We start from the raw sequence: 57,671 nt of genomic DNA on the forward strand, positions 1-57,671 counted from the left end.
GCGTTCGGATTAATTTTACAATCTACCATGGATGTAATTATAACATTACAAATAAGGGACATACTGAAATAGATACAACGATTGATTGGCACTTTATTTTGTACGGTCATCGTTATCAGCTTAAAATTGTAATGGCAAAAACGGAGTATTGTTGTATTCCATTCTCGATCTTTATATTTAGTTATTAATACCGTCGATAATCTTGGTGCCATGTAACTCTTTAACGCCTAATTTATCAGCAATTTCATCGGCATTCTTAAAATTAACGCCGCCACCGGGTAAAATCACGATACGGCCATCAGCATAGTCGATGTATTTTTGAATGTTATCAAGTGTTTGATCAATTGGCGTTGTCAGAGGACCTCCATGTGTCAAAATTCGATCTACATCGTGATCAATTAACCAATCAATAGTGTCCTTCTTGTTGTCTTCTGCTAAAGCGTCAAAGGCCATGTGGAAAACAATTTGCATGCCAGCTGAAGCAGCAATTAATTGTTCCATGGCATCTTCATCTAAGGACCCATCAGGTGTTAAGGCACCAAAGGCTACGCCATCAACACCTAATTTCTGTGCTTCGAAAAGGTCAGTTTCCATCATTTTGATTTCTAAATCGTTATAGACAAAGTTGCCGCCACGAGGACGAATCATTTCTACAACAGGAATAGACTTTTCTTGAAGATATTTAGTAGCTTCGGTTAATACACCCAAACTAGGAGTTGTGCCTCCGACTGCCAAATTATCGTTTAATTCAATACGATTAGCTCCCTTTAGTACAGCCTTAGGGATATTAGTGAAATTTTCTACAGCGACTTCTTTATAAATAATGATCAACCTCTCTTTAATGAATGTGTCTATATTCTAACAATTTTGACTAAAAAAAGAACGTCCGAAGACGTTCAAAAAGTTTATCCCATGATAGCCTTAGAACCAAAGTAGGCAATTACGATAATAGCCAAGATGATTCTATACCAACCAAAAGCCTTAAAGTCATTACGTTTGATGTAATCAAGTAAGAATTTAATTGATGCATAAGCTACGATAAATGATACTAAAGTACCAACGAGAAGAATTATCGTTTGGTCACCGGTAAATGTATTACCATGCTTGAAGTATTTGAAAATCTTGAGCAAACTAGCTCCAAACATTGTTGGAATAGCTAAGAAAAATGAAAATTCAGTGGCTACGAATCTGGAAGTACCAACGGTCATACCACCCAGAATAGTTGCTCCGGAACGAGAAGTACCAGGAACTAATGAAAGGACTTGGAAAAGTCCGATTTGGAAAGCAGTTTTGTAAGAAAGACTTTCAAGATCAGCTGTCTTAGGACGTTTGTTCTTGAGCCAATTTTCAACGACAATGAACAAAATACCATAAATCAATAAGGTAGCTGAAATAACTTGCCAGCTTGTTAGATGTTTATCCATCCAGTCGTTTAATGGTAAGCCAATAATTACTGAAGGCAAGATAGCAACAATAACTTTGAACCAGATACTCCATGTTTGGCTTTTTTCCACATGATTCTTTCGTGGTGAAAAAGGATTTAATTTATGGAAGTAGATAAGGATAACTGCTAGAATAGCCCCAAATTGAATGACTACCATGAACATGTTGATAAAAGCTGTAGGTTCGTTTAATTTAACGAATTCATCAGCTAAGTATAAATGTCCAGTTGAACTAATAGGTAGAAATTCGGTAAAACCTTCAATAATACCAAGGATGATGGTTTTAATAATTTCAATGAACATAATTAATAATTATTCTCCTGATTAGATTTAAAACTAGATAAAGTGTATACAAGTACACTCAGGAATGGCAACATTATTTCCCAAATTAGTTAAAATACCTTTATTAGGATTGCGTTTAAAAATAGCTAAGTCGTCTGAATCTTGGTTTGCGGCTACTAAGTATTTTTCAGAAGGATCAAGTTCGAAATCACGAGGCCCCCTGCCACTAGTAGGAACAGAGTTGATTTTCTTGAGACGATCGCCGTTTGGATCAATATTGAATGTAGCAATAGTATTAGCGCCACGAGTTGATGCATATAAAAATTTGCCATCTTTACTAATACGGATAGCAGCAGTCGTGTTCTTTTGCTCGTCTTTAGCAGCTTCAGCTTCATCAACAAGGGTCAAACCAGCTGTTTCAGCGTCGTATTCCATGACAAGGATCTTGGATGATAATTCGCAAGCAACGTATAGGTATGGCTTAGTGGGGTGGAAAACGAGATGTCTAGGAGCATAGCCTGAAGGGGCAATATAATTGTTCATTAATTTAGGCTGTTTAGGATCTTCGATATCGTAAATATAAATTCTATCAGCACCGTAATCACAGATAATTAATTTGCCATCTGGTGTCAAAGCACTGTAATGAGGTTTAGATTGATCTTGTTCTACACGAGGGCCATGACCTTCAAATTTAACTTCAGAGTAGTGTTCAATTTTGCCATCATCTGTAAGATGGTCAATTTTAACTTTGCTGAGATGGAAGTAAGCACTAAAAATCAAATTGCGACTAGCATCGAATTTTACATATGATGGGGATGTTTCTTCAGAAAAGTCTTCATCTAATAATTGTGGTTCTGTTCCACCGATATCATATACCACAATTCCACCACAATCATTTTTCTTAGCCAAGGCAATTAATTTCATATCGTTAGTAACATCAATATAAGTTGGACAATTTAATTCAACTAGAGGCTTAGGAGTAGATAGGTTGCCATTGTCTGAATCTAATTCAGCAATATAAACGCCTTTGCCAGATTTTTTAGTGTATCCACTAAAGAGAACTCTTTCAATCATTACAATTCCTCCAATTACTGTATAGTATTATAATATACAGTATAATCTTAGTAGAAAAAATTGGGGAGCAGTTTATGAAAGAAACGCCAGAGCGTAAAAAAAGTTGGTTTTATAAATGGTTTTTAAATAATCAATTAACGGTAATTCTGATTAATATTTTTTTGGTATTTTTGATTATTTTTTTATTTTCTAAAATAAGATTTGTTTTCAATCCAGTAAGTCAAATTTTGGGAATAACAATGCCACCAGTTATTTTGGCATTGGTTTTGTATTATTTAATCAATCCGTTAATCAATGTTTTGGAAAGTAAATTTCATATTAATCGAATTATTTCCATTACATTTGTTTTTATTATTATTTTGGCCTTATTAATTTGGGGAGTAATGTCGTTAATTCCTTTTGTTCAAAGCCAGGTCGATTCATTAGTAAAAAACTGGCCTCAGTATTGGAATTCGTTGAATAATAGTATTCAGAATATGTTTTCTGATCCGAAGTTGCATATAATTAAAGAACGCTTGATAGCAACTAATACAAGTGTTACTAAAAGTTTTGAAAAATCAATGGATCAAATTTTGCCCCAGACTATGAACAATATCAGTTCGGCAGTTAGTGTGTTGACTAATGTTATAGTTATTTTAATGACAGCACCATTCATTTTATTCTTTATGCTGAAGGATGATAAAAAGTTCAAAAATTCAGTTGTAAAGTTTATGCCTGATCGTATCAAGGGTTCAGTTGGCGATATGCTTTCTGAGATGAGTCAATCATTGAGTTCCTATATTACAGGACAATTGACAGTAGCATTTTGGGTTGCTGTGATGTTCTTTGTAGGGTATTTGATTATTGGTCAGCGTTACGCATTAATTTTAGGTATCGTTGCTGGTATTTTGAATTTAATTCCTTATATTGGTTCTACGTTAGCCCTGATACCTTCATTAGTAATTGCTGCTTTTATTGCGCCATCGATGGTTTTAAAAGTATTGCTTGTTTTTGTTATTGAACAGACAGTTGAAACTCGTGTAATTTCACCAATTATTGTGGGTAACAAAATGCAGATGCATCCGGTAACTACTATTCTAGTTTTACTTGTGTCTGCGGGGATGTACGGATTGGTAGGAATGATTGCTGGTATTCCAATCTTTGCAATCCTAAAGATTATCTGTACTCGTTTCTTCAACTGGTTCAAACGTAATTCTAGTTGGTATAGCGAACAAGAGCTATTAGAGGATAATGAAGTATCTGATGAATCTGAGGACACAAATACTTCAAAAAAAGATCATAAATAATTCAATTTTCTGTTGTCTAGACCTGATATATCGGATATAATGTTTATTGAGTTTTGTGGTTATTTGTTTTTCTCAGAAGCGATTTTGACAAAAGCAAGTAAACGAGAGGCTATACTAGCGCATGTCCTTGCTGTGGTTTTCACCGAGGGTATGCGCTTTTTTGTTAAAAAGGAGAATATAATATATAATGACGAATCACATTGCGCTTTATGAACCGCTGATGCCTGCCAATACTGGTAACATTGCTAGAACTTGTGCAGGTACTAATACAAAATTACATCTTATTCGTCCGTTAGGATTCAGTACAGATGATGCACATATGAAACGTGCTGGTTTGGATTACTGGGATAAGGTTGATATTACTTATCATGATAATTTGGATGATTTCCTTAAATCAATTCCGGATGATAAATATTTGTACTTAATTACCAAGTTTTCTGATAAAGTTTATAGTGATCAAGATTTTACCGATACATCAGTTGATTATTATTACTTATTTGGTAAAGAAACAACTGGATTACCAGAGGATTTTATGAGACGTAATCCAGAAAAGTGTTTGCGTATTCCAATGAGTGATAATATTCGAGCTTTGAATTTATCAAACAGTGTTGCTTTAGTAATTTATGAAGCAGTTCGTCAACAGCATTTTGCAGGACTAGAATTAAGTCATCATTATGACCACGATAAATTAGATTAGGGGTATATTATGAAAATTAATAAAGGTGTAGTTTCAGTTCAATCATTTCACTATGATGTTGAGGCACCTACAGCTGATGCTAAGACTGATTTAAATATTAATATCGAACATCCAGACTTAAAGGATGAGAGTGGCGAACCACTTAAAGAAGACGAGGGTAAGATATTACAAGTTGTTGTTCCCTTTGAAATTCATTTAAAGGACGCACCTTTTAAAGTATCTGGTCTTATAGGTCAAGTAGTTCAACCAGTCGGTTTTCAAGGTGAAATTGAAGATTTAGATGCAAAAGAAGTTCAGCAATTATCACGTCCAGTTGTTGAATATATTGAAACATTAACTTATCAAGTTACCAGCGTTACATTAAATCATGGTGTATCGTTGAATTTCAATAATAATCCAGAAATTAAACCGGAAGATAAATAAACAGTCCCGTGGGGCTGTTTTTTTTAACGGTCAAAAAAGGTATACTTTTAGATGATTACTTTTTAAATTTATGTGAGGTACTTATGGTAAAAAAAAGGGCAACTTCGAAGTCTAGAAAGAGAAAAAAGACAGTTGATAATTCAAGACTGATTAAATCATTATTTAGTCTGCTCTGGATTATTTTATGTATCCTAGGATTGTTTAAATTTGGTATTGTCGGTAAGACTTTTGATAATATCTATCGAATCCTTGTGGGTGATAGTTATCCATTTTTACTAATTGTTAGTATCGTTGTAGCGGCTTTTATTATTGCGACTGGAAGAATACCCGTTATGACGCCTAAAAAAAATTTTGGCTTTTTGTTTGTATATTTGGGAACTTTGATTATCTTGCATGGCATCTTTTTTTCAAGCATGTCACTGTATCATAATTACAACTTAGTAACATGGAATACATTAGCTGCTGATATGACACAGGTTACTGTCAGTGATTCTGTTGGTGGCGGTATGATCGGTTCATATTTATATAGTTTCTTTATGCCAATGTTTTCAACAGTGGGAACTTACTTTGTCACGGCGTTATTGATTTTTATGGGGATTTTGATGTTATTGAATGTCACAATGAAGCAAATTTCGGTAGTAACGACTGATATTTTAGTTTATTTGAAACATACAGCAATTAAAGTTAAAGATATTATTTCAGGACATTATAATAATTATGTCGATCAAAAAGCTGCGGCAAAGGACCGTTCAGTCCAAACTACTCCTAATATTTCGACACCAGAAGTTAAACGGGATGAGGACAAGACACAAGATGGGTTTAATAGTTTTACTAAACCTGTTGAGACTCCGAAGACAAGTGAAGATTTCAAAATTGAGGGTGTTCCTGATAATTCAGTTACTGCAACAGATAATTCTGATAGTCAGAAAGCAGAAATTGTTTCTAAGCCTTATGGAATTGATGGCACCAAGGGTAAGGATCTTCCTGATCCGATTAGTACTAAGAAATCCGAGAGTAACGTTAGTGACGAAGGCTACGTGTTGCCAACGGTTGACTTGTTAAAACAAGTTCCACAAACTGATCAAACTTCAGAGGTTCATTTGATTGAAGAAAATAAAGATAAACTTCGTCAGACGTTTAAAAGTTTTGGCGTTGACGTTGAGGTTAAGAAGGCTAGTTTAGGACCAACTATTACGAAATATGAGGTTCAACCAGCAGTTGGTGTGAAAGTAAGTAAAATTGTCAATTTGGCAGATGATTTGGCGTTAGCCTTGGCTGCTAAGGATATTCGTATTGAAGCACCAATCCCAGGGAAGCCTTTTGTAGGGATTGAAGTACCTAATAAGACAATCTCGACAGTATCTTTTAGGGATATTACAGAGCATCAAAAAGATAAGACACATCCGTTAGTAGTTCCGCTAGGAAAGGATGTGTCAGGTAATATTATTGAGGCTAACATTACCAAAATGCCGCATTTGTTAATTGCTGGTTCTACTGGTAGTGGTAAATCAGTTGCTATTAATACAATTATTACGGGTATTTTGATGAAAGCTAAGCCTAATGAAGTTAAATTGATCTTGATTGATCCTAAAATGGTTGAATTAAATGTTTATAACGGCATACCGCAATTGTTGATTCCGGTTGTAACGGACGCTAGAAAAGCAGCTGGAGCTTTACAAAAAGCTGTTAAAGAAATGGAACGCCGTTATAAGCTATTCGCTGAGACTAGTCATCGTAATATTGGCGAGTACAATGCTGATGTGGACAAGTTTAACGAGACTGCTAGCGATGAAGATAAAATGGAACGTCTACCTTATATCGTCGTTATAGTTGACGAATTGTCAGATTTGATGATGGTAGCTGGACATGAAGTAGAAGCGGCAATCGTTCGATTGGCTCAAATGGCTCGTGCCGCTGGGCTACATATTATAATTGCAACCCAACGTCCTTCAGTTGATGTTATTACTGGTCTAATTAAGGCTAATATTCCTTCTCGAATTGCTTTTGCTGTTTCTAGTGGGGTTGATTCAAGAACTATCTTAGATTCCGTTGGAGCTGAGAAGCTGCTAGGACGAGGGGATATGTTGTTCCAACCAATTGGCAAGAGTAAGCCAGTCAGATTACAGGGAGCCTATATTTCTGAGTCAGAAGTCGAAAGCGTGGTTAAGTTTGTAACTAATCAACAGGAAGCTGATTACGATGAAGATATGATTCCAACTGAAATCGAAGAAGGCTCTGCAGATAGCGATAAACCAGAAGATGAATATTGGGATGACGCAGTTGAGATGATCGTCAAAGGTCAATCAGCCAGTGTCTCCATGCTTCAGAGACGATTTGCTATCGGATATAATCGGGCGGCCAGAATGGTTGATGAGATGGAGAATAAGGGGATTGTCGGACCGTCTGAGGGCAGTAAGCCACGTAAAGTCCTAATCACTCCCGAACAGTTAGAAACAATTAGAAAAAATCAGGTGAAAAATTGAGAAAAACATTAGCAAAAAATATTTTCTTAAATATTAATCCAATTAAAAAATTTCGAACAATTAAAATCCAGGTCGATTTTTTACGTCCTTTAGATAAGGATGAGACTACTAGCCGGCGTTTGTTGGCTAATGTTATGTCTAATTCGACTAAAGATTATCCCAGTTTTCGGGCGATAAACGATCGAGAAATGGAACTTTACGGTTCAGAAATTAACGTTTTTACACGTAACTTGTTAAATTTTAATGATTTAGCTTTCAGCGTAGAGTTTGCTGATCCTAGTTTTTTGATTGATGGCCAGACTCAAGTAAAAGATAATCTTGATCTATTAGGGGAAATTATTTTTAAGCCTAATTTAAAAGATAATTCTTTTGATAAGACTGCCTTTGATACTGAGAAGCGAAATTTATTGTCTAATTTAGTTTCAATCAAAGACAATCAAGATTTGGTTAGTGCTTTGGGAATTGCTAAATTGATCTATCAAAATAATCCTGATCGCCAAGTTCCTATTTTTGGAAGTATCGATCAATTAGAGAGCTTAGATAATCAAAAATTGTTAGAGTCTTATTATGATGTAATTGAGAATGACACAATTGTTATTAGTGTGGTTGGAAATGTTGATGAAACAGATTTTCTTGAAGAATTGACTGCTAGCGACTTCTATACTCAGATGAACAATGACCGAAATGATTTACAGATTAAATTTGATAACTTTTCGGAATTAATCAACCAGCCTGTCAATCAAATTGAGCACAAGCATTTGAATCAAAGCCGGATAGCTTTAGCATACGCGACTGAAGGGGTATCCAAAAAATTCAATCGCTTAGCTCCTCAAATTATGAATTTAATTTTAGGTGGCGACGATCAATCACAGCTGTTCCAACAAGTTCGTGAAAAAAACAGCCTAGCTTATTCAGTTTCTAGTACTTATCAACCTCTTAGTCATTTGGTAATGATTCAAGCAGGATTGGACGCTGATTCGGTAAAAAAAGCTTTAGAATTGATCAATCAGCAAATTGAATTCATTAAAGATGGGAAGTTTACTGATAAACAAGTGGAACATGCTCAAAAAGTGATGCTGACACGTCGAAAGATTGCGACTGATTCAATTCAATATTATATTATGCAGAGTATTTGGGAGACCGTATACCCCAAGACTTTACTATCGGATCGTCAATTTGATGACGAAGTAAATAATATGGATCGAGAACATGTGTCCAGCGTAGCTGAGAATATGCATGTTATTGCGCAATACCAGTTGATTGGAGATTAGTATGACGGAAAAATTAGAAAAACAAACTAAGAAATTGGACAATGGCTTTCAAATTAGTGTCGTACCAATGTCAGGTTTTAATCAAGTGTATGGCGTGACAATGGCCAATTTTGGTTCTGTAGATACTAAAACAGAAAAGGGACTTTTGCCTTCAGGAATTGCTCATTTTATTGAGCACAAGTTGTTTGCTAAGGCTGACTATGATGTTTCCGAGAAGTTTGCTGAATATGGGGCTAATTCAAATGCTTATACGAGTTACACCAAGACGGCGTATCTATTTCAAACATTGGATAATCCTTATGACAATTTAAAAATATTATTAGACTTAATCCAAAATCCCTATTTTACTGAGCAAAATGTTGCTTCTGAACGAGGGATCATTGATCAAGAAATTCAAATGTATCTGGATATGCCTGAGTGGGTTTTAGAACAACGGATATTAGGACAACTGTATCCTAACGATCCAATTGCTGAGGATATTGCTGGAACTAGCCAATCATTGCAACGGATCAATCATCAGAATTTATTAACAACTTATCAACAGAATTATCGACCTGACAATATGAATTTAGTACTTATTGGCGATGTTGATTTTGAAAGAATTGAAAATATTGTTGAGGATTCTAATTTTCATTCGATTGCTACGCCATTGAAAAAGGTCTTTAACCAATTTCAACCTATTGGCCTTGGCGGTCAGGAAAAAATGGATATTAGTCAAGCACGTTCGGCCTATGGTATTAGGGTTGATACGGAAATGACAGGCTATGATCTTGTTAAAAAACAATTTGAATTAAATATGATTATGGAAACTTTGATTGGGGAGTCATCTAAGAATTATCAAGAAATGAGCAAATTGAACTTAATTGATGACAGTTTTTCTTATAATGTTGTTGCAGAAAATAACTATTGTTTTATCATTATTAGTGGATCTACTAATAATCCAAAACAATTCCAAGAATATTTACGCAATCATCTTTCATATGAATCCTTAAAAGAGGTTTTATCAGATGCTAAATTCAAACGAATTAAGCGTGATGCAATAGGTTCTTATCTTTTTGCACAAAACTCTCCGGAGGCGATTGCCAATCAAATGGCGGAGTTATATTTCTACGATGTTGACTACTTGCAATTGATTCATATGATCGATTCAATTAAAAAAGATGATGTTTTAGAAATATCCGAAAAGTTCTTGAAAGACAATAATTGTACTTATTACAATCTTTTACCAAGTGGGAAGTAAGCTATGTATGCATTAGTTATGGGTAGTTCCGGAGATATCGGAACAAGTAGCGCAAAGAAACTGGCAAAAAAAGGCTGGTCGCTGTACTTACATTACAATCGTAATCGTGATCGAATTGAGCATCTAAGAAAAGAGCTTGTTGAAAAATACCCAAAACAAGATTTCATACCAATTAAATTTGATATGGAGCACGATCAAGTGGCAGCTTTAAGCAAGCAAATTTTTGCTTTAGATGCTGTGGTGTTTGCTCAAGGAAATACTTATTATAAGCTGTTAGTTGATATTACAGAATCTGAAATTGATTCGTTGTGGAATATACATGTTAAGTTGCCAATTTTGATCTTGAAAGAATTACAGGATAAGTTAGCAAAGACACATCATGGACGAGTAGTTTTTATCGGTTCCATTTATGGAAAAATCGGATCAGCGATGGAAGTAGTATACAGTACTGTTAAGGGAGCTATGTCATCTTTTGCGGATGCATATGCAAAGGAAGTAGCTTCCTTAGGTATTTCGGTCAATGTGGTCGCTCCAGGAGCAGTTAATACTAAAATGAATACTCAAGAATTTTCTAGTGAAGACTTGGAAAATGTGAAGGCGGAAATACCAGCCGATCGTTTGGCAAATCCAGATGAAATTGCTGATTTAGTCAGCTATCTTGTTAATATAAAGTCTAATTATTTAACTGGACAAACGATTTATTTTGCAGGTGGCTGGTTATTATAGGGTTCCTAGTAGTTGGATAATAATATATGTTATACTTAGAAAAATTAGTTAATTGGTGGTAAATAATGGACGAAATTGGCCAAAAGTTAAGAAATGCACGTATCAAAAAAGGTTATACAATTGATGATTTACAACAAATCACCAAGATTCAAAAGAGATATTTAATTGCGATTGAAGAAGGTCAATTTGATCATCTTCCTGGTGATTTTTATGTCAGAGCCTTTATCAAACAATATTCTGATGCCGTAGGCATCTCAAGTGACGATTTGTTGGAAGAATATAAGGCAGAAATACCTAATTCACAACCAACTCAAGAGTCTAAACCTGAAGAGACTAAGACAAGAACAATTAAAGAAGAATCCAACTCTTTTTTTGCTAGTCTAGGAAACTATATTCCTCAAATTGTTGTGGGAATTATAATTATTGTGATCGTTGCGGTAATTGCCTTTGGAATGGTTCATCGTAGTCAAAATGCTTCAAGCGTGACAATTCCTAAGGATACATCAACACAAACAACTAAAAAGACGACAAAGAAAACTACAGCTTCTACTAAAAAAACAACAACTAAGAAGACAACAACTGCAGATAAAACTGTTGCTGTTAAAGAGACAAGCACAGAAGGTACATATACTGTTTCTAACGTTCCTTCAAGTGGTGTCAAAGTAGTTGTTGAAGGTAGCGGCGGTCAAGCATGGATTCAATTTGGCGAAGGTTCAAATACTACTTGGCAACAAGCTTTGAGTTCAGGTGAAAAGAAGTCAACCACTGTACCTAGTGATACATCGACATTTACTGTTCAAACTGGTAATGTTACAAATACTAAGATTACAATCGATGGTAAAGCAGTTGATTTGAGCAAGTCACAAAGTGGTAGCACGATCGTTAAGGCTTTAACGTTTAATATTGAAAAATAAAATAATGGTGTCTAATCTTATCAAGGTAGACACCATTATTTTATTAGAAAAGTAATTATTTATTTTGGAGGAAATTTTAATGGTTTGGAATGTACCGAATAAATTAACAATGCTTCGTATTATCTTAATTCCGGTATTTATTATTTTATTAGCTTTTAATTGGGCTAGCTTGGGTGATATTTATGTTGCTAATGATTTGATTCCGATGAATCATGTTTTAGCTACAGTGGTCTTCATCATTGCATCATTGACTGATCTTTTGGATGGCAAGATTGCTCGTAAGTATAATCTTGTATCTAACTTTGGTAAGTTTGCTGATACTTTGGCTGATAAAATGCTTGTCATGACAGCATTTATCTTCTTGGTTAGTTTTAAGATGGCTCCAGCTTGGGTCGTAGCAATTATTGTTTGTCGTGAATTGGCTGTTACAGGTTTGAGAACAATTGTTTTGGAAGCCGGCGGCAAGGTTATGGCTGCACAGATGCCTGGTAAGATTAAAACTACTACGCAAATGTTAGCAATTATTTTTCTGTTGTTGCATAATATTTTCTTCTCAGCTATTGGAATCCCTATTGGCGAAATATTCTTATACATTTGTTTAATTTTTACCATTTATTCCGGTGCGGACTACTTTATTCAAAGTAGAGATATTTTCAAGTCATAATACGTAATTTGGAAGTGAGAACAATGAATAACAAAGCGATTGAAGTTTTAAAACAAATTGAACAGACTGATTTTGAAACTGGTATTCCAGAACAATTCTCTTGTTATGCTAATGAAACTGTAGAATTATTAAAAAAAAATAAACTGAGGATAACTGCTGCAGAAAGTTTGACGGCTGGAATGTTTCAAGCAACTATAGCTAACATTGCTGGTGCATCGAATGTTTTTGACGGTGGTTTTGTGACTTATGCTGATGAAGTGAAGGTTCAATTATTGGGTATGGATCCAGCATTGATTGAACAATATACAGTAGTCAGTGCCCCAGTTGCTCAGGCAATGGCTCAGTTGTCAGCTCAAAAGTTGTCGGCTGACGTCGGAGTTGGATTTACAGGGGTTGCAGGGCCTGATCCTTTAGAGGGGAATCCTGTTGGAACAGTATTCATTGGCGTTTGCAATAATAAAAATAACGAGACAATTGTAAAAGAATTTCATTTTTCAGGCTCAAGACAAGCAATTCGTAATAAGTCAGTCCTTTGTGGTTTAGTTCTCGTTCAAGAAATAATATAACGAGCAAACATTTGTTCGCTTTTTTCTTGCTTTTTTTGTGGATAACTAATAATATATCTAATGATGAATGCATTAGGAGGAAAGCAATTTGGCTAAAGATGAACGACAAAAGGCTTTAGATGTAGCTTTAAAAAAGATTGAAAAGGACTTTGGTAAGGGTGCCATCATGAGAATGGGTGATGACCTAAATACTCAAATCTCAACGGTTTCTACTGGTTCGTTAGCTCTCGATAACGCTTTAGGTGTCGGTGGCTTTCCACGTGGAAGAATCGTTGAAATTTATGGACCTGAAAGTTCTGGTAAGACAACTGTAGCATTACATGCTGTGGCTGAAGTTCAAAAAGAAGGCGGTACAGCCGCATATATTGATGCTGAAAATGCAATGGACCCAGCTTATGCAACAGCTTTAGGCGTAAATATTGATGATTTATTGCTATCGCAGCCAGATACTGGTGAACAAGGTCTTGAAATTGCTGATGCTTTGGTATCTAGTGGTGCTGTTGATATTGTCGTCGTCGATTCTGTTGCCGCTTTGGTTCCACGTGCTGAAATTGAGGGTGACATGGGTGATTCTCATGTTGGATTGCAAGCCAGATTGATGTCGCAAGCTTTGCGTAAACTTTCTGGATCAATCAACAAAACAAAAACAATTGCTCTTTTCATTAATCAAATTCGTGAAAAAGTCGGTATTATGTTTGGTAATCCAGAAACAACACCTGGTGGTCGTGCTTTGAAGTTCTATTCGACAATCAGACTAGAAGTCCGTCGTGCCGAACAAATTAAAGATGGTACAGATGTTATTGGTAACCGTACTAAGATTAAAGTCGTTAAGAACAAGGTTGCACCACCATTCAAAGTTGCACTTGTCGATATTATGTATGGACATGGTATTTCTCAAACTGGTGAGTTAGTTGATATGGCTGTTGATAAGGATATTATCGAAAAGGCTGGATCATGGTACTCATATGGTGATGAGAGAATTGGTCAAGGTCGCGAGAATGCGAAGACCTATTTGGCAGAAAATCCCGAAAAGATGGACGAGATCAAGAAGAAGGTTCGTTCAGCTTATGGTATGGATGGAAAACCTGAAGACGATGAAAATGATTCGACTGATAGTGATCCAAAGGACAAAACTGAAGCAAAAGATGATAAAGAATTAGATTTAAATCTTGATTCTGATAAAAAAGAAACAAAATAATAAAAAAAAGAGACCATTCGGTCTCTTTTTTTCTTTTTACTTGGTTGACAGGTCATATTTATTCTATAATATTAAGTTGTATGTAAATAATCTGTAACATATAATTTTACAAACAAAATTTTTAAAAGCAAATATGGAGGTGATGGCATGTATCCTGCTATCATAACCTTCTCTTTCGCTCTAGTAACATTAATCATAGGTGTTCTTTTCGGATATGCTCTCTGTAAAGACGCTTATGAGAAAAAACTTTCACAAGCTAAACAAACTGCTGAAGATATTGTTTCAGACGCTAAAAAGGCTGCTAAGTCCTTAAAAAAGGAAAAACTACTGGAAGCCAAGGATGAGATTCATCAATACCGTGAAAAACAAGAAGATGAATTGAAAGAACGTCGTCGAGAGATTCAGAAACAAGAGAATCGTGTTCTTGAAAGACAAGACATTTTGGATAAAAAAGACCAATCGCTTGAAAAGCGTGAGGAAAATATCGAGAACAATGAGAACAACATTACAGCACGACAACATAAACTTGATGAAAAAGATAAACAATTGACTAATACTCTTAATGAACAGCAAGCGGAGCTGGAAAGAGTAAGTAATTTAACTCGTGAACAAGGAAGAAAGATTATCCTTGGTAATTTAAGCAAAGATTTAGTGCATGAACGTGCCAAAATGATTAATGAAAGCAACGAGCAAGCTAAGCAGAGTGCTGACAAAGATGCTAAAGCTTTAATTGTTGCTGCCATTCAAAGAAGTGCGGCTGATACAGTTTCCGAGTCAACCGTTACAACTGTTTCGTTACCTAATGAAGATATGAAGGGAAGAATCATCGGTCGTGAGGGTAGAAATATCCGTACAATCGAGTCCTTAACAGGGGTCGATTTAATTATTGATGATACGCCTGAAGCAGTTTCATTGAGTGCTTTTGATCCAGTTAGAAGAGAAATCGCTCGAATGGCTTTGGAAAAACTAATAGAAGATGGTCGAATTCATCCAGCTCGTATCGAGGAAATGGTCGATAAAGCTAGAAAAGAAATGGATGATCATATTCGTGAAGTTGGTGAACAGACGGTTTATAGTTTGGGAATCAGCTCAGTTAACCCTGATTTGATTAAGATCATTGGACGCATGCAGTATCGTACGAGTTACGGTCAAAATGTTTTGAATCACTCAATTGAAGTAGCTAAAATTTCCGCTGTGATGGCTGCTGAGATGGGTGAAGATGTTATGTTAGCAAAACGAGCAGGTTTATTACACGATATCGGTAAATCTATCGATCGTGAAGTGGATGGTTCACACGTAGAAATAGGTGTGGATATTGCCACGAAGTATAAAGAACCAGAAGTAGTTATTAATACAATTGCTTCACATCATGGAGATGTTGAACCAACATCATTTATTGCAACGATTGTTGCCGCAGCCGATGCTATTTCAGCATCACGTCCTGGAGCAAGATCTGAGTCAATGGAAAATTATATTCATCGACTTGAAAAATTGGAAGCAATTGCCAATAAGCATGAAGGTGTTGATCACAGTTATGCAATTCAAGCTGGTCATGAAATTAGAGTTATGGTTAAACCAGAACAAATTTCCGATGATCAGGCTGCAATTTTGGCCCGTGATATGAAAGATGAAATTGAAGATAATCTTGAATATCCTGGACATATTAAAGTTACGGTTGTTCGTGAAATTAGAAAAGTTGAATTAGCAAAATAATTCTTGAGGGGGGTATATCATAATTGATATGCTCTTTTTTAATTTCTTTTTGGAATGGGAGCATGGTATTGTATAATTGTCTTATTAATGGAAAGTGAGTTCTTCTAAAAATGTCGGGTATGTTTAGTGTAATAGTAAAATTATTTTTAACGATGATTCTATCGGCTGCAATAACTCCTTTTGTTGTGAAGTTAGCTTATATTTTAGGAGCAGTGGATAAACCAAATGCTCGACGGGTAAATATCAAGCCAATGCCTACAATGGGTGGATTGGCCATTTTTATTGCGTTTAATTTTTCAACGTTTGTCTTATTGCGGGAGCAATTTCCAACCCATGAGCTTTTCAGTGTTTTCTTAGCTGAATGTATTATTATTCTAACGGGTATTATTGATGATATTAGGGAATTATCTCCTAAAGCTAAATTAGCTGGTATTTTGGCTGCGGCCTTAGTAGTCTACTTTTTGGCTGGTATCAGGATGAATGAGGTTACTTTGCCTTTTATTGGTTCATTCCAGTTAGGATGGTGGAGTTTGCCAATTACTATCATTTGGATCATTGCAATTACCAATGCGGTTAATTTGATTGACGGTTTAGATGGACTGGCAACGGGTGTCTCTATCATTGCCTTATTCACTATGGGAGTGATGGCTTACTTCTTCTTGAATTTGACTAATGTCTATGTGGCAATTTGGATTTTTGCGATGGTAGCAGCGTTAACTGGTTTCCTACCACACAATTTTCATCCCGCTAGTATTTTCCTTGGCGATACCGGATCGCTCTTTATTGGCTTTATGATGGCGGTCTTTTCATTAAAGGGATTAAAGAATGTTACGTTCGTTACGCTTTTGATGCCAGTTGTTATTATGGGAGTGCCAATTACTGATACCGTCTATGCAATTTTAAGAAGACTGTTAAATAAAAAACCAATCATGCAAGCAGATAAGCATCATTTGCATCACAGACTAATGCAATTAGGATTATCTCATCGTCAAACCGTTTTAGTTATCTATGGTTTGTCATTAGTGTTTGCCTTTATCTCATTGCTTTACCCATTATCAACATTGTGGGGCAGCGTATTGTTGACAATTGGTGTTTTGATCGGTTTGGAGCTATTTATTGAATCAATTGGATTATTAGGAGATAATCGCCAGCCGTTGTTAAAAGCAATTCAAAGATTCGTTAAACGATTAGAAAAGAAAGATTAGCAAGTGCCGTTATAGCGCCTGCTTTTTTTGTCTCTATAATTAACTCTACAAGTAATAGATGCTAATTCTATTGAGTTCTTGAAGCTGTAGGTAGTATATATATTGCAAGACCTTTTAAATAAAACTCATGGGAGAAGTTGAAATGGAATTAAGTGAACAATTAAAGAACTATCGAAAAAGAGAGAGTTTGACGCAAAGACAGTTAGCAACCAAATTGAATGTTTCAGATAAGACAATTTCTAGCTGGGAAACAGAACGAACTTATCCAGATATTTCTTTATTGATTGAAATTAGTTCAATTTTAAATCTCTCCTTGGATGATTTATTAAAAGGAGATAGTAATACGGTGGAAAAGATTGATAAGGATTTAAAATTAAAGAAGGTTTATAAGTGGTGGTTGATTGGCATAGTTTTAATTTTCATTGTTATTGGAGGTAGCGTTGCATTTTTGATCAGTTATCAATATGAAAATGAAATGGTTGATCGCTTTAATCCGCTTCTTTCGAAAAAAGTCGGTTATACGGCACTTCCAACCGAAAAAACAGCAGTTGAATCTGATTATGCTGTTATACATGAGGGAAATAAGCGAAAAAAAGCTTTAGGGATGCCATTTAAGCATATGGTTGTAACCGATGATGCTTGGGGCAATTCGGAGTTTTTAACCTTTCAAGGGGGATTGCCACCAATTGATAAACCCTTTGCGATGGTAGAACACCGCGGCATCTACGTTTCAAGAATAAATTTTGTTGATTGGGATTCAATTCCAAAAGCGATTAGAAATAATATGTATAAAGATTATGCTAAATATCGCGGGATGTATGAAAACTGGCAAGATTCAGAAAAGAAACTTCCTAAGGAAATTAGGAATAAGGAAAAAACCTTTATGATGCGTGTTGGAAGTTATTAAAAAAAGTGTAATTCGAATAAATTTGATTCGTACTCAAGCTTGGTTATAGCGTGAGTACGTTTAAATTCCCGTCCTCCACAAAAATTGGGAATGCTGTTGGAACGCTATGGGCCGATTTGAAACTAATTATTTTACACTTCGTGAAAAATAATGGATTTCCAAACTCGGCCTCATTGTAACCGACAAAGCCGGTAACAATGATCTCATAGCTGAACGCATTCCCAATTTTTGTGGAGGACTGAATCCTACTTTATTCATTAATTATTGTAAAATTTGAATAGCAGGTAAAAACGGCCACTGTTAAGAGATCCAAGCATAAATATATGTCTGGAATACCTAACAGTGGCCGTTTNGGAGGACTGAATCCTACTTTATTCATTAATTATTGTAAAATTTGAATAGCAGGTAAAAACGGCCACTGTTAAGAGATCCAAGCATAAATATATGTCTGGAATACCTAACAGTGGCCGTTTTTTTAATTTACTATTTAATTTTTATTCAATTAGAACCAAGAATTTAATCGGTAGTAAAAAATCTGTGAGCCCTCAGTGGTGATATTGTACTTAGCTTGCGTAGCAAGGTTAGTACAAGACCGAGCTTAGAGATCCATGATTACGCACGAAGTGTGGAATTAGTAGCTCTAAGTCGCGTCCACCACGTTCCAGTGGCCCACAGATTTTTTGCGGACGATGGCATATTTCAACCACATCAGTTAGTATTTCTCACGCTATAACCAAACTTGAGAAAGAGCCTAAATTTTCGAATTACATTTTTTTAATTAGCTTCAAGGGGAATTTGTTTGTAAGTTTTGTCAGTTTCTTTTAACGTAATTTGGTTTTGAAAGAGATCTTTGATTGTTTGAACGGCTTTATCGGCAATATTTAAATCTAGATAAATTTCACATTTAACATCAGCTGTGAATTGCTTGTTTTCTAAATTAATTTTTTCATTACGAGCATAATTTTCAAATTTATCAAAGAGATGATAAGGAATAGTTAATTGAAAACCTTGTTGAATACGATTTTCAACTAAGCCAATCTCTTTAACTGCTTCAGCAGTGGTAGAGGAGTAAGCTCTGATTAGGCCACCTGCACCTAATTTGATTCCTCCAAAGTAACGTGTTACGACAACTGTTACGTTTTGTAATTCCTGTTGTTGGAGAACGTTTAAAATGGGAGGACCTGCAGTTCCGCTAGGTTCACCATCATCAGACATTCGTTCAATCAAAACGTTATCCATTACGATAAAAGCCGTACAATTGTGTGTTGCACCTGATTCTTGGTCTCGAACTTGTTGGATAAAGGTTTTAGCTTCATCTTCAGAGAAGGTTTGAGCTATATGGGCGATGAAACGAGATTTTTTAATATCTTTTTCATAGCTGCCAGTTTGAGCAATTGTTTTATAATTTTGCAAAAAATAATCTCCCTTGCGTAATTTTTAGTATGGAAAAATTAAATGAATATTTAGGTGGTCGAATTTTAAAGCTAACTGATATATCTCCTTTTCAGTTAGCTGAGTTAGAACAGGGCAGCAGGCTAGTAGCTGCTAATTATAAGAAAAAAAATAAAATCTTTTGTCGAAGATGTCTGATGGAAATTCAGCCACTGCCGATTAAATTTCAGTATTGTCGTAACTGCATTAACCTCGGAAAAATTCAGGCAACAGATAAACTGCTAATTACTTCAACAGACGTGAATTTTCCACGGCAGAAGCAATATTTAAGCTGGAGTGGGCAATTAACTGTCAATCAACAAAAAGGCGTTAGAGAGCTTCTAAGAGCTTTTGAAAACAGAAGCGATCATTTGGTTTGGGCTGTGACCGGCGCTGGTAAGACTGAAATGATTTTCCCACTAGTTGAACAAGCTTTAGTAAATAATCAGCGTGTGGCTATTTGTTCGCCTCGAGTTGATGTCTGTGTTGAATTATATCCTAGAATTAAAACGGCTTTTCCTCAAACTAGCATCGGATTATTTCATGGAAAAAGTCAGGAATAATTGTTTATTTGTCAGCGACGCCACCTAAAGAATTATTAGTAAAAGTGAATCAGGGGGAAATATCCTTAACTAAATTGTATCAAAGATCCATGGACATCCATTGCCGCAGCCTCATTGCCATTTACTCTTTAAAAGTATTGATTTTTGGCAAATAAATCCCCGCTTAAGGCGACATCTAAAAAGGCTTATTCGAAAGAACGCCCGTTTTATGATTTTCTTTCCGCAAATTCCTATTATGAAATTATTTGCTAAACAATTAAAGAAATTATATCCATCATTAAAGTTTGTTGATGTCAGTTCTAGAGACAAATATCGTTTGGAAAAGGTTCAACAATTTCGAGATCATAAAGCTCAAGCTATTTTAACGACAACTATTTTAGAACGTGGAGTAACTTTCAAAAAGGTTTCAGTAATTGTTTTAGAGGCGCAGGCAAGAGAATTTTCAAAAACTTCACTGATACAAATTGCAGGTCGCGCTGGTCGTGGCAAGGATTCTTTTGATGATCCAGTTCATTTTTATTACCGTTACTACAATCAACAGATACGTTTGGCATGTGAGGAAATCAAATATTTGAATAGGCAGGCAAAAAAATGAAATGCCTTTACTGTGGAAATATAATTTTGAATCATTTAAATTTAAAAGAAATATTTTTGTATAAAGAGATAAACAAAAATTATATTTGTGATTTTTGTCGAAACCAGTTAGCTCCCTTAATAGGACGTGATAATTGTCCTCGGTGTATGAAGCCCAATAGTCCTCAAATCTGTTTAGACTGCCGTTTTTGGGAACAAAAATATCACATTATTAATTGCCATCAAGCATTGTTTGAGTATAATCAGTTCATACACAGCTACTTCAAGCTGTATAAAAGATATGGAGATGTCTTGTTAGCTCGATTGTTTTATCAAGATATAAAGAGTTGGTCTCAGAAAAATCACTTTGATGTAGTTACTTATATTCCTGCCAGTCAAAGTCATTTTCAAATACGAGGCTTCGATCCTGTGTATGAACTTTATGCTGATATCTTTGATTTAAAATTACTTTTAAAGAAAAATGATGCTGATAAGCCACAAGCACAGAAGAATCGAAGCGAGCGTTTGAAGACGCCACAGACTTTTTTGCCATTGCCAGAATTGATGAAGATTCAAAAAAATCAAAGAATTTTAATCTTGGATGACATTTATACAACTGGTCGAACTTTGATGCATGCTTATGATATATTTTTGAGAGCTGGATTTAAAAATATTTGTACATTTTCACTCTCAAGATAGTGAAAACGTTGTCATGTGGGCTTAAGAATATTATAATTGCATTAAAGAGATGTAAGAACACTCTTTAATTTCCTATCGTCGGAAGGAGAGATTATTATGTTAACTATTAATGTACGTGGTGAAAATATTGAAGTAACTTCATCAATTCGCGAATATGTCGAGAAGAGAATTTCCAAGATGGAAAAGTATTTCAGTGATGAAAGCAATCCAATTGCTCATGTAAACTTAAAAACATACCCTTCAAAAGGTACAAAGGTTGAAGTAACAATTCCATTGCCATATATCACACTCAGAGCTGAAGAGGTCAATGATGATCTATATGCCGGAATTGATCTTGTAGTCGATAAACTTGAAAGACAAATCAAGAAATTTAAGACACGTGTAAATCGTAAGAGCCGTGAAAAGGGTAGTCTAAAGGATATTCCTTTGGATGATATTACTCCTGAGGATACGGATGAGGATAAGACAAATATTGTCAGAACAAAGCGTCTATCATTGAAACCAATGGATTCTGAAGAAGCTGTTCTACAAATGGAAATGCTTGGACATGAGTTCTTTATCTTTGAAGATTCAGAAACAAATGGTGCAAGTATTGTTTACAAACGTAATGATGGTAGATATGGTTTGATTGAAACAAATGAATAAAATATTACTTTAAGCCGAGGCAAACTTAGTGCCACGGCTTTTTTGTATTTCCAGAAAGGTTTTGTAAACTATTCTTAACACAAAGAATTAGAAAATGGTGTATCATTGTAACTCTGAAAGTCTGTTTAAATTATATTGAGTTTAAAATTATAAAAAAAAATGCTACTATTAAGAGTATGTTTATAACACTTAGGAGAGATATATTAATATGGCAAATCCACTAAGAAGATGGGTCGAAAGCGATAAAAGAGAAGTTAAACGTATGGGCAAGATTGCCGATAAGGTTGAAAGCTATGCTGATGCTTACAGCAAGCTCTCTGATGAAGAACTTCAAGCTAAGACTCCCGAATTTAAAGAAAGACTAGCAAAGGGTGAAACATTAGATGATATTTTACCTGAAGCATTTGCTACAGCCCGTGAAGGTGCTAAAAGAGTTCTTGGACTATATCCATTTAGAGTGCAATTGATTGGTGGTATTACTTTACATGAAGGTAATATTGCTGAAATGAAAACTGGTGAAGGTAAAACTTTGACAGCTACATTGCCAGTTTATTTAAATGCTTTGGCAGGCAAGGGTGTTCATGTTGTTACAGTTAACGAATACTTATCTGGTCGTGATGCTAAGCAAATGGGTGAACTTTACAACTGGTTAGGCTTAACGGTTGGCTTGAACATTAATAGCATGGATTCTGAAGAGAAACGTGCAGCCTATAATTGTGACATTACTTATTCAACTAATAGTGAATTAGGTTTTGATTATTTGCGTGATAACATGGTTGTTTACAAGGAACAAATGGTACAACGTCCACTTCATTATGCAATTGTCGATGAAGTTGACTCCATTTTGATTGATGAGGCTAGAACTCCCTTGATCATTTCTGGAGCTGCTGAAAAATCAACTGCAATGTATGTACGTGCTGATCGTTTTGCTAAGACTCTTGAAAAAGATGATTACAAGATTGACTGGCCTACAAAATCAATTAGTTTAACTGAAACAGGTATTAGAAAGGCTGAAGATTACTTTGGTCTTGATAACCTTTATGATATTGATAATACTGTTTTGAATCATCATATGGATCAAGCTTTACGTGCTAACTATATCATGAGTTTAGATATTGATTATGTGGTGCAAGAAGGCGAAGTTAAGATTGTTGATCAATTTACTGGTCGTGTTATGGATGGTCGTCGTTATTCAGATGGACTACACCAAGCTATTGAAGCTAAAGAAGGCGTAGAAATCCAAGATGAAACTAAGACCATGGCTAATATCACTTATCAAAACTTCTTCCGTATGTATGATAAGTTGTCTGGTATGACTGGTACAGCTAAGACTGAAGCAGAAGAGTTTAGAGAAATTTATAACATGGAAGTTATTTCAATTCCAACCAATAAGCCTGTTATCCGTGACGATAAGGATGATGTTTTGTATCCAACTTTGAAGAGCAAGTTTGCAGCTGTTGTAAAAGATATCAAAGCTCGTCATGCTAAGGGTCAACCAATTCTAGTTGGTACTGTTGCGGTTGAATCTTCTGAGTACTTATCAAAACTTCTTGATAAAGAAGGTATTCCTCATGCTGTCTTGAATGCTAAGAACCATGCTAAGGAAGCTGAAATCATCATGAATGCTGGTCAACGTGGTGCTGTTACGATCGCTACTAATATGGCTGGTCGTGGTACTGATATCAAGCTTGGACCTGGTGTAGTTGAACTTGGTGGTTTAGCCGTTATCGGTACTGAACGTCACGAATCACGTCGTATTGATAATCAGCTTCGTGGACGTTCTGGTCGTCAAGGTGATCCTGGTGTAACACAATTTTACATGTCACTTGAAGATGACTTAATGAAACGTTTCGGTTCTGAACGTATCAAGCATGTGCTTAAATCTTTGAAGATTGAAGACGATGATGCGGTTATTCAAAGTCGAATGATGACTCGTCAAGTTGAGTCAGCTCAAAAACGTGTTGAAGGTAATAACTACGATACACGTAAAAATACTCTTCAATATGATGATGTTATGCGTGAGCAACGTGAAGTTATCTATAAAGAAAGAATGGAAGTTATTAACGAAGACAAAGATCTTGATCGTGTCTTGCTTCCAATGCTTGAACGTACAATTAAAGCTCAAGTCGATGTTCATACTCAAGGAAAAGAAGAAGATTGGGAATTGGAAGCTATTGCTGACTTTGCTAAATCTGCTTTGGTAAACGAAAATGAAATCAGTGTCGTTGATCTTCAACTTAAGACACCAGATGAAATTGTAAAATACTTGATGGACTTCGTTCATAAGAATTATGAACAAAAGAAAGAACAACTTGGCGATCCTGCTCAAATGCTAGAATTTGAAAAGGTTGTTATCCTTAGAGTTGTTGATGAACATTGGACAGATCATATCGATGCTATGGATCAACTACGTCAATCAATTGGTCTCCGTGGTTATGGACAATTGAATCCTTTAGTTGAGTACCAAGAAGAAGGATATCGTATGTTTGAAGAAATGGTTTCTGATATTGAATATGATGTTACAAGATTATTCATGAAGGCCGAAATTAGACAAAATATGGAAAGATAAAAGCGGGCCAACGGCCTGCTTTTTTTTATAAGGGTGATTTAATGGAATTCGGAGAAATTAAAAATAGAATCTCTGATATGGAGAATAAAATAACTCAATTTAGGGGGTCTCTTTGACTTAGAAAATCTTGAAGAGAGTATCGCCGAAAATGAAGCCAGAATGACTCAAAATGGTTTTTGGGATGATCATGAGAAAGCTCAAAAATTAATCGATGAGAATAATGCTTTGAAAGATAAGTTCGATAATTTTAAAGCATTGAGCGAAGGTTTAGAAAATTTACAAGTTTTGGCTGAATTATATCAAGATGATCCTGAAGAAGATTTAATGCAACAATTGGAAGATGATTCCTCAAAATTAGCTGATAAATTGAGATCTTATGAGTTAATGATGCTGCTGTCCGAGCCATATGACTCTCATAATGCTATTTTAGAAATTCATCCCGGAGCAGGTGGAACTGAGTCGCAAGATTGGGGATCAATGTTATTGAGAATGTATCAACGTTGGGCTGATCAACATGGATTCTCAGTTGAAGTTGAAGACTATCAACCAGGTGATGAGGCTGGTATTAAGAGTGTTTCAATTATGATTCGTGGTAAAAATGCATATGGTTTGTTGCGGTCAGAAAGAGGCGTTCATCGGTTGGTAAGAATATCGCCGTTTGATTCGGCTGGACGTCGTCACACCTCGTTTGCCTCAATAGATGTTATGCCTGAATTAGATGACAGTATTCATGTTGAGATTAATGATGACGATTTACGTGTTGATGTTTTCCGTTCTTCAGGTGCTGGTGGTCAACATATCAATAAGACTTCCTCAGCTGTTAGAATTACCCATTTGCCAACTGGAATCGTCGTTAGTTCTCAAGCACAACGTTCACAATTGCAAAATAGAGAAACAGCTATGAATATGTTGAAAGCCAAATTGTTCCAACGTGAACAAGAAGAACAGGCTAAGAAACATGCTGAAATTCAAGGTGAGCAACTGGATATCGGTTGGGGCTCACAAATCCGTTCTTACGTATTCCATCCATATACAATGGTCAAGGATCATCGCTCAAACTATTCAACAAGTAATGGTCAAGCCGTAATGGATGGTGATTTAGATCCATTTATCTATGCTTACCTCCAATGGAAATTACAAGGAGCCAAACAATGAAAAAGAAAATCTTAGTTGTCGATGATGAACCTTCGATTTTGGAGCTTATTGAATACAATTTGGAAAGTAACGATTACCAAGTATCTACTGCAACTGATGGGCAAATGGCACTTGATAAAGTTAATGCCAGTGATTTTGATTTAATGCTATTAGATCAAATGTTGCCTAAGTTAAGTGGAATTGATGTTTTGAAAAAAATGCGTCAAACTGGTAATCTGACTCCAGTTATATTTTTGACGGCTGTGGATTCTGAAGATAACAAGATTGAAGGCTTGATCAGTGGTGCAGATGATTATGTAACCAAGCCATTCAGTATTAAAGAATTGTTAGCGCGAATAGAAGTGGTCCTTAGAAGGACAGCACATCAAGAAAAGGAAAAGAGCTTTCAGCTCAATACCGATGTTAAGGGTTTAATGATTGATGGAAATGAAATTCCTTTAACAAAAAAAGAATATGAATTATTGTCGTTTTTAATTAGAAATAAAGGGATTGTAGTTTCCAGAGAACAAATTTTTGATAATGTTTGGGGAATAAATTCAAATTCACAAATGCGGATGGTTGATATCCAAATAAGTCACCTCCGTGATAAAATTGAACAGGATACAAAAGATCCGCAAATAATAAAAACCGTACATGGATTCGGTTATATTTTAGAGGTATAACGATGAAAAGAAGAATAGGGCCAGTAGTTTCGATTTTGATTTCTATAGCTGTCTTTATCATCTTGGTAACCTTTTCCGATAGTATTTTAGGAAATTCCCAAAATGATATGTTTACCGAAGAAACAGTTTCTTATCAAGAACTGAAGAAAAACCATGATCCAGCCGATGCTGCTAAAATAGCAGGATTGGACTATGTTGATAGCACTAAGGAAAATACTGCAATCCAAAAACGAGCTTATGATATGTATCATAATGGTCGCATAGCGCCAGGTAAAAATTATGTAACGGATACAACTTTTAATACTAGAATTATGTACTTCATGTCTGGATCTAACCGACATATTGTTGCCAAAAAATATAATCGCTTATGGAGTCAAAGTCCGATGACATTTGTGATTGTTATGTTGATGTATTTTTTGATTACTGATTCAGTTATTCTGTTCTATTATCGTAAACGTCAGCAGTTAAGCAATGATATCAAGAGTGTTACAGAAAACCTTCGACGGGTTCGTAAAAATAAAGAGATGGCTTCATTAATCCTTTCTCCAGATGATGAATTATATGGTTTAGTTGAACAAACAAATAAGATCAGTATGGATATCAATGATCTTCGGGATGATGTCCGTTTGCGTGAACGTCGTTTTAGAGGATTAGTAGGACATTTGCCTATTGGGGTAATGCTCTTGAATTCTCAGGGGGATGTTTTGCTACATAATCAAGCGATGTCTAATCTTTTGGATGTTAATATTTCGAATGATATTCATCCTTTCATTGAAGACGTTAAGACGTATAGCTTAAGTCGTATGATCGAGCATACTTTACGCAAAAATAAAAACCACCATCGCGAGATTCAGTTGGTTGGTAATTCCCAAAAATTTGTTGATGCTAACGTAATTCGTTTGATTCATTCACGTGAAGATTTTGATCAACAAGTATTGGTCATCTTGTATGATTTGAGTGAAAGTCGTCAAATTGAACGAATGCAAGTTGATTTTGTCAATAATGTCAGTCATGAATTGAAGACTCCAGTGACATCAATTGAAGGATTTTCAGAGACACTTTTGAATGGTGCCAAAGATGATCCTAAAAAATTGGATCACTTTTTGGAAATTATTCACAGTGAAAGTGTTCGTCTAACTGAGTTAATTCAAGATATCCTATCGTTATCTAAAGTTAAACGAGATACTGAAAAGACTGATATGATTAATTTACACGATGATGTTAATCGCATTTTAGATCATCAAGCAATTATTATTAAGAAACATAATTTGACAGTTAACCAGAAGTTTTCCGGTAATCCAGAAGTAACAGTTAATAAAGAAAAGCTTAATTTAATTTTTAGTAATCTAATAAAAAATGCTATTTCTTATAATAAAGAGAATGGCAAGATCGATATAGATGTTAGTCACGATGAAATTGAAAATCGAATTAAGTTTGTGGTTCAAGATAGTGGAATTGGAATTTCTGAAGAAGATCAAGGACGTATTTTTGAAAGATTCTATCGAGTTGATCGTTCGAGAAGTTTGGAAACCGGTGGAACTGGTTTAGGATTGGCTATCGTTAAGGAAACTTTGGATACACTTGATGGTGATATCAGAATTGAGTCGCATAAAGGTTTAGGTACAAAATTTACGGTTGATATACCACTTTAAAAAAATTGCTGCAACAAAATATTTTATTTTGTTACAGCTTTTTTTTATACAAAAAATATACATTGTTGTACTATCCTAATTGGATAGAGGTGAGAACATTGAAAAAAAGACTTGTCGCATTATTTGCAATTATTTTACCAACGATTTTTATTTTAAGTGGTTGCAAAGGCAGCGGAAGCCAAGAGACTATTACAGCAGTTGGATCTTCAGCTGCTCAACCATTAGTAGAGCTCGCTGGGGAAGAGTTTACTAAAAACAATCCCAATCAATATGTTAATGTTCAGGGAGGCGGAACTGGTACTGGACTGAGTCAGATTCAACAGGGCGCAGTTAATATCGGTAATTCCGATCTTTATGCTGAGCAAAAAAAAGATATCGATGCTAGTAAATTAGTTGATCATCGTATTGCAGCTGTCGGTATGGTGCCCGTTGTAAATAAAGATGTTAACGTCAAATCTTTGACTATTAAGCAATTAAGACAAATATTTTCAGGTCAGGTTACTAACTGGAATCAAGTTGGTGGACAGAATTTAAAAATAACGATTATTAATCGCGCTGATGGTAGTGGAACCAGGGCATCATTTGAAAGCGATGTTATGAACGGGACTCCTTTTGTGCGCTCCCAAGAGCAGGATTCAAGTGGTATGGTACGACAAATTGTCTACAATACCGCTGGGGCTATCAGTTATTTGGCTATGCCGTATTTGAACGATACAGTCAAAACGGTCAATGTTAATGGTGTGAAACCAACTATCAAAAATATTGAAGATAATAATTGGAAAATTTGGTCATATGAACATTTGTATACCAATGGGCAACCAACAGGGATGACTAAGAAGTTCCTTGATTTCATTATGACTGATCACGTTCAAACGAATGTTGTTCAAAAGATGAATTATGTTCCTATTAAAGACATGAAGTATCAAAAAGATTATAAGGGCAATATTACGCCCGTTTCAAAGGGGGTAAAGTAATTTGAAAGATCCAATTAGAGAGAGTTTAACGAAGAAGTCTGTTTCCGCCAAGCGTGAAACCCGTGGTAAAATTATATCTTTAAGTTTTACTGCCATTATTGTTTTATTAGTTATTACTATTATTGGTTTTATCGCATCACGTGGGTTGATTATCTTTGTAAAAGATGGCGTTAATCCAATTGATTTTTTGACGCATTCAGTATGGTCGCCTAATAAATTGGATAGTGCTGGTCATCCAATTGTTGGAGCAGCGCCAATGATTATTGGTTCCTTTGCGGTTACGTTGATTGCGGCTTTAATTGGAACTCCCTTTGCGATAGCTGCAGCTATTTTTATGACAGAAATATCTCCTAAATGGGGACGGAAGGTTTTACAGCCAGTTATTGAACTATTGGTTGGTATCCCTTCAGTTGTTTATGGTTTTATTGGTTTAACGATCGTAGTTCCTTTTGTTAGAAAAATCGCCGGTGGCAGTGGTTTCGGTATTTTAGCGGGGTCATTTGTACTTTTCGTTATGATTCTACCAACTATTACATCGATGTCAGTTGATGCTCTAAGAGCTGTGCCGAGATATTATCGAGAAGCTTCATTAGCTTTAGGCGCTACTAGGTGGCAGACAATCTCTAAGGTTATTTTGAGAGCAGCAACGCCGGGAATCTTAACAGCAGTTGTTTTTGGAATGGCAAGGGCTTTCGGTGAAGCTTTGGCAGTTCAAATGGTTATTGGTAATGCCATGTTGTTGCCACAGAACTTAGTTTCGCCATCATCAACTTTAACAAGTGTTTTAACTATGAATATGGGAAATACAATCATGGGATCAACAGCAAATAATGCTCTCTGGTCTTTAGCTTTACTATTGTTATTAATGTCTCTCTTATTCAACTTTGTAATTAGATCGATAGCCAAGCGAGGTGAATTCTAATGTTTAATGCAAAGACTAAGGATAAAATTGCTACGGCTATTATTTATATAATGTCTGGCATTATCGTGCTGATATTGGCAGGATTATTGGTCTATATCCTCGGCAGTGGTTTGCGTTATGTTAATTGGCACTTTTTAACATCAGGTTCAAAAGCCTTTCAAGCTGGTAGTGGCGTGGGAATTCAATTGTTTAATTCATTTTTCCTTTTGATACTTTCAATGATTATTTCTATTCCGATTTCAATTTGTGCCGGAATTTATCTTTCAGAATATGCTGGTAAGAATAAATTGGTCGAATTGATTCGAGTTTCTATTGAAGTTTTAAGTTCATTGCCATCAATCGTAGTAGGACTATTTGGTTTTTTAATTTTCGTAATTAGTTTTAAATTTGGCTTTTCTATTCTTTCTGGTGCTTTAACTTTAACAGTTTTTAATTTGCCAATTTTAACTAGAAACGTCGAGGATTCTTTAAGATCAGTTCCACAGTCGCAGCGTGAGGCTGGATTAGCTTTAGGACTATCTAAATGGGAGACTGTAATTCATGTTATTATTCCCGACGGTTTGCCAGGTATTATCACTGGGATGATTATTGGTGCTGGGAGAGTTTTCGGTGAAGCAGCTGCCTTAATTTATACAGCTGGTCAAAGTGCACCGCCACTTGATTTTACCAACTTAAATATCTTTAGTATTACAAGTCCGTTAAATCTAATGAGACCGGCTGAAACTTTAGCAGTACATATTTGGAGGGTAAACTCCGAAGGTTTGATCCCAGATGCCGTACAAGTTTCTGCCGGAGCTTCGGCAGTTTTGATTATTGCTGTGTTACTCTTTAATTTGCTTTCGAGATATATTGGTAATTTAGTTTATAAAAAGATGACGGGTGAATAAGTTATGGAAGAACAAAATAATGAACAATACATCCTTCATTTAGATGAGGATCAACATGAAATTGCCATGAAGACAAATGATCTACAAGTCTTTTATGGTGAGAAAGAGGCTATGCACAAGGCTTCGCTTCAATTTGAACGTTATAAGATCACATCACTTATTGGAGCCTCAGGTTCGGGTAAATCAACATATTTGAGATCGCTCAATCGAATGAACGATAATATCCTTGGAGCTTCTGTTAAGGGGCAGATCATGTATCGAGGTTTGGACATTAATAAGAATAATGTTGATATTTATGAGGTTAGAAAACATATTGGAATGGTATTCCAGAGACCCAATCCTTTTTCTAAATCAATTTATGACAATATTACTTTTGCATTAAAGCGGCATGGTCTGCACGATAGGAAAAAATTAGATGAAATCGTTGAAACAACTTTAAAACAAGCTTCACTCTGGGATCAAGTAAAAGATGACTTAGACAAAAGTGCCCTGGCTCTTTCTGGTGGACAACAACAGCGGTTATGTATTGCCAGAGCAATTGCTATGAAGCCAGATATTTTATTAATGGATGAGCCAGCTAGTGCGTTGGATCCAATTTCAACATCAAACGTTGAAGAAACGATGCTAAGTTTGAAAGATAAGTTTACAATTATTATTGTTACGCATAATATGCAACAAGCAGCTAGAATTAGTGATTATACAGCGTTTTTCCACATGGGACATGCAGTTGAATTTAATGAAACTAGAAAAATCTTTACGCGTCCTAAGATTAAGACGACGGAAGATTATGTTTCTGGACACTTTGGATAGGAGTGCTAAATCTTGGCAGAAAAAATTTTAACATCTTCTGATGTACATTTGTTTTATGGTAAAAAAGAAGCTCTGAAGGGTATTAACCTAGATTTTAATAAGAATGAAATTACCGCTTTGATCGGTCCTTCTGGATGTGGTAAGTCAACTTATCTGAGATGTTTAAATCGGATGAACGATTTGATTCCAGATGTAACGATAACTGGAACAATTTCATTGGATGGCAAAAACATCTATGCGCCTAATATTGATACGGTTGAATTAAGAAAACAAGTTGGTATGGTTTTTCAACAGCCCAACCCATTCCCATTTTCAATTTATGATAATGTAGTATATGGATTAAGATTAGCTGGTGTTAAAGATAAGGCAGTGCTTGATGAGGCAGTGGAAACAAGTCTTCAAAACGCTGCAGTTTGGGATGATGTGAAAGATAAGCTACATCAAAGTGCTCTGTCATTGTCTGGTGGACAACAGCAAAGAGTATGTATTGCTAGAGTTTTAGCAGTGAAACCTGATATTATTTTATTAGACGAACCAACTTCAGCCCTAGATCCAATTTCTTCTTCTAAGGTTGAAGATACAATGTTAGCATTGCGTGAGGATTATACGATTATTACGGTTACTCATAATATGCAGCAGGCATCCAGAATATCTGATCAAACAGCTTTCTTTTTAAACGGAGAACTTATTGAGGCGGATAAAACAAAAAATATTTTCTTAAATCCAAAAGAAAAACAAACGGAAGACTATATTTCTGGAAAATTCGGTTAGGAGAAAAGAAAGATGCGTACTACTTTTGAAGAACAATTAAATAATTTACATCTACGGTTCTCAGAAATGGGCATGATGGCCAGTGAAGCTATCATGAAATCAGTTAAGGCCTATATCGATCACGATAAGTCTTTAGCCAAAGAAGTAATTAAAAACGATCATGTGATTAATAAACGAGAAATGGACCTTGAAAAAGAGTCGTTTGAAATGATTGCTTTGCAACAACCAGTTACGTCTGATTTAAGAATGATCGTTACAGTTTTAAAGGCCAGCTCTGATTTAGAACGAATGGGGGATCATGCAGTAAGTATTGCTCAAGAGACAATTAGAGTTAAGGGTGAAGTTAGAATCCCTGAAATTGAAAAATTAATTGCTGAAATGGGCGATATGGCTACAAGTATCGTAGAAGATTCTCTAGAGGCTTATCTGAAGAAAGATAGTAAGATGGCTGAAGAAGTAGCTCACCGTGATATTGAAATTGATGCTAAGAGTGCATTGATCAATGAAATGTGTATCAAAGATATGCAAAAGACAGTGGAGAATGTTTTAAGTGGATCTTCATACATGTTAGTGGCTAGTTATTTGGAACGAGTTGGCGACTATGCAACCAATATTTGCGAATGGGTTGTTTACTTGAATACGGGACATGTGGTAGAACTGAATCGGAAGCATATTTCAGAAACAGAAGATTAAGTTAAATTGCTATTTCTGTTGATATGTAGTATATTTTCTGGACAAGATGAGGTGAAAGTTTATGAAAAGTAGAATCACAAGATCAAGTACTGATCGAATGCTTGCGGGAGTATGTGGTGGCTTAGGTGAGTACTTTGGAATTGATTCAACTTGGATTCGCCTAGGATTTATCTTTTTGACACCATTCACTTATTTTCTTACAGTTTTAGTTTATATAATTTGTGTCTTTTCTTTTCCAGAAAAACGCAATATTCAAGAAACTGTTTTTAGAAGAAAGCATCGTCGAAACGATAAAACAAAGAAATATTACTGATTCAAAAAAGAGTTAGATGAGGTATGAAATGAAGTTATTAATTAGATTGGTTATACAAACGTTGTTGTTTTTAGCAATAGCACGAGTATTGCCAAGTATGTTTCAAATTGACAGTTTGGGTACAGCGATAATCGCTAGTTTCGTTCTATCCATTTTAAACTGGACAATTAAACCATTATTGCATATCGTTTCTTTACCAATTACGTTTATTACCTTTGGATTATTCTCTTTCGTGATAAATGCGATTACTTTGGAATTAACTTCTACGTTAGTAGGATCGGCAAGCTTTCATTTTAATGGTTTTGGTTCTGCACTGATTGTGGCTGTTATTTTAGCTATTTGTAATTCGATTATTAACAGTTATAGTGCAAATAATTTTCATGGACGCGTCTAAGAACGCGTTTTTTTTGTTCTAAGAATGATAAACTAATTATAAATATAGAATTAGTGAGGGTTGGCTATGACAAATTTTGTTACTGTATCTGAAATGGTAAAAGATAATGGCTTAAAAGTTTACAATGGTGAGGCTTTAATGCCGGAAAAGAAAATAACGACGAGTGATATCTCACGCCCAGGAATTGAGTTAACAGGTTATTTTGACTATTATCCTAGCGAACGAATTCAATTGTTTGGACAGACAGAATCAGCATATTCACGCTCAATGACAACTAATAATCGTTATAAAGTTATGCTTGAATTATGTCGTGAAGATACCCCAGCTTTGCTTATCTCTAGAAATATTCAACCTAGTAAAGAAATCCTTAAAGCTGCTAGTGAAAATAACGTTCCTGTAATTGGATCTGAACTGCCTACTACTAGACTTTCAAGTATGATTACAGAATACTTGGACGAGAAGTTAGCTCCTAGAGAGTCAATTCACGGTGTTTTAGTGGATGTCTATGGTATTGGGATTCTTTTGACTGGGCACTCTGGAATTGGAAAAAGTGAAACGGCTCTAGAATTAGTTAAACGTGGTCATCGTTTGATTGCTGACGATCGAGTAGACGTTTATCAACGTGATGAAAAAACAATTGTGGGTGAAGCTCCAAAGATTTTAAATCATTTATTAGAGATTCGTGGAATTGGGATTATTGACGTTATGAATCTTTTTGGTGCTGGAGCTGTTCGTTCACAAAGTGAAATTCAGTTGATTATCAATTTGGAAAATTGGTCAGCTGATAAGAATTATGATCGCATTGGAACTTTGGAAGATAAAAGAACTTTCTTTGATGTAAATGTTCCTCAGATTACTGTTCCTGTTAAGGTAGGTCGTAATATTTCTATTATCATTGAAGTTGCAGCAATGAATTATCGAGCCAAAAAGATGGGTTACGATGCTACGAAGAAATTTGAAGATAACCTTGGTCTTTTGATCAAAGAGAATGAAAATAAAGCTAAGAACGATGAGGAAGGTAAGTAATGAATCTTGACTTGTTAGCGTTAAATCCGATTGCCCTGAACTTGGGCGGCTTGGAAATTCATTGGTATGGAATCATTATTGCTTTAGGTGCTCTAGTTGGTGTTATTATGGCAATTCGAGAGGCTAAGAGAAGACATTTAGATCCAGATAATATTTTAGATCTAGTGTTGTATGGAGTGCCTATTGCTTTGGTCGGAGCTCGTTTGTATTATGTGATTTTTGAATTGCCATTCTACATGGCTAATCCTAGTGAAATTATAAAAATATGGCATGGCGGAATTGCAATTTATGGTGGATTGATTGCAGCCTTTATTGTTTTATTAGTTCTCTGTAAAAAAAGAAATATTTCACCTTGGTTAATGTTAGATATTGCTGCACCATCAGTTTTGTTAGGTCAGATTGTTGGTCGTTGGGGTAATTTTATGAATCAAGAGGCTTTTGGTGCTAAAACTAGTTTGAGTTTTCTGCAGTCGTTGCATTTGCCACATTTTATTATTGAGCAGATGTATATCAATGGGGCCTATCGTCAACCAACTTTTTTGTATGAATCAATTGGTAATTTGATTGGATTAATTCTTATTTTGACTTTGAGAAATAAGAAACATTTGTTTAAGCGTGGGGAAATCTTTTTAGCATATTTAATTTGGTATCCAACAGTTAGATTCTTTGTTGAGGGAATGAGAACCGACAGTCTTTATATTTTACCAGGAGTACGGGTTTCACAAATGTTGTCGTTAGTACTTTTTGTGGTAGCTGTTATTCTGTTCATTTATCGTCGTAAGAAAAAGAATGAACCTTGGTATAATGAGTTGTGAGCAATTTAATTGCTAAGTTGAAAATAAATGGTAAGATTTGTTGAGTAATGGGAGGTAATCGACGATGAAAACATATGATGTAGTAGTTATTGGAGCAGGTCCTGGTGGTTTAACAGCCGCTTTGTATGCTTCACGTGCTAACTTATCAGTAATGATTCTTGATCGCGGTATCTACGGTGGGCAAATGAATAACACCGCTGCGATTGAAAACTATCCCGGTTTTGATTCAATCTTAGGACCAGATTTGAGTGAAAAGATGTATAAATCTTCTACTCAATTTGGGGCTGATTTTGGTTATGGAGCCGTTGAATCAGTTGAAGATAAGGGTGATGTAAAAGTTATCCATACTGATGATGGGGATTATGAAACAAAAGTGTTAATTATTGCAACTGGATCACAATATAAAAAGATTGGTGTTCCTGGTGAGGAAGAATTATCAGGCCGGGGCGTTTCATATTGTGCAGTTTGTGATGGTGCATTCTTCAAGGGACAAGATGTCGCTGTTGTTGGTGGCGGAGATTCCGCTGTTGAAGAGGGTATTTATTTAACACAATTAGCTAAGTCTGTAACAATTATTCACCGTCGTGATCAACTTCGTGCTCAAAAGATTTTACAAGACCGTGCATTTAAGAATGATAAGATTAAGTTCGTTTGGAATGCTGATGTCAAAGAAATCACAAGTGAAGACGAAAAAGTATCTGGTGTAAAGTATGTCGATAAAAAAACTGGGGAAGAACACGTTGTTCCTGCCAAAGGTGCTTTTATCTATGTTGGTATTAAGCCAATGACAACGCCATTTAAAGGTCTTGGAGTGCTTGATGAAGATGGCTGGATTAAAACTGATGAACATATGGCAACTAAGGTTCCCGGTGTTTTTGCAGTTGGAGATGTAAGAAAGAAAGACTTGCGTCAAATCGCTACAGCTGTTGGTGAAGGTGGAATTGCCGGACAACAAGCTTTTAATTATATTCAAGAATTGTCTGATGACAAAGTTTCAGAACACTAATTAAAAAGTAAATAATTGAGGGATGTGCAAACGATTGAGTTTGCATATTCCTCTTTTTTTATTTCTTGAGTTTGCAGTATATGTTTAAATATCGAAAAGCAACTTTTCCAAAAATGATTCCATAGTGTACATGTTTAAACATATAATAAAAGAAAAGTCAGGAAGTGATTCTTATGCGTGAAATAGTAGACAAAAATTTAGACCAATTGATGCACGAATCAGGCTTTAATATCTCGAAAAACTTAAAAATTTTAAGACGAGAGAAAAATGTAACTCAAAAAGAAGTCGCCCAACATCTAAATATTGATGTTACGACTTTATCCCATTATGAAACTGGGATAAGAATGCCAGATATTGATACGCTTATCTCTTTGGCAAAATACTATGATACGGATATCAATAGGATCATTAGTAGTTCAGAAAACTAATTTGCTGATTTGATGACATAGTTTTAAGGATATTTTAAATATTTATTGTTAAAGTTATGTAAATCAAATTTTAATAGTACTCTATGATTGCTATAATGATTGTAAGTACTTACAAATTAGGAGGACAAATTTAATGTCTTGGCAAGATAATATGCAACAATGGCTCGATTATAAAGATTTAGATCCAGATATGAAAGAGCAACTAAACGCAATGAAAGATGATTCTAAGGTAGCTGAAGAAGCTTTCTATGAACCTATGGAGTTTGGTACTGCTGGTATGCGTGGCTTGATCGGACCTGGTATTAATAGAATGAATATTTATACCGTTCGTCAAGCAACTGAGGGCTTAGCCTCATTTATGGATACTTTAGACGATAAAGTAAAAGCACAAGGCGTTGCAATCAGTTATGATTCACGTTATTATTCTCAAGATTTTGCTTATGAATCTGCTAAAGTTCTTGGAGTCCACGGTATTCACAGTTATGTTTTTGACAGTTTACGACCAACTCCCGAATTATCCTTTGCTGTAAGAAGTCTGCATACATATGCAGGAATTATGATTACAGCTAGCCATAATCCTAAACAATATAATGGTTTCAAAATTTATGGACCTGATGGTGGGCAAATGCCACCTAAGGAATCTGATAACATTACTAGTTTTGCTCGTAAAGCTAGTGATCTCTTCGCTATTAAAGTTAAATCTGTAATGCAATTACGTGCAGAAAAACTATTGACTTTGATTGGTGAAGATGTCGATTTAGAATATATGAAGAATCTTAAAACAGTAATTGTTGATCCTAAATTGATTCAAGATATCGGCGATAAGATGAAGTTTGTTTATTCGCCGCTTCACGGAACTGGTAAGATGATTGCTCCTAGAATTTTCCAAGAATTAGGATTTAAGAACTTTAATATGGTGACAGAACAGGCAATTCTTGATCCTGAATTTGCTACAACGCCATTCCCTAATCCTGAATTTGCACAAACATTCGATTTAGCTATTGAACGGGGTAAAAAGATTGGTGCTAATATTTTGATTGCAACTGATCCCGATGCCGACCGTTTGGGAGCTGCTGTCAGACAGCCGGATGGTTCTTACAAGCTAATGACAGGTAATCAAATTGCCTCAGTTCTATTGAATTATTTGCTACAAGCTAAAAAAGGTTTAGATGAGTTGCCAACTAATGGTGCTGTTGTGAAGTCGATTGTTTCTTCGGAGTTAGCAACAGCTATTGCAAAGAAGTATAATGTTAAAATGTTTGATGTTTTAACTGGTTTCAAGTACATTGCCGAAAAGATTGAACATTTTGAAGAAACTGGCAGCAATGAATTTCTCTTTGGATTTGAAGAGAGCTATGGTTATTTAGTTAAACCATTTGTTCGTGATAAAGATGCTATGCAATCAACTCTCTTGTTGGCTGAAGCAGCAGCTTATTATGAATCAAAAGGTCAAACTATCTATGATGCTTTAGAAGATCTTTATAAAGAGTTTGGATATTATCGTGAAAAAACTATTTCTAAAACTTTTGAAGGTATCTCTGGTAAAGATAAGATGGCTCAAATTATGAAGACTCTTCGTGAAGAGGGTATCGCCGAAATAAACGGTGTAAAAGTTGTTGAATCAATTGATTACCTTAATGATACTGATATTACAAGTGCTGGTATTAAAGCAACTGGTTTGCCAAAAGCCAACGTATTGAAGTATGTTTTAGCTGATGACACTTGGGTAGCGGCTAGACCTTCTGGTACTGAACCAAAAATGAAATTTTATATTGGAATCAAGAGTGATTCTGAAGCTGGTGCTACAAAGAAACTAGCTGATTTTGCCAAAGAAATTGAAGGCTGGGAATAAGTCTTTTACTTTTGAAGGCAACTGGTTCTTTCGTGGAAGGGCTGATAAATAGATTTAATTTTTAGGTAGAGACAAAAATAAATTTGTCTCTATTTTTTTTGCGTCGTTACACGTTTTTGCCAACTGCGATATAATATTTTCATGTAGTTTGTGAAAAGAGGAAAATAAATTTGTCTATAAATCAACATTTGGTTATTATTTCACTCGATTCGCTGGGGTTTAGGGATATTAATGAACATCAAGCTGAATTACCAACTTTGAACAAATTAGTCAATGGTGGTACTTGGGTTAAAGAAGTTAAGGGAATTTATCCTACATTAACTTATCCTTCACATACAACGATTATTACAGGACAGTATCCCAGTGTTCATGGGATTGTGAATAATACTAAAATTCAACCAGAGAGACGATCACCAGATTGGTTCTGGTATCAAAAAGATGTTAAGTCACCAACACTATATGATTTAGCACATCAAAAGAATTTAAAAACGGCTGCTTTTTTGTGGCCAGTAACAGCCGGCAGTAAGATTAACTATAATTTGGCTGAAATTTTTCCTAATCGTATTTGGACTAATCAAGTTTTAGTTTCATTAAAAGCCAGTTCGCCGCTTTTTATTTTAGAAATGGATAAAAAATACGGTAAATTACGTAATGGAATTCATCAGCCACAATTGGATGATTTTATTACAGCTTGTGCTGTTGATACGATTAAACATAAGAAGCCTAATCTAACGTTATTACATTTAGTTGACATGGACAGTATGCGTCACCGTTATGGCGTTCGTTCAGATGATGCTATGCAGGCTTTGCACAGGTTGGATAAACATGTAGCTCAAATTATTCAAGCGACTAAAGATGCTGGTACCTTTGCGGATACTAATTTTGTTGTTTTAGGAGATCATTATCAAATTAACGTTGATAAGATGATACATCTTAATACTTTATTTGCTAAACGTGGTTGGTTAACTGCTAAGCCAGATCAAACCTTTAAGAAAAATTGGACCGTTATGGCGAAAACTTGCGATGGCTGTACTTATATTTATACACGCAATTTTGGTCAGTTAGAGCGTCTACGTGAGATTATTTCTGGTGTCGAGGGTGTGGAAAAGATTTATTCGGCACAAGAGGCAGCTGAATTTGGTGCTGATCCTAAATGTACTTTAATGGTCGAGGCCAAAGCAGGTTACTATTTTACTGATGAAAGTGATCGTCCCAGCGTAGTGGAAAAAGTCTTGCCAGAAATGATGGGGGATTCAAATCGTTATCAGGGTGTTCATGGATATGATCCGAATAAACCGGGCTATAAGACGACAATTGTCTTTAATGGACCAATGATTAAACAGAATCATACTGTAAAAAGTGCTGATTTAGTTGATGAAGCACCAACTTTTGCCAAATTACTTGGTTTACAATTTCCAGAACCATTGGCCGGAAAATCAATTGATGACGTCTTTGTAGATTAGAATTGAGGGAATTTATGGGATTTAATAAAAAACAATGGAGCTGGATATTTTATGACTGGGCTAATTCAGGTTACGGAATTATTGTAACAACAGCTGTTTTGCCAGTTTATTTTAAATCTGTTGCTCAGAATTCAGGTGTAACACAGGCAAATGCCACTGCTTTTTGGGGCTATGCTAATAGTTTTGGAACGTTAATAGTATCAATTTTGGCGCCAATTTTAGGTGCTTTAGCCGATTATCCGCACCATAAGAAAAAGTTATTAAGTTATTTTTCGTTTTTAGGAATAATTATGACCTTTGGTTTGGCTATTGTACCTGCTAGTCAGTGGCAATTGTTATTAACTGTGTATATCCTGTCGATAATTGGCTATTCAGCGGGAAATCTATTTTACGATAGCTTTTTAACGGATGTTGCAGATAATAGCAAAATGGATGCTTTATCATCGAATGGTTATGCTTATGGCTATTTGGGTGGAGTTTTATCATTTATTTTATTCTTAGTTTTGCAATTGACTAATGGTTTTGGAATGTTATCAAGCTATGGCGTAGCTCGTTGGAGTTTTGTCTTAGCAGCTGTTTGGTGGATAGTTTTCTTTATACCACTCTTGAAAAATGTTCAGCAAGTGTATTCTTTGCCGGAAAATCCTCATCCAATTATTTCAAGTTTTAAACGAGTCTGGACAACGATTACTCATTTACGTAAATACAAAGTTGCTGCCTGGTTTTTAGTAGCTTATTTCTTTTATATTGACGGAGTAGATACGATTTTCACTATGGCAACTTCTATAGGGATGGACATGGGGATCACGACTACTACACTGATGTTAGTTTTGCTGGTTGTACAGTTGATAGCTTTTCCATTTTCTATTTTATATGGTTGGTTTGCTGATAAATTTTCAGCTCGCAAAGGAATACTCTTGGCAATTGTACTTTACTTTGGAATTTGTCTTTACGCTTTGAAATTGACTTCGACAACAGGCTTTTGGATTTTGGCAGTTTTGATTGGAACGAGTCAGGGTGGTATTCAGGCTCTCAGTCGTTCTTACTTTGGTAAACTTATTCCTAAAGAATCTGGTAGTGAATTCTTTGGCTTTTATAACATTTTAGGAAAGTTTTCCGCTGTTATGGGTCCAGTAATTGTAGGTGTTGTGACCCAATTAACTGGAAAATCAACAATCGGTGTTGCATCGCTGAGCGTTTTATTTTTAATTGGTTTGGCAATTTTTCTGATGTTGCCACACCTTACAACTGATAAGTAAATATATGGCGAAAATATGTTCGCTATGGTAATATAGAGCCAGCGAAATAAGCTCGACATTATTACATCTAATTCATGTAAGAGTTAGGTGTATTTTTTAGCTTAGAGGGGGTAAATAAGTCCGTGATAGATAAAGTTAACGATAACAAATTCGACCTAGTTTCGAAGTATTCTCCTGCTGGAGATCAGGCACAAGCAATTGATACAATTACGAAGGATTTTAAGGCTGGCGACAAAGAAGTGATTCTTGAAGGTGCCACCGGTACTGGTAAAACTTTTACGATGGCTAATGTGATTAAAAATTTAAACAAGCCGACTTTAATTATTTCCCACAATAAAACTCTAGCTGGACAGTTGTACGGTGAAATGAAAGAATTTTTCCCCAATAATGCTGTTGAATATTTTGTCAGTTATTATGATTATTATCAGCCAGAAGCATATGTACCTTCTAGTGATACCTACATTGAAAAAGACTCTAGTATTAATGATGAAATTGATAAATTACGTCATTCGGCTACAAGTTCATTACTTGAAAGAAATGACGTTATTGTTGTGGCTTCAGTTTCCTGTATCTTTGGTTTAGGTGATCCTAGAGAGTATGCCGATAGTATTATTTCATTACGAGTAGGCCAACAGATTGCACGTGATGCCCTATTAGAAAACCTAGTTGAGAATCAATTCGAAAGAAATGATATCGATTTTCAACGTGGGAGGTTTAGAGTTCGAGGCGATGTGGTTGATATATTCCCAGCTTCTCGTGATGATAATGCTATTCGAGTAGAGTTCTTTGGCGATGAAATTGATCGAATTATTGAGATGGATGCTTTGACTGGTGAGGTTAAGGGATCAATGGATCATATTGGGATTTTTCCTGCCACTCACTTTATGATTAGTGATGCTAAGATGGATGATGCTTTAAAACGAATTAAAGATGAAATGGATGTACAAGTTGCAAAATTCACCAAAGAAGGCAAATTACTTGAGGCTCAACGAATTAAGCAACGGACTGAGTATGATATTGAAATGATGCGTGAGATGGGCTATACCTCTGGTATTGAGAACTACTCACGTCATATGGAAGGTCGAGCTGAAGGGGAGCCACCATTCACTCTCTTAGACTTCTTCCCTAAAGATTTTAATATTATGATTGATGAATCTCATGTGACTATGCCACAGATAAGAGGGATGTATAATGGCGATCGAGCTAGAAAGCAACAATTAGTTGATTATGGTTTTCGTTTGCCAAGTGCGTTAGATAATCGTCCTCTAAAATTAGATGAATTTGAAAAACATGTTAATCGGATCTTATACGTATCAGCCACGCCAGGACCATATGAATTAGAGAGAACTGATAATAAGGCTGAACAAATTATTCGTCCAACTGGCTTGTTGGACCCTAAGATTGAAGTTCGTCCGATTATGGGACAGATTGATGATTTGGTCGGTGAAATCAATGATCGAGTAGCTAAGCATGAACGTGTTTTTGTGACTACTTTGACTAAAAAAATGGCTGAAGATTTAACAGATTACTTCAAGGATCTGGGTATTAAAGTTCGATATTTACATAGTGATATAAAGACTCTAGAGCGGACTAAGATTATCCGTGACCTTCGTTTAGGTAAATTCGATGTTCTAATTGGAATCAATTTATTGCGTGAGGGGATTGATGTTCCTGAAGTTTCCCTGATTGCGATTCTTGATGCTGACAAGGAAGGTTTCTTGAGAGCAGAACGTTCTTTAGTTCAGATTATTGGACGTGCTTCTCGTAATGAGCATGGTAAAGTTATTATGTACGCAGATTCGATTACTGATTCGATGCGTGGAGCAATTGATGCTACGGCAAGACGTCGTAAGATCCAAACAGAATTTAATGAAGAACATGGCATTACCCCTAAAACGATTGTTAAACCAATCAGAGACGCAATCTCTATGTTCCAAAAGGTTGATAATACATCATCTGAAACAGAGAAAATCAACGACGATATCGACTTTAAGGATATGAGTAAGAAAGATCAAAAAGAGCTTCTTGCCAATCTAAATGAACAGATGGAGAGTGCTGCTAAGAAATTAGATTTCGAAGCTGCTGCTAATTTGCGTGATACGATTTTAGAATTAAAGGCGGAAATGAAATAGATATGTTAAACGATAAAATTGTTATTCATGGTGCGCGAGCACATAACTTAAAAAATGTGGATGTAACGATTCCTCGGGATAAATTAGTTGTTATGACCGGTTTATCTGGTTCAGGAAAAAGTTCCTTAGCATTTGATACATTGTATGCTGAAGGACAGAGACGTTATGTTGAAAGTTTATCTTCATATGCACGTCAATTTTTAGGCCAAATGGATAAACCTGATGTTGATTCAATTGATGGATTAAGTCCGGCTATTTCAATTGATCAAAAAACCACATCTAAGAATCCACGTTCGACAGTAGGAACAGTTACGGAAATAAATGATTATTTGCGTCTTTTGTGGGCTCGTGTGGGTACACCAATTTGTCCTAACGATGGGACCAAGATTACTAGTCAATCAGCACAACAAATGGTAGATGCTATCTTAAAATTGGATGATGGTACTAAGCTACAGATCTTATCACCAGTTGTTAGAGCCAAAAGAGGGCAACACAAAAAGGCCTTGAATCAAATTAAGAAGCAGGGTTATGTCAGAGTTAGAATTGATGGTGAAATTCATGATATTGGTGAAGAGATTGAATTAGATAAAAACAAGAAACATGATATTGATGTCATTGTCGATAGAATTGTTATCAATGATCATATCAAGTCACGTTTATTCGATTCAGTCGAAGCAGCTTTGCGTTTGTCTGATGGTTATATGAATGTTGATGTTATTGGTCAGGACATGATGGTTTTCTCAGAAAAAAACGCTTGTCCACTTTGTGGTTTTACAGTTGGCGAGTTGGAGCCACGTCTGTTCTCATTTAATGCTCCCTTTGGAGCGTGTGACAACTGCGATGGTTTAGGCGTTAAACTAGAGGTTGATTTAGATTTAGTAATTCCTGATCAGACTAAAACCTTGGCTGAAGGAGCAATTTTGCCTTGGAATCCAATTAGTTCACAATACTATCCAGAGATGTTAGCTCAAGCAGCTGAAGAGTTTAATATTGATATGAATACGCCATTTGAAAAATTACCTAAGAAGGATCAAGATATTATTCTTAATGGGTCTGATGGTAAGACATTCCACTTCCATTATGAAAATGATTTTGGTGGAGTAAGGGATGTTGATGTTCCGTTTGAAGGAGTAATTCCTAATATCAATCGTCGTTATCATGAAACTAATAGTGACTTTACACGTGAAGTTATGCGAAAGTACATGACCGAATTGAAGTGTCCTGTCTGTCATGGCAAGCGACTAAATCGTCAGGCTTTAGCTGTAAAAATTGAAGGTAGAGATATTGCTGAAGTTTCTGATATGTCAATTAAAGATGAGCTTCCATTCTTTAAGACTGTAACTTTTGGTGAACAGAATACGGTTATTGCTAAACCAATCTTAAAGGAAGTTAAGGATAGATTGAGTTTCTTGATCAATGTAGGTTTGGAATATCTTTCCTTGTCTAGATCGGCTGGAACACTTTCCGGTGGTGAGGCTCAACGAATCCGTTTAGCAACTCAGATAGGTTCTAATTTGTCTGGGGTAATGTATATTTTAGATGAACCTTCAATTGGTTTGCATCAACGTGATAATGATCGATTAATTAATTCTCTGAAGGAGATGCGTGATCTTGGAAATACTTTAATCGTAGTTGAGCATGATGAAGATACAATGCGCGCTGCCGATTATTTGATTGATGTAGGACCAGGTGCAGGTGAAGCTGGTGGTAAGATTGTTGCCTCAGGAACACCTGAGGAAGTTGAAAAGAACCCTAATTCATTAACTGGACAATATTTAGCGGGGAAGAAGTTTATTCCAGTACCGTTAGAACGTCGTCAGGGCAATGGACAAGAGGTTGAAGTGTATGGAGCAGCTGAGAACAATCTGAAGAACTTGAATATTAAATTTCCTTTAGGTAAGTTTGTTGTTGTTACTGGTGTTTCTGGTTCTGGAAAATCTACATTGGTTAATATGATTTTGAAACGAGCTTTAGCACAAAAGATGAATCATAACTCTGAAAAGCCTGGTAAGTATCGTAAGATAACTGGCTACGAGAATTTAGAAAAAATGATTGCGATTGATCAAAGCCCAATTGGTAGAACGCCACGGAGTAATCCAGCAACATATACCGGTGTATTTGATGATGTGCGTGACCTTTTTGCTCAAACTAATGAAGCTAAGCTACGTGGCTATAAGAAGGGACGATTCTCATTCAATGTTAAAGGTGGTCGTTGTGAAAATTGTCATGGCGATGGAATTATTAAGATTGAAATGAATTTCTTACCTGATGTTTATGTACCTTGTGAAGTTTGTCATGGAACACGTTACAATTCAGAAACCTTAGAAGTAACTTACAAAGGTAAAAATATTGCTCAGGTGCTTGAAATGAAAGTGTCAGAAGCACTAGACTTCTTTAGTAATATTCCTAAGATCAAACGTAAATTACAAACCATTGTCGATGTTGGTTTAGGCTATGTTTCATTGGGACAATCTGCTACGCAATTATCTGGTGGTGAAGCTCAACGAATGAAATTAGCTTCTGAGTTATACAAAAAATCTAATGGTAAAAACTTCTATATTCTTGATGAACCAACAACTGGTTTACATACAGATGATATCAAGCGCCTTCTGGGAGTTTTGCAACGTCTAGTCGATGAAGGAAATACTGTTTTAGTTATTGAGCATAATTTGGATGTAGTTAAATCGGCTGATTGGTTGATTGATCTTGGCCCTGAAGGTGGCGAAGGCGGTGGAAAAATCGTTGGTACTGGTACGCCAGAGGATATTGCTAAGATTAAAGAAAGTTATACTGGTCAATATTTGAAACCAATATTGAAACGAGATACTGAAAGAACTGCAAAGTCGTTAGAAAATTCTAACAAGTAGATTTGAAACTTAATAAAAAGGCCAACCGTGAGGTTGACCTTTTTTGCTACATCTGAATTTATTATATGATTATTCTCCATTGACAGATTGCAAATAAACTAATTGGTCAGTAGATATTTGTTCATAAAGAGCACTACCAAGTTCTTGATCAAATTCTTTCGAAGCAATTTTGGATTGAATAAAATTATATTCTTGTTGAAAAGCAGCAATTAGAATTTCATTTTGATCTTCAACAAAATTTTCTTGTCCCATTAAACGACGATGCCTTTCATCATAAGCACGACGAACAACGCTAATTTCACGGTTATTATCGTCATCATTGAGCAAACATTTATTTAAATAAGCATTAATACGTGCATAAGGCTTCTCTTCTACCTTGGCAATATTTCTCCAGAGTTGTCTATTCCTTTCAATCATTTCAGCTCGATTGGTATCTTTATGATTACGCATTTTTTTATAAATTTTACGACGTTTGCGGGCTTTTTTAGTAAAAGAAAAATTTTCTACGATGTTGAATCTGAAAAATAATAAAATCCTTTGCCAATTACTTTGTTGATATTGCAACATAGTCCGTTGAGCTACACGCATATAGAGATTAGCGTCTTGTTCGGTAATTTCATGATTGGTTAACATTTTATTGATGGTTTGTTTTTCCAATTCAAAACAATCATCAAAGAGAATTGTCATTTTGGTTTTATCAAGATGTCCATCGACAGTTCTTTGTCCATCCAAGATATTAACGACACGACTGGCATTGGGAGAATCTTGATAGCGACTATGGATCATAATGATGGCATCGTTGACCATTTCTCCTTTGGCTTGACCTAATTCATCCTCAGAAAACTTAGTAACTGTTTGGGGCAGTAGTCTAGGCAATACAAAAGTTGGAACAATTAAGCTAATTAAGATGACTACTGCTGCAACGAAGATAATGTCATTTCGATAAGGGAAGAGCTGTCCATTTAATTTCAACGGCAAAGAAAATGCCATTGCTAAAGTAATTGTACCGTGAACTCCACTGTATGCTATTACAACACTGTTAGCATGCTTTTCGTGTTTATCCCAAGCTCTAATTCGAGCAAAATCCCAATTGGTCCACAGATAGCGCATGACCGTCATGAGCAGATAAGCAACGATTCCTACGCCTGTTAGTATAAAAATTGAACTGGTACCGTGTTGCTGCAAATTAATAATGACTTGAGGCAATGACAATCCTAATAGTACAAAAACAATTCCATTTAAAATACTTGAGACAATTGACCAAGTACTGTTCATTACAATTTGTAGACGAGAACTAGTAAGACGTAGCCGATCTTGCTGAATACCATGAATTAGACCGGTAACGACTACGGCTAAAATACCTGAGACTCCAATTGATTCAGCAATTAGATAAACGACAAATGGCGTCAAAAGGGTATAAGGGACCATAACGGATGGTGTATCAACATTCATATTTATTAAACGCAGCCGAATGTTAACAATAAATGAACCTAAGATACCACCAATGATAATCCCTCCAAAAAAGACGTACATAAAATTGCCAATGCCATCTAGCAATGAAAATTGTCCGGTGACAGCTGAAGCGATAGCAAGGTTCAAAGCCACGATACCAGATGCATCATTAAAAAGAGATTCATTCTCCAGCGTACCCATAACGTTTTTGGGAACTAACATTTTGTTAGTTATTGAAGTAACTGCCACAGCATCCGTTGGTGTGATAATGGCACCTAGAGCAAAAGCCAAGGCCAATGGCATGCTAGGAATTATTAGATGTGTAACGAAACCAACTGCTATGATAGAAAGAATTGCTAACTCAACTGATAAGGAAAAAGTGGTGCCAAATTGATGAGTCAGTCGAGACAAACTTGTATGCTGTCCATCGTTAAACATTAAGACTGAAATAATAACCAGCAGAAATATTTCTGGTTCTAATTCAAAATGTTTGTAAATTGGAAGAAAAGATAATAATAAAATAAACCAACAGCAATTTGAATAAAGGCTATCGGAATATTATCAAATTTCCAATAAATAATATTAGCTACAACGACTGCTGCCACTAATAGTAGTACTAAGAAAACTGTTTCCATTTGAGAGTCCCCCTCTGTTAGGTTTAATTTTATCGCAACTTGATGATAAAAAATATTTTTATACTTCATCTTTCCAAACTGACACACCCGGAATGTTGTGTTATGCTTATATGCGAATGCGAGGTGCAATATGGCAGAAGATATGCTTAGTTTAGTTATCGTCACAGGAATGAGTGGTGCCGGTAAAACCGTAGCAATGCAATCATTTGAAGATTTAGGTTATTTTTGTATTGATAATATGCCACCTAACTTGCTTCCTAAATTTTGGGAGTTAGTTCATGAATCAGGTAAAATCAAGAAAGTGGCTTTAGTTGTAGATATAAGATCACGTGCATTTTATGATGAAATATTCTCAATGCTTTCTAAAGTAGATGAAGATGAGCAAGAAAAACATCAAAAAGTTGATATGAAAATTCTTTTCTTGAATGCTTCAGATGAAGAATTAGTTTCTCGTTATAAAGAAACGCGTCGGAGTCATCCTTTGGCTATGGAAGGTCGTTTATTGGATGGTATTCAAAAGGAAAGAGAAATTCTCGCAGAAATTAAAGGACGAGCTTCAGTTGAGATTGATACAACCGAATTAACTCCAAGACAATTACGTGAAGAAATTTTCGATAACTTTCAAAAGAGTTCGGAAGTACCAACTTTTCATATTGAGGTAATGTCATTTGGCTTTAAGTATGGCTTACCAATAGATGCAGATATTGTTATGGATGTGAGATTTTTAAGAAATCCATTTTATATTCCAGAATTGAAAACAAAAACAGGAGTGGATAAGCCAGTCTATGATTATGTCATGGATGATGACGAAACCAAGAATTTTTATAATAAATTATATGATTTGTTGAAAGATATTATTCCTGGATATGAAAAAGAAGGGAAAACCAGTTTAACGATTGCAATCGGCTGTACTGGTGGTCAACACCGTTCAGTTGCAATTGCTCAACGTCTTGGTACTGATTTGAAAAAGAATTACTACGTAGACATTACTCATCGTGACATGGAAAAATCGCAAAAGAAGGTAATCGGACATGGCAACAAATAGGATAGTTCGGGTTGTTAAAGGACGCCGTCCGAAGGTTGTAGTTATAGGTGGGGGAACTGGTTTACCAGTTGTATTAAATAGTTTAAGAAACATGGATGCTAACATTACCGCAATTGTCACGGTAGCTGATGATGGGGGATCGTCAGGTGTTATTCGTGATTATATCAACGTTGTCCCTCCTGGGGATATTCGAAATGTATTAGCATCGTTATCTGATCTGCCTAAAGTAGATCTTGATGTGTTTCAATATCGTTTTAAAACCAACGATGATTTCTTCTCTGGTCATGCGATCGGAAATTTGATCATTGCTGCCTTAACTGAAATGTCGCCTAATATTTTTGACGCCGTTCAAGAACTGTCTAAGATGATGCATGTTGACGGGCACGTATATCCGGCCAGTAACACTAAATTAACTTTGCATGCTGAATTTACTGATGGAACTAAATTAGCTGGTGAGCATGAGATTACTCATTCTGGTAAACATGTAAAGCGAGTATGGGTAACAAACTCTGATGAGCCAGATAAAGAGCCTAAATCAGTTATTTCTGTTATTGCATCAATTATGCAAGCTGATGTTGTCGTATTAGGACCAGGTAGTTTATTTACAAGTATTTTACCTAACTTAATGATTAGCGATATCGGTGAAGCGGTTAAACAGACATCTGCTGAAGTAGTTTATATCTGTAATATCATGACACAGATTGGTGAAACAGAAGGTTTTACAGATGCCGATCACGTTCGAGTATTGAATCAACATTTAGGCGGTAATTTTATTGATACTGTTTTAGTTAATACTCGTAAAATTCCTGAAGGATATATGGATCATAAAAAATATGATGAGTATGTCAATCAGGTGGAAACAGATTTTAGTAGCTTACGAACAATGGGATGTAAGGTTGTGCAAGATGACTTTTTGTCGTTGCATGATAAAGGTGCTTTCCATGATGGAGAGAAAGTTGCTAAAGAAATTATCAATTTGTCCTTACAATCAGGAAATAGAAAAAATGAGGTGAGACGTTAGTGGCTTCCTATGCAAGTGAGGTTAAACAAGAACTCACAAAATTAGTTGTTCATCCCGAACATGCTCGTGTTGAGTTGTCAGCATTGTTAAGAATGAATGGCTCATTAAGTTTACAAAATCATCATTTTGTCTTAACCGCACAGACTGAGAACGCTGCAATTGCCAGAAGAATTTTTTCTTTGATTAAGCAAAAGTATGGTATGGAATCAGAGTTACTTGTGCGTAAAAAGATGAAACTGAAAAAGAATAATCAGTATCTAGTGCGTTTAAAACACGATACTAATAAAGTTTTAACCGATTTGGATATTTTAGATGAGTCTGGATTATCGATCAATACAGATGTGCCAGAGGAAGTTTTGAATGAAGATCAACGAATGCGTTCGTATTTACGTGGAGCGTTTTTAGCAACGGGAAGCGTGAATAATCCCGAAACTTCGCGTTATCATCTAGAAATTTATTCATTGTATGAAACTCATAACGAAGGCGTAGCGCAGATGATGAATTACTTTCATTTGAATGCACGAACAACTAAGCGTCGTAATGGTTATATCGTGTACTTAAAGGAAGCTGAGAAAATTGCTGACTTTTTGCAATTGATTGGTGCTACCAATTCAATGTTGAAGTTCGAAGATATTCGAATTGTGCGAGATATGCGTAATTCGGTTAATCGGTTGGTTAACTGCGAGAATGCCAATATTAATAAAACAGTTGCTGCAGCCGAGCGTCAAATTGAAAATATTAAGTATTTGCAGTCTACAGTTGGATTAGATTCTTTACCTGGGAAATTACAGGAAATTGCTGTGTTACGTTTAGAAAATCCAGAAGTTTCTTTGAAAGAATTAGGCGATATGGTACCGAGTGGTCCTATTTCTAAGTCAGGTATTAATCATCGATTAAGAAAACTGAACCAATTGGCTGAAACATCCAGAGTATAGATTTTTTTACTAGAGTTTGATTAACAGATAAAACCTTATCTTCATTAAAAATTTCAACTTTTACGAAACATTCAGAAACTTATGATGATTTGTTTAATATTTGATTTTAGTTAGTAAAATAAGCCCAAATGACTTTTACATTAAGTCATTTGGGCTTATTTGTATATGCTTGCATTTATAAAAAACAATTACTTTATTGCAAGTTTAAGAGATTTGAAAATAATTAGATTTTTTAATTGGAACAGTCAAGCCAATTAGTAAGACTAAAAAGAGTATCGTAGACATCCACAACAGAGCTTTATAAAGTGTCGGTTGAATAAATTCAATTTTATAATTAGCATGTTTTAGATTGCTTTGAGACTCAATCGTAATTAATCCATAATTATTTAAATGAGCTGTAGTAGGTTTGCCGTTTAAAGTAATTCGATATTTCAAAGTTCGATAGCCAAAAACAGGTAAGCTGATAGATCCCTTAGGAACATTATGGGCTTTAAAAGTTATCGAATTGACGGTAGTTGTATGAGTTAAAGGAATATCTTTAGTTTTAGTAGTTCCCAACTGATTAGTAATTAAATAGCTTAATTGAGGATCGAAACTGGCACCGTTGCTGCCTTTTTGAAGGGGAGCGGAGTTAGGTGCATAGTCAGGTAAGAGAGTTCGACTTAACTTATTGCTATTAATTCCAGTTGAGGTCAACTTCACAGTGTCATTGGGGGGCACCATAGTGGAGGTATATTTATTAACAACTGTTAAATTAGCGGTGTGATAATATTGAAAATTATAACTATTGCGGAAGGCCAAAATAAATGATAATACTGCTAAAATTAATAAAATGATACGACTAGTACGCTCTTTGAAGTTAATTAAAACCATGATCAAGGGAGCTATACCAAGAAAGATACCGAAACGCCAATTGGCAGCTTGGAAGGTATCAATAATCGGTAAGTGGCTTAAAAGATTCCATGGAAGAATATTGGTACAAAAAATTATTAAAAGAAGTTCTAATGAAAGCCAAGGTAATAATTGCTTTATTTTATCCCGCTTAATTCCAATCAAAGTAATGATAATTAAAACAATAGCAATTTCGGAAATAGTTGATTTAGCACTCCAACTAGTAGTACTGAAGAGATTCCAGAGCGATTCACTGGTAACGTGTCCCTTGCCAAACGGAGCTAATAAACCGGTTTTGGAAATTTTGACGATGCGATAGAGAAGGGGGGCCGATAAAAGGACCGTTAGAAAAGCAGCTATTGCTAAATTGAGCCAAGCTTGATAGTTTTTGCGAATAACTGTTATAACGATTAAAAAGAGGCCAGCTATTATTGTTATTACAACAGCGCTTAGAAGGTGAGAGTTGATTACAATAGTCATTAAAAGAGCTGTTTTTATAATTAGTTTTGGTTCAACTTTTTTACTTTCAATAGCATCTTTAAGTGTAAATAAAATGGGAAAAGCAAAAATCATTATGATAGCAGTTCCTGTTTGCATCTCATTAGCTAAATCTTTTAGAACTGAACCTGATAAAGTAAAGATAATTGCTGCTAAAACAGCATTACGACTTTCAAAACGTTTATTTAAAGATAAAAAGGTGACAATAAAAGTTAAAAAGGCTATTAAACTTTTAATTGCGATGATCTGATGAATCGGTGTCAGAAAATTAGTCACCAGAACCAATGGCCACAAGGTTAAATCAGGATACATTCCGTTGACAGCTTGGCCAGTATTATAAAAAGTATTGAAATTAACCCAGCTGGGCAGTGCGTGATGTAGAAAAGCCAATCTGATGTCATAGATACGTTGAGTGTGAAAAAAAGTATCATACAGTGAAATCATATAATTGAAATGAAATTGCCAAATAGTCCAACCCAGAAGGGCCACTAAAAAAATAATTGCTATAAAGAAAGTTTGTTGCGCGGGTTTGTTTTTTACATTCAAAATCGACACTCCTATAAATAAATAATCCAGAACTTAATTATACTTCACTTAAGCTGAGCAAAAAATGTCTAAAGGTTGAAAGTGCAAAATAGTCTTCAGTCATTTAGTGTGTTGAGTTTTGATAAAAAATCATAGTTATTCATACATTATGAAGCATTATCTAGGAACTGCGCTAGGATCTGTCAATTTGATATTGCTTGAATAGTCAGTTGCCAGTAAGTTCTTAGACTGTCATTGAAAGTTTTCGGAATCATTCGTGTTCAACCTGTACTTGCTCAAACATCCGTAAGAAAGGGATTTTGCAAAAATGAAAGCGGTGTTATAATGTTCTTAGGATTTAATGGATGTTTGAATTATTCCTAGACTTCTTCCTAGACTTCTTCCTACCAGAGATAGGCTCACAGTTGCCAAGATATTACGGAATCTACCTGTTCCATTCGCTACACTCGGTCAACTCGCTACTTCCTGGAGGATATCCTTAATTTCGTAAGTGATTTAGTGTATAGTCTCAGTTGGCTTCGATAGAACTTTACCTAATTATCTTAAGACTCCGACAAAGCTGCGATTAGAAGGAAATAAAAAGCTACCTAAAAGTATACGTCCATAATGAGTCCTGATTGACCTTATTCAATAAAGGAAGTGACATCTTATGATGATGTATCCATATTTGAAATTAGGCCCCAGAGATGGAGTTATGTTGATTTCAGTCTTTATTATGTTAGTTTTAACACTAGTTTTTAAATGGTCGGTATGGGAATTTGCGTTTTCTGTTGGTGCAGTCATAATTGCGTTCTTAGCAGGAAGCATGAAACCGAATAAGAAGAACGTGCTGGCTTTCTTGAAAAAATAGTTTGAATAGGGACAGAATACGTTGAACTTTTGTAGATTCCAAACGCTTTCTTAACTATTAAGGCTGTATTCTTGATAGGACAGAGGGATTTTTAATTTGTTTCAGGTTGCCGGGAACACATCGCACCAGCGTTGAATTTTGATAGAAAATCATAGTTTTTCTACATTATGAAGCATTGTCTAGAAGCCTGTTAAGGCCGCTAAGTAATGCTTTTTTAATTTGTTGAAAACTCTATTTAATATAGACGAATCCATACTAAAGGATGTTTATTTTTGTATAATAAAACCCCGGCAAGCCGAGGTTTGTTGGTTTCATTTAACTTTAATCTTTAGGTATTTATAGTATTAAATCATTTAGCTTTTTTATTATTCTTAATCAACAAAGCAAAGATAAATCCGATGATTGCCATGCCGAAGAAGAAAGTGAAAACAGCTTGATAGCCAACTAAACCATTGTTAGCTGGTAAACGATGGTTTTGATTGGTTGTTACAAGAATCAAGGTAGCTAGACTAACGCCTAAAGAACCAAGTAATTGGCGCACAGTAGTGATGATCGCCGTACCGTGGGGAATTAATTCTTCTGACAGTGAATTTCCTCCAAGAGTAGTGGCTGGCATCATGACAAAAGCATTTCCACCTTCAATCAGAGTGGCGATTAAGATCATTGGCCAGATAGATAATTTGATTCGAAGGGCAAATAAGAAGAACCAGCCGACAACAATCATTGCCATTCCAATTATTAAGGTTGATTTGAAGCCGATTTTATCAGCTAGTTTACCAGTAAGGGGATTCAAAATACTCAAAACAATAGCTGGTGGAACCAAAGCCAATCCAGACATTAAGACCGATGTATGAAGAATATTTTGATAATAAAGTGGATAAATAATTGTAACGACGATTAGTGAAATATATGAAAAACCAGTTAAAAGAACTGCTAAGTCGAAATTGAAATTTTTCATAACTTTCAAATCTAGCAAAGGTTGTTGCTTAGTTAATTGACGATGAACGAATAGAATAGTCAAGATAATACTAATTACTAATAAAATGAGCAAATTGGCGCTGAGACTCTTAGTGGCGCCAGCCTGATTAACAACATAAAGCAAGCCAATTAATCCAAGTAAATAAATGGTTGAAATTAAATCTAGATTAGCTTTATGGCGGGGCATAACATCTTTAATATTGAATAGACCGCTGATAAAAATCACAATCATAATCAATAGAAAAATGACGAATAAGCCTTGCCATTGTAAAAAGTTCAAAACAATACCGGAAATAATTGGACCGCTGGCTAGTGCAGATCCCATAACTAATCCAGCATATCCCATAGTAGCCCCACGATTGTCTTCAGGCGTAATAGTCATTAAAACTGATTGAAACGATGGGAAAAGTATTCCTACTCCAACAGCTTCGAGTGCTCGCCCAAGCATAGCCATAGGGAAATTTGGTGCTACGATAATAATTAAAGTACCTAAAGCAAAAATTGCTACAACGCTTAAAAAGATTTTTTTAAACGAAAAGTTGTTTAATAGCCATGGACTGATCGGCATCATAATACACATAATCAGCATGAACCCGGTAGTTAGCCATTGAATTGTTGGTGCCGTGACACCAAAGAATTTCATTAATGTTGGATAAGCCGTTGATAATGAAGACTGACTGATCGACATTGTGAAGGTTCCGGACAACAAAGTTAAAATGAATAACTTACGAGTTAGGCTATTTTGGATTTCACCTTTATTCATAAATACCCCTTCTTTTGTATAGTCTAATAACTATTTAAGGGTAACCTAATATTTTTTTGCTGTCTAGTACAGAGCTTGATATATAGCGCTTTCATAGTTGAAAAAATATAAAATGACGTTTTGTATTTAAACTTGGTTAAAGCATAAGTATTCCCGCCTTCCGCAAAAATTGAAATTTGGCTGGAACGCTGTGGGCACGACTTGAAACTTATGCTGCGCATAATTTCCAGGCTCGGCCTTATTCTAAGCAATAAATTGCCAAGAATAATCTCACAGCTGAGCCAATTTCAATTTTTGTTCCAGGCTAGTGTAACTGTTATATGATTTTTCATTTTAAATACAAAAATACCTAATGACTATGAAACTTTTTAGTCATTAGGTATTTTTTTAGAATTTTAAATTAAAAGAATAAAGGGTAGCTGCAAATTTAAGGTTAATAATATTAACTAATAAATTAATCTGGAACGAAGCTAGGATGGTCTCAGTAGTGATGTTTATCTTAGTGTGGAACACACTTAGATAAAGGTGGAGCTTGAAGACTGTTGGCGTTGCCAAGAGACTCCAAGTCAGCCCACTACGTTCCAGACCATTCCTAGCGCAGTGGAAGATGGCATCCTTTAATACTCGTACTTTAACCAATCCGAAGCAAGAATCCATTGATTGGGAAGAAGCATTGTTTAAAAATTACTTGTCAGCTTTATTTGTCATGATTTCATCAATCAAACCATAATCTTTAGCTTCTTGAGCTGTCATGTAGTTATCACGATCAGTATCTTTTTGAAGTTTTTCAAAGGTTTGACCAGAATTGTCAGCCAAAATGTGATTCAATCTCTTTCTTGTCTTCAAGATTTCGCGAGCGGCAATTTCAATTTCAGTTTGTTGACCTTGAGCACCACCTAATGGTTGGTGAATAAGGACAGTTGAATTTGGTAAAGCAAAACGTTTGCCCTTTGTACCTGCTGAAAGCAAGACACTGGCCATTGAAGCAGCCATACCAGTAGCAATTGTTTGAACGTCAGACTTAACGAAGTTCATTGTATCCATAATAGCTAATCCGTCGGTAACTGAACCACCGGGTGAGTTAATATACATTGAAATATCTTTGTCAGAATCTTGGGCATCTAGGAAAAGTAATTCAGCAATGACTGTATTAGCCATTTGGCTGTTAACTTCACCAGATAACATAATGATTCTATCTTTTAATAATCTTGAGTAAATATCGTAGGCACGTTCGCCACGAGAACTTTGTTCGATAACTGTAGGAACTAACATAAAATGCCTCCTGTTTTTGATTAGCACTCTTAATAGCACAGTGCTAATTTAGCATACAATACTTATTGGGTCAACAAACTAAGCTTAATAAATAAAAATAATTATTCTAAAGACTGTTGAAGACGTTTTTTAT

General features: G+C 35.5%; 53 protein-coding genes (1 of these 53 running past the window's edge). 43 read left to right on the forward strand and 10 right to left on the reverse strand.

The window, feature by feature from the left end:
• Positions 1–177 precede the first annotated feature (177 nt).
• The 3 genes from FD26_RS02795 to FD26_RS02805 form a co-directional block, all read right to left on the reverse strand.
• Positions 178–822, reverse strand: a complete 645-nt coding sequence (locus FD26_RS02795) for a copper homeostasis protein CutC (protein WP_057866995.1) — start codon at positions 820–822, stop codon at positions 178–180.
• Between the two features lie 83 nt (positions 823–905).
• A complete protein-coding gene (locus FD26_RS02800) occupies positions 906–1,745 on the reverse strand; it encodes an undecaprenyl-diphosphate phosphatase (protein ID WP_057866921.1) in 840 nt (279 codons plus the stop codon).
• 33 nt (positions 1,746–1,778) lie between these two features.
• Entirely contained in the window at positions 1,779–2,798 is a 1,020-nt protein-coding gene (locus tag FD26_RS02805) for a lactonase family protein (protein WP_057866922.1), read from the reverse strand.
• Positions 2,799–2,872: 74 nt separating this feature from the next.
• On the opposite strand from FD26_RS02805, the gene FD26_RS02810 reads away from it, so the two are divergent.
• From FD26_RS02810 to FD26_RS02875, 14 genes are all read left to right on the forward strand, one after another.
• On the forward strand, positions 2,873–4,084 hold the full coding sequence (locus tag FD26_RS02810) for an AI-2E family transporter (RefSeq protein ID WP_057866923.1): 1,212 nt from the start codon (positions 2,873–2,875) through the stop codon (positions 4,082–4,084).
• 187 nt (positions 4,085–4,271) lie between these two features.
• On the forward strand, positions 4,272–4,781 hold the full coding sequence (trmL, locus tag FD26_RS02815; RefSeq protein WP_057866924.1) for a tRNA (uridine(34)/cytosine(34)/5-carboxymethylaminomethyluridine(34)-2'-O)-methyltransferase TrmL: 510 nt from the start codon (positions 4,272–4,274) through the stop codon (positions 4,779–4,781).
• 9 nt (positions 4,782–4,790) lie between these two features.
• Positions 4,791–5,204, forward strand: a complete 414-nt coding sequence (locus FD26_RS02820) for a DUF1149 family protein (protein ID WP_057866925.1) — start codon at positions 4,791–4,793, stop codon at positions 5,202–5,204.
• 83 nt (positions 5,205–5,287) lie between these two features.
• Positions 5,288–7,687 (forward strand): DNA translocase FtsK, encoded by a 2,400-nt coding sequence (locus tag FD26_RS02825; RefSeq protein ID WP_057866926.1) that lies wholly within the window; start codon positions 5,288–5,290, stop codon positions 7,685–7,687.
• Complete coding sequence (yfmF, locus tag FD26_RS02830) at positions 7,684–8,958, forward strand: EF-P 5-aminopentanol modification-associated protein YfmF (protein ID WP_057866927.1); 1,275 nt, start codon at positions 7,684–7,686, stop codon at positions 8,956–8,958. The genes FD26_RS02825 and yfmF overlap by 4 nt, the downstream gene beginning before the upstream one ends.
• Position 8,959: 1 nt before the next feature.
• Positions 8,960–10,198, forward strand: a complete 1,239-nt coding sequence (gene yfmH / locus FD26_RS02835; protein ID WP_057866928.1) for an EF-P 5-aminopentanol modification-associated protein YfmH — start codon at positions 8,960–8,962, stop codon at positions 10,196–10,198.
• 3 nt (positions 10,199–10,201) lie between these two features.
• Positions 10,202–10,924: an elongation factor P 5-aminopentanone reductase gene (ymfI, locus tag FD26_RS02840; protein WP_057866929.1), complete on the forward strand. Its 723-nt coding sequence runs from the start codon at positions 10,202–10,204 to the stop codon at positions 10,922–10,924.
• Positions 10,925–10,989: 65 nt separating this feature from the next.
• Entirely contained in the window at positions 10,990–11,838 is an 849-nt protein-coding gene (locus FD26_RS02845; protein WP_057866930.1) for a helix-turn-helix domain-containing protein, read from the forward strand.
• A gap of 79 nt (positions 11,839–11,917) precedes the next feature.
• A complete protein-coding gene (gene pgsA / locus FD26_RS02850) occupies positions 11,918–12,502 on the forward strand; it encodes a CDP-diacylglycerol--glycerol-3-phosphate 3-phosphatidyltransferase (RefSeq protein ID WP_057866931.1) in 585 nt (194 codons plus the stop codon).
• 23 nt (positions 12,503–12,525) lie between these two features.
• Positions 12,526–13,068 (forward strand): CinA family protein, encoded by a 543-nt coding sequence (locus FD26_RS02855; RefSeq protein WP_057866932.1) that lies wholly within the window; start codon positions 12,526–12,528, stop codon positions 13,066–13,068.
• 88 nt (positions 13,069–13,156) lie between these two features.
• Positions 13,157–14,266, forward strand: coding sequence for a recombinase RecA (gene recA, locus FD26_RS02860; protein WP_057866933.1), 1,110 nt, complete (start codon positions 13,157–13,159; stop codon positions 14,264–14,266).
• Between the two features lie 147 nt (positions 14,267–14,413).
• Complete coding sequence (gene rny, locus FD26_RS02865) at positions 14,414–15,979, forward strand: ribonuclease Y (protein WP_057866934.1); 1,566 nt, start codon at positions 14,414–14,416, stop codon at positions 15,977–15,979.
• A 119-nt stretch (positions 15,980–16,098) separates the two neighbouring features.
• On the forward strand, positions 16,099–17,184 hold the full coding sequence (locus tag FD26_RS02870) for a glycosyltransferase family 4 protein (protein WP_057866996.1): 1,086 nt from the start codon (positions 16,099–16,101) through the stop codon (positions 17,182–17,184).
• Between the two features lie 142 nt (positions 17,185–17,326).
• Positions 17,327–18,091: a helix-turn-helix domain-containing protein gene (locus FD26_RS02875; RefSeq protein ID WP_057866935.1), complete on the forward strand. Its 765-nt coding sequence runs from the start codon at positions 17,327–17,329 to the stop codon at positions 18,089–18,091.
• A 774-nt stretch (positions 18,092–18,865) separates the two neighbouring features.
• On the opposite strand, the gene FD26_RS02880 is transcribed toward FD26_RS02875, so the two are convergent.
• Positions 18,866–19,504: a YigZ family protein gene (locus tag FD26_RS02880; RefSeq protein ID WP_057866936.1), complete on the reverse strand. Its 639-nt coding sequence runs from the start codon at positions 19,502–19,504 to the stop codon at positions 18,866–18,868.
• A 29-nt stretch (positions 19,505–19,533) separates the two neighbouring features.
• On the opposite strand from FD26_RS02880, the gene FD26_RS02885 reads away from it, so the two are divergent.
• The 25 genes from FD26_RS02885 to uvrA all read left to right on the forward strand — a co-directional run bounded on the left by FD26_RS02885 (position 19,534) and on the right by uvrA (position 46,652).
• Complete coding sequence (locus tag FD26_RS02885) at positions 19,534–20,085, forward strand: DEAD/DEAH box helicase family protein (protein WP_057866937.1); 552 nt, start codon at positions 19,534–19,536, stop codon at positions 20,083–20,085.
• Positions 20,086–20,185: 100 nt separating this feature from the next.
• A complete protein-coding gene (locus FD26_RS02890; protein ID WP_261766173.1) occupies positions 20,186–20,680 on the forward strand; it encodes a helicase-related protein in 495 nt (164 codons plus the stop codon).
• Between the two features lie 290 nt (positions 20,681–20,970).
• Positions 20,971–21,357, forward strand: coding sequence for a ComF family protein (locus FD26_RS11240; RefSeq protein ID WP_082596219.1), 387 nt, complete (start codon positions 20,971–20,973; stop codon positions 21,355–21,357).
• Between the two features lie 96 nt (positions 21,358–21,453).
• Positions 21,454–22,002, forward strand: coding sequence for a ribosome hibernation-promoting factor, HPF/YfiA family (hpf, locus tag FD26_RS02900; protein WP_057866940.1), 549 nt, complete (start codon positions 21,454–21,456; stop codon positions 22,000–22,002).
• Positions 22,003–22,210: 208 nt separating this feature from the next.
• The gene (secA, locus tag FD26_RS02905) at positions 22,211–24,571 is read left to right on the forward strand and encodes a preprotein translocase subunit SecA (protein WP_057866941.1); all 2,361 of its coding nucleotides are present in this window, start codon (positions 22,211–22,213) and stop codon (positions 24,569–24,571) included.
• 41 nt (positions 24,572–24,612) lie between these two features.
• Positions 24,613–25,726, forward strand: a protein-coding gene (prfB, locus tag FD26_RS02910) for a peptide chain release factor 2 (protein WP_186809286.1) whose coding sequence is annotated in 2 segments (ribosomal slippage) — positions 24,613–24,684 and positions 24,686–25,726 — 1,113 coding nt in all. Because the reading frame shifts where the segments join, the coding sequence is not laid out codon by codon here.
• Positions 25,723–26,388, forward strand: a complete 666-nt coding sequence (locus FD26_RS02915) for a response regulator transcription factor (protein WP_057866943.1) — start codon at positions 25,723–25,725, stop codon at positions 26,386–26,388. The genes prfB and FD26_RS02915 overlap by 4 nt, the downstream gene beginning before the upstream one ends.
• A 2-nt stretch (positions 26,389–26,390) precedes the next feature.
• Entirely contained in the window at positions 26,391–28,040 is a 1,650-nt protein-coding gene (locus FD26_RS02920) for a sensor histidine kinase (protein WP_057866944.1), read from the forward strand.
• A gap of 98 nt (positions 28,041–28,138) precedes the next feature.
• Positions 28,139–29,014 (forward strand): phosphate ABC transporter substrate-binding protein PstS family protein, encoded by an 876-nt coding sequence (locus tag FD26_RS02925; RefSeq protein WP_057866945.1) that lies wholly within the window; start codon positions 28,139–28,141, stop codon positions 29,012–29,014.
• A 1-nt stretch (position 29,015) separates the two neighbouring features.
• Positions 29,016–29,936 (forward strand): phosphate ABC transporter permease subunit PstC, encoded by a 921-nt coding sequence (pstC, locus tag FD26_RS02930; protein WP_057866946.1) that lies wholly within the window; start codon positions 29,016–29,018, stop codon positions 29,934–29,936.
• Positions 29,936–30,823 (forward strand): phosphate ABC transporter permease PstA, encoded by an 888-nt coding sequence (gene pstA / locus FD26_RS02935; protein WP_057866947.1) that lies wholly within the window; start codon positions 29,936–29,938, stop codon positions 30,821–30,823. The genes pstC and pstA overlap by 1 nt, the downstream gene beginning before the upstream one ends.
• A gap of 3 nt (positions 30,824–30,826) precedes the next feature.
• Positions 30,827–31,633, forward strand: a complete 807-nt coding sequence (gene pstB / locus FD26_RS02940) for a phosphate ABC transporter ATP-binding protein PstB (RefSeq protein WP_057866948.1) — start codon at positions 30,827–30,829, stop codon at positions 31,631–31,633.
• 12 nt (positions 31,634–31,645) lie between these two features.
• Positions 31,646–32,404 (forward strand): phosphate ABC transporter ATP-binding protein PstB, encoded by a 759-nt coding sequence (gene pstB / locus FD26_RS02945; RefSeq protein ID WP_057866949.1) that lies wholly within the window; start codon positions 31,646–31,648, stop codon positions 32,402–32,404.
• Between the two features lie 12 nt (positions 32,405–32,416).
• Entirely contained in the window at positions 32,417–33,097 is a 681-nt protein-coding gene (phoU, locus tag FD26_RS02950; protein WP_057866950.1) for a phosphate signaling complex protein PhoU, read from the forward strand.
• A gap of 61 nt (positions 33,098–33,158) precedes the next feature.
• Positions 33,159–33,410 (forward strand): PspC domain-containing protein, encoded by a 252-nt coding sequence (locus tag FD26_RS02955; RefSeq protein ID WP_057866951.1) that lies wholly within the window; start codon positions 33,159–33,161, stop codon positions 33,408–33,410.
• Positions 33,411–33,438: 28 nt separating this feature from the next.
• On the forward strand, positions 33,439–33,804 hold the full coding sequence (locus tag FD26_RS02960) for a phage holin family protein (protein ID WP_057866952.1): 366 nt from the start codon (positions 33,439–33,441) through the stop codon (positions 33,802–33,804).
• 66 nt (positions 33,805–33,870) lie between these two features.
• Positions 33,871–34,830: an HPr(Ser) kinase/phosphatase gene (gene hprK / locus FD26_RS02965; protein WP_057866953.1), complete on the forward strand. Its 960-nt coding sequence runs from the start codon at positions 33,871–33,873 to the stop codon at positions 34,828–34,830.
• On the forward strand, positions 34,830–35,645 hold the full coding sequence (lgt, locus tag FD26_RS02970; RefSeq protein ID WP_057866954.1) for a prolipoprotein diacylglyceryl transferase: 816 nt from the start codon (positions 34,830–34,832) through the stop codon (positions 35,643–35,645). The genes hprK and lgt overlap by 1 nt, the downstream gene beginning before the upstream one ends.
• A gap of 64 nt (positions 35,646–35,709) precedes the next feature.
• Positions 35,710–36,651, forward strand: a complete 942-nt coding sequence (trxB, locus tag FD26_RS02975) for a thioredoxin-disulfide reductase (protein ID WP_057866955.1) — start codon at positions 35,710–35,712, stop codon at positions 36,649–36,651.
• Positions 36,652–36,824: 173 nt separating this feature from the next.
• Positions 36,825–37,079 (forward strand): helix-turn-helix domain-containing protein, encoded by a 255-nt coding sequence (locus tag FD26_RS02980; protein ID WP_057866956.1) that lies wholly within the window; start codon positions 36,825–36,827, stop codon positions 37,077–37,079.
• 133 nt (positions 37,080–37,212) lie between these two features.
• Positions 37,213–38,931 carry a phospho-sugar mutase gene (locus FD26_RS02985; protein WP_057866957.1) on the forward strand — a complete coding sequence of 573 codons (1,719 nt, stop codon included), beginning with the start codon at positions 37,213–37,215 and terminating at the stop codon, positions 38,929–38,931.
• Between the two features lie 170 nt (positions 38,932–39,101).
• The gene (locus tag FD26_RS02990; RefSeq protein WP_057866958.1) at positions 39,102–40,394 is read left to right on the forward strand and encodes an alkaline phosphatase family protein; all 1,293 of its coding nucleotides are present in this window, start codon (positions 39,102–39,104) and stop codon (positions 40,392–40,394) included.
• Positions 40,395–40,408: 14 nt separating this feature from the next.
• Entirely contained in the window at positions 40,409–41,653 is a 1,245-nt protein-coding gene (locus FD26_RS02995) for an MFS transporter (RefSeq protein ID WP_057866959.1), read from the forward strand.
• 122 nt (positions 41,654–41,775) lie between these two features.
• On the forward strand, positions 41,776–43,785 hold the full coding sequence (gene uvrB / locus FD26_RS03000; protein WP_057866960.1) for an excinuclease ABC subunit UvrB: 2,010 nt from the start codon (positions 41,776–41,778) through the stop codon (positions 43,783–43,785).
• Positions 43,786–43,787: 2 nt separating this feature from the next.
• The gene (uvrA, locus tag FD26_RS03005) at positions 43,788–46,652 is read left to right on the forward strand and encodes an excinuclease ABC subunit UvrA (protein WP_057866961.1); all 2,865 of its coding nucleotides are present in this window, start codon (positions 43,788–43,790) and stop codon (positions 46,650–46,652) included.
• Positions 46,653–46,721: 69 nt separating this feature from the next.
• Here the strand turns inward: uvrA and FD26_RS03010 are convergent, their stop codons facing one another.
• Both FD26_RS03010 and FD26_RS11245 read right to left on the reverse strand, forming a co-directional pair.
• Positions 46,722–48,542, reverse strand: a complete 1,821-nt coding sequence (locus FD26_RS03010) for a cation:proton antiporter (protein ID WP_371862023.1) — start codon at positions 48,540–48,542, stop codon at positions 46,722–46,724.
• Positions 48,543–48,580: 38 nt separating this feature from the next.
• Positions 48,581–48,739, reverse strand: coding sequence for a hypothetical protein (locus FD26_RS11245; protein WP_235525275.1), 159 nt, complete (start codon positions 48,737–48,739; stop codon positions 48,581–48,583).
• Between the two features lie 130 nt (positions 48,740–48,869).
• Between FD26_RS11245 and rapZ the strand changes: the two genes are divergently transcribed.
• The 3 genes from rapZ to whiA are packed head-to-tail and all read left to right on the forward strand — an operon-like array spanning position 48,870 to position 51,740.
• Entirely contained in the window at positions 48,870–49,784 is a 915-nt protein-coding gene (rapZ, locus tag FD26_RS03015) for an RNase adapter RapZ (RefSeq protein WP_057866962.1), read from the forward strand.
• Positions 49,771–50,805, forward strand: a complete 1,035-nt coding sequence (locus FD26_RS03020; protein ID WP_057866963.1) for a gluconeogenesis factor YvcK family protein — start codon at positions 49,771–49,773, stop codon at positions 50,803–50,805. Before rapZ ends, FD26_RS03020 begins: the two co-directional genes overlap by 14 nt.
• Positions 50,805–51,740 carry a DNA-binding protein WhiA gene (whiA, locus tag FD26_RS03025; protein ID WP_057866964.1) on the forward strand — a complete coding sequence of 312 codons (936 nt, stop codon included), beginning with the start codon at positions 50,805–50,807 and terminating at the stop codon, positions 51,738–51,740. Before FD26_RS03020 ends, whiA begins: the two co-directional genes overlap by 1 nt.
• Before the next feature lie 204 nt (positions 51,741–51,944).
• On the opposite strand, the gene FD26_RS03030 is transcribed toward whiA, so the two are convergent.
• Positions 51,945–53,675: a hypothetical protein gene (locus tag FD26_RS03030; protein WP_057866965.1), complete on the reverse strand. Its 1,731-nt coding sequence runs from the start codon at positions 53,673–53,675 to the stop codon at positions 51,945–51,947.
• A 649-nt stretch (positions 53,676–54,324) separates the two neighbouring features.
• Between FD26_RS03030 and FD26_RS03035 the strand changes: the two genes are divergently transcribed.
• Positions 54,325–54,525, forward strand: a complete 201-nt coding sequence (locus FD26_RS03035; RefSeq protein ID WP_057866966.1) for a hypothetical protein — start codon at positions 54,325–54,327, stop codon at positions 54,523–54,525.
• Between the two features lie 349 nt (positions 54,526–54,874).
• Here the strand turns inward: FD26_RS03035 and FD26_RS03040 are convergent, their stop codons facing one another.
• From FD26_RS03040 to FD26_RS03050, 3 genes are all read right to left on the reverse strand, one after another.
• Complete coding sequence (locus FD26_RS03040; protein ID WP_057866967.1) at positions 54,875–56,266, reverse strand: DHA2 family efflux MFS transporter permease subunit; 1,392 nt, start codon at positions 56,264–56,266, stop codon at positions 54,875–54,877.
• A 684-nt stretch (positions 56,267–56,950) separates the two neighbouring features.
• The gene (clpP, locus tag FD26_RS03045) at positions 56,951–57,538 is read right to left on the reverse strand and encodes an ATP-dependent Clp endopeptidase proteolytic subunit ClpP (RefSeq protein WP_057866968.1); all 588 of its coding nucleotides are present in this window, start codon (positions 57,536–57,538) and stop codon (positions 56,951–56,953) included.
• 101 nt (positions 57,539–57,639) lie between these two features.
• On the reverse strand, positions 57,640–57,671 hold the final stretch of the coding sequence (locus FD26_RS03050) for an acyltransferase family protein (protein ID WP_057866969.1). Its footprint extends 1,093 nt past the window's final position; 32 of the gene's 1,125 nt are visible here — the last part of the coding sequence; its start codon lies beyond the right edge, outside the window; the stop codon is at positions 57,640–57,642.

This window comes from Companilactobacillus crustorum JCM 15951 (assembly GCF_001434585.1).
GTDB lineage: Bacteria > Bacillota > Bacilli > Lactobacillales > Lactobacillaceae > Companilactobacillus > Companilactobacillus crustorum.

Excerpts from the sequence above, each read along its gene's own strand:
- secA (WP_057866941.1), top strand. The coding sequence starts at position 22,211 with ATGGCAAATCCACTAAGAAGATGGGTCGAAAGCGATAAAAGAGAAGTT.
- pstA (WP_057866947.1), top strand. The coding sequence starts at position 29,936 with ATGTTTAATGCAAAGACTAAGGATAAAATTGCTACGGCTATTATTTAT.
- hpf (WP_057866940.1), top strand. The coding sequence starts at position 21,454 with ATGTTAACTATTAATGTACGTGGTGAAAATATTGAAGTAACTTCATCA.
- FD26_RS02870 (WP_057866996.1), top strand. The coding sequence starts at position 16,099 with ATGTTTAGTGTAATAGTAAAATTATTTTTAACGATGATTCTATCGGCT.
- rapZ (WP_057866962.1), top strand. The coding sequence starts at position 48,870 with ATGGCAGAAGATATGCTTAGTTTAGTTATCGTCACAGGAATGAGTGGT.
- FD26_RS02960 (WP_057866952.1), top strand. The coding sequence starts at position 33,439 with ATGAAGTTATTAATTAGATTGGTTATACAAACGTTGTTGTTTTTAGCA.
- rny (WP_057866934.1), top strand. The coding sequence starts at position 14,414 with ATGTATCCTGCTATCATAACCTTCTCTTTCGCTCTAGTAACATTAATC.
- hprK (WP_057866953.1), top strand. The coding sequence starts at position 33,871 with ATGACAAATTTTGTTACTGTATCTGAAATGGTAAAAGATAATGGCTTA.
- FD26_RS02875 (WP_057866935.1), top strand. The coding sequence starts at position 17,327 with ATGGAATTAAGTGAACAATTAAAGAACTATCGAAAAAGAGAGAGTTTG.
- trxB (WP_057866955.1), top strand. The coding sequence starts at position 35,710 with ATGAAAACATATGATGTAGTAGTTATTGGAGCAGGTCCTGGTGGTTTA.
- FD26_RS02855 (WP_057866932.1), top strand. The coding sequence starts at position 12,526 with ATGAATAACAAAGCGATTGAAGTTTTAAAACAAATTGAACAGACTGAT.
- uvrA (WP_057866961.1), top strand. The coding sequence starts at position 43,788 with ATGTTAAACGATAAAATTGTTATTCATGGTGCGCGAGCACATAACTTA.
- FD26_RS03035 (WP_057866966.1), top strand. The coding sequence starts at position 54,325 with ATGATGATGTATCCATATTTGAAATTAGGCCCCAGAGATGGAGTTATG.
- FD26_RS02985 (WP_057866957.1), top strand. The coding sequence starts at position 37,213 with ATGTCTTGGCAAGATAATATGCAACAATGGCTCGATTATAAAGATTTA.
- FD26_RS02980 (WP_057866956.1), top strand. The coding sequence starts at position 36,825 with ATGCGTGAAATAGTAGACAAAAATTTAGACCAATTGATGCACGAATCA.
- FD26_RS02825 (WP_057866926.1), top strand. The coding sequence starts at position 5,288 with ATGGTAAAAAAAAGGGCAACTTCGAAGTCTAGAAAGAGAAAAAAGACA.
- FD26_RS02810 (WP_057866923.1), top strand. The coding sequence starts at position 2,873 with ATGAAAGAAACGCCAGAGCGTAAAAAAAGTTGGTTTTATAAATGGTTT.
- FD26_RS02885 (WP_057866937.1), top strand. The coding sequence starts at position 19,534 with ATGGAAAAATTAAATGAATATTTAGGTGGTCGAATTTTAAAGCTAACT.
- FD26_RS03020 (WP_057866963.1), top strand. The coding sequence starts at position 49,771 with ATGGCAACAAATAGGATAGTTCGGGTTGTTAAAGGACGCCGTCCGAAG.
- FD26_RS02995 (WP_057866959.1), top strand. The coding sequence starts at position 40,409 with ATGGGATTTAATAAAAAACAATGGAGCTGGATATTTTATGACTGGGCT.
- FD26_RS03010 (WP_371862023.1), bottom strand. The coding sequence starts at position 48,542 with ATGTTTAACGATGGACAGCATACAAGTTTGTCTCGACTGACTCATCAA.
- phoU (WP_057866950.1), top strand. The coding sequence starts at position 32,417 with ATGCGTACTACTTTTGAAGAACAATTAAATAATTTACATCTACGGTTC.
- FD26_RS02915 (WP_057866943.1), top strand. The coding sequence starts at position 25,723 with ATGAAAAAGAAAATCTTAGTTGTCGATGATGAACCTTCGATTTTGGAG.
- clpP (WP_057866968.1), bottom strand. The coding sequence starts at position 57,538 with ATGTTAGTTCCTACAGTTATCGAACAAAGTTCTCGTGGCGAACGTGCC.
- FD26_RS02955 (WP_057866951.1), top strand. The coding sequence starts at position 33,159 with ATGAAAAGTAGAATCACAAGATCAAGTACTGATCGAATGCTTGCGGGA.
- FD26_RS02805 (WP_057866922.1), bottom strand. The coding sequence starts at position 2,798 with ATGATTGAAAGAGTTCTCTTTAGTGGATACACTAAAAAATCTGGCAAA.
- trmL (WP_057866924.1), top strand. The coding sequence starts at position 4,272 with ATGACGAATCACATTGCGCTTTATGAACCGCTGATGCCTGCCAATACT.
- FD26_RS02800 (WP_057866921.1), bottom strand. The coding sequence starts at position 1,745 with ATGTTCATTGAAATTATTAAAACCATCATCCTTGGTATTATTGAAGGT.
- yfmH (WP_057866928.1), top strand. The coding sequence starts at position 8,960 with ATGACGGAAAAATTAGAAAAACAAACTAAGAAATTGGACAATGGCTTT.
- pstB (WP_057866948.1), top strand. The coding sequence starts at position 30,827 with ATGGAAGAACAAAATAATGAACAATACATCCTTCATTTAGATGAGGAT.
- FD26_RS02845 (WP_057866930.1), top strand. The coding sequence starts at position 10,990 with ATGGACGAAATTGGCCAAAAGTTAAGAAATGCACGTATCAAAAAAGGT.
- pgsA (WP_057866931.1), top strand. The coding sequence starts at position 11,918 with ATGGTTTGGAATGTACCGAATAAATTAACAATGCTTCGTATTATCTTA.
- FD26_RS02920 (WP_057866944.1), top strand. The coding sequence starts at position 26,391 with ATGAAAAGAAGAATAGGGCCAGTAGTTTCGATTTTGATTTCTATAGCT.
- lgt (WP_057866954.1), top strand. The coding sequence starts at position 34,830 with ATGAATCTTGACTTGTTAGCGTTAAATCCGATTGCCCTGAACTTGGGC.
- ymfI (WP_057866929.1), top strand. The coding sequence starts at position 10,202 with ATGTATGCATTAGTTATGGGTAGTTCCGGAGATATCGGAACAAGTAGC.
- FD26_RS11245 (WP_235525275.1), bottom strand. The coding sequence starts at position 48,739 with ATGGAAACAGTTTTCTTAGTACTACTATTAGTGGCAGCAGTCGTTGTA.
- FD26_RS03040 (WP_057866967.1), bottom strand. The coding sequence starts at position 56,266 with ATGAATAAAGGTGAAATCCAAAATAGCCTAACTCGTAAGTTATTCATT.
- FD26_RS02820 (WP_057866925.1), top strand. The coding sequence starts at position 4,791 with ATGAAAATTAATAAAGGTGTAGTTTCAGTTCAATCATTTCACTATGAT.